Annotated in this window: 56 protein-coding genes (2 of these 56 only partly in view); 35 read left to right on the top strand and 21 right to left on the bottom strand. The window is 65.4% G+C overall.

What is annotated here, in order from left to right:
* The 4 genes in view from AC2TZ7_RS04205 to AC2TZ7_RS04190 are tightly spaced (at most 5 nt apart) and all read left to right on the top strand, a layout consistent with a single transcriptional unit that may run on beyond the window.
* Window positions 1-211 carry the 3' end of a DUF3429 domain-containing protein gene (locus AC2TZ7_RS04205; RefSeq protein WP_078570792.1) on the top strand. It extends 218 nt beyond the left edge of the window, so only the last 211 of its 429 coding nucleotides appear in the window; its start codon lies beyond the left edge, outside the window; it ends in the stop codon at window positions 209-211.
* Between the two features lie 5 nt (window positions 212-216).
* On the top strand, window positions 217-822 hold the full coding sequence (locus tag AC2TZ7_RS04200) for a glutathione S-transferase family protein (RefSeq protein WP_489866003.1): 606 nt from the start codon (window positions 217-219) through the stop codon (window positions 820-822).
* A complete protein-coding gene (gene rnhA / locus AC2TZ7_RS04195; RefSeq protein ID WP_098412397.1) occupies window positions 815-1,279 on the top strand; it encodes a ribonuclease HI in 465 nt (154 codons plus the stop codon). Before AC2TZ7_RS04200 ends, rnhA begins: the two co-directional genes overlap by 8 nt.
* A complete protein-coding gene (locus tag AC2TZ7_RS04190) occupies window positions 1,276-1,932 on the top strand; it encodes a trimeric intracellular cation channel family protein (RefSeq protein WP_083076249.1) in 657 nt (218 codons plus the stop codon). The genes rnhA and AC2TZ7_RS04190 overlap by 4 nt, the downstream gene beginning before the upstream one ends.
* A gap of 10 nt (window positions 1,933-1,942) precedes the next feature.
* On the opposite strand, the gene AC2TZ7_RS04185 is transcribed toward AC2TZ7_RS04190, so the two are convergent.
* Window positions 1,943-2,659, bottom strand: a complete 717-nt coding sequence (locus tag AC2TZ7_RS04185) for an LrgB family protein (RefSeq protein ID WP_078550829.1) — start codon at window positions 2,657-2,659, stop codon at window positions 1,943-1,945.
* A complete protein-coding gene (locus tag AC2TZ7_RS04180; RefSeq protein ID WP_489866002.1) occupies window positions 2,652-3,008 on the bottom strand; it encodes a CidA/LrgA family protein in 357 nt (118 codons plus the stop codon). The genes AC2TZ7_RS04185 and AC2TZ7_RS04180 overlap by 8 nt, the downstream gene beginning before the upstream one ends.
* 241 nt (window positions 3,009-3,249) lie before the next feature.
* Here AC2TZ7_RS04180 and smc point away from each other — a divergent pair, with 241 nt between their 5' ends.
* The 6 genes from smc to AC2TZ7_RS04150 all read left to right on the top strand — a co-directional run bounded on the left by smc (window position 3,250) and on the right by AC2TZ7_RS04150 (window position 10,651).
* A complete protein-coding gene (gene smc, locus AC2TZ7_RS04175; protein WP_489866001.1) occupies window positions 3,250-6,708 on the top strand; it encodes a chromosome segregation protein SMC in 3,459 nt (1,152 codons plus the stop codon).
* 127 nt (window positions 6,709-6,835) lie between these two features.
* On the top strand, window positions 6,836-7,291 hold the full coding sequence (locus tag AC2TZ7_RS04170) for a RidA family protein (RefSeq protein ID WP_078541698.1): 456 nt from the start codon (window positions 6,836-6,838) through the stop codon (window positions 7,289-7,291).
* On the top strand, window positions 7,291-8,055 hold the full coding sequence (locus AC2TZ7_RS04165; RefSeq protein WP_489866000.1) for a glycerophosphodiester phosphodiesterase family protein: 765 nt from the start codon (window positions 7,291-7,293) through the stop codon (window positions 8,053-8,055). The genes AC2TZ7_RS04170 and AC2TZ7_RS04165 overlap by 1 nt, the downstream gene beginning before the upstream one ends.
* A gap of 57 nt (window positions 8,056-8,112) precedes the next feature.
* Window positions 8,113-9,300: a GNAT family N-acetyltransferase gene (locus tag AC2TZ7_RS04160; RefSeq protein WP_489865999.1), complete on the top strand. Its 1,188-nt coding sequence runs from the start codon at window positions 8,113-8,115 to the stop codon at window positions 9,298-9,300.
* 40 nt (window positions 9,301-9,340) lie between these two features.
* On the top strand, window positions 9,341-10,222 hold the full coding sequence (locus AC2TZ7_RS04155) for a mechanosensitive ion channel family protein (RefSeq protein WP_489865998.1): 882 nt from the start codon (window positions 9,341-9,343) through the stop codon (window positions 10,220-10,222).
* Window positions 10,223-10,279: 57 nt separating this feature from the next.
* Window positions 10,280-10,651: a 4a-hydroxytetrahydrobiopterin dehydratase gene (locus AC2TZ7_RS04150; protein WP_489865997.1), complete on the top strand. Its 372-nt coding sequence runs from the start codon at window positions 10,280-10,282 to the stop codon at window positions 10,649-10,651.
* Window positions 10,652-10,707: 56 nt separating this feature from the next.
* Here AC2TZ7_RS04150 and AC2TZ7_RS04145 read toward each other — a convergent pair whose 3' ends face one another.
* Entirely contained in the window at window positions 10,708-11,196 is a 489-nt protein-coding gene (locus AC2TZ7_RS04145; protein ID WP_098409720.1) for a peroxiredoxin, read from the bottom strand.
* Between the two features lie 82 nt (window positions 11,197-11,278).
* Here AC2TZ7_RS04145 and AC2TZ7_RS04140 point away from each other — a divergent pair, with 82 nt between their 5' ends.
* The 3 genes from AC2TZ7_RS04140 to AC2TZ7_RS04130 are packed head-to-tail and all read left to right on the top strand — an operon-like array spanning window position 11,279 to window position 13,703.
* Window positions 11,279-12,478, top strand: coding sequence for an NAD(P)/FAD-dependent oxidoreductase (locus AC2TZ7_RS04140; RefSeq protein WP_489865996.1), 1,200 nt, complete (start codon window positions 11,279-11,281; stop codon window positions 12,476-12,478).
* A complete protein-coding gene (gene rsmD, locus AC2TZ7_RS04135; protein ID WP_489865995.1) occupies window positions 12,475-13,038 on the top strand; it encodes a 16S rRNA (guanine(966)-N(2))-methyltransferase RsmD in 564 nt (187 codons plus the stop codon). Before AC2TZ7_RS04140 ends, rsmD begins: the two co-directional genes overlap by 4 nt.
* Window positions 13,035-13,703, top strand: a complete 669-nt coding sequence (locus AC2TZ7_RS04130; protein ID WP_489865994.1) for an HAD family hydrolase — start codon at window positions 13,035-13,037, stop codon at window positions 13,701-13,703. The genes rsmD and AC2TZ7_RS04130 overlap by 4 nt, the downstream gene beginning before the upstream one ends.
* Window positions 13,704-13,776: 73 nt before the next feature.
* On the opposite strand, the gene map is transcribed toward AC2TZ7_RS04130, so the two are convergent.
* The gene (gene map / locus AC2TZ7_RS04125) at window positions 13,777-14,586 is read right to left on the bottom strand and encodes a type I methionyl aminopeptidase (RefSeq protein ID WP_078541690.1); all 810 of its coding nucleotides are present in this window, start codon (window positions 14,584-14,586) and stop codon (window positions 13,777-13,779) included.
* Between the two features lie 117 nt (window positions 14,587-14,703).
* Here map and AC2TZ7_RS04120 point away from each other — a divergent pair, with 117 nt between their 5' ends.
* The 3 genes from AC2TZ7_RS04120 to AC2TZ7_RS04110 are packed head-to-tail and all read left to right on the top strand — an operon-like array spanning window position 14,704 to window position 17,104.
* Complete coding sequence (locus tag AC2TZ7_RS04120) at window positions 14,704-15,432, top strand: competence/damage-inducible protein A (protein ID WP_489865993.1); 729 nt, start codon at window positions 14,704-14,706, stop codon at window positions 15,430-15,432.
* Window positions 15,429-16,142 (top strand): GNAT family N-acetyltransferase, encoded by a 714-nt coding sequence (locus tag AC2TZ7_RS04115; RefSeq protein ID WP_489865992.1) that lies wholly within the window; start codon window positions 15,429-15,431, stop codon window positions 16,140-16,142. The genes AC2TZ7_RS04120 and AC2TZ7_RS04115 overlap by 4 nt, the downstream gene beginning before the upstream one ends.
* Window positions 16,139-17,104, top strand: coding sequence for an OmpA family protein (locus AC2TZ7_RS04110; RefSeq protein WP_489865991.1), 966 nt, complete (start codon window positions 16,139-16,141; stop codon window positions 17,102-17,104). The genes AC2TZ7_RS04115 and AC2TZ7_RS04110 overlap by 4 nt, the downstream gene beginning before the upstream one ends.
* A gap of 42 nt (window positions 17,105-17,146) precedes the next feature.
* On the opposite strand, the gene AC2TZ7_RS04105 is transcribed toward AC2TZ7_RS04110, so the two are convergent.
* Window positions 17,147-18,052, bottom strand: a complete 906-nt coding sequence (locus AC2TZ7_RS04105) for a LysR family transcriptional regulator (protein ID WP_078522334.1) — start codon at window positions 18,050-18,052, stop codon at window positions 17,147-17,149.
* A 225-nt stretch (window positions 18,053-18,277) separates the two neighbouring features.
* Between AC2TZ7_RS04105 and AC2TZ7_RS04100 the strand changes: the two genes are divergently transcribed.
* Complete coding sequence (locus AC2TZ7_RS04100) at window positions 18,278-20,293, top strand: oxidoreductase (protein WP_489865990.1); 2,016 nt, start codon at window positions 18,278-18,280, stop codon at window positions 20,291-20,293.
* Window positions 20,294-20,414: 121 nt separating this feature from the next.
* Here AC2TZ7_RS04100 and AC2TZ7_RS04095 read toward each other — a convergent pair whose 3' ends face one another.
* From AC2TZ7_RS04095 to gatC, 4 genes are read right to left on the bottom strand one after another with little or no spacing between them, the layout of a single operon-like run.
* Window positions 20,415-21,104 carry an N-acetylmuramoyl-L-alanine amidase gene (locus AC2TZ7_RS04095; protein WP_489865989.1) on the bottom strand — a complete coding sequence of 230 codons (690 nt, stop codon included), beginning with the start codon at window positions 21,102-21,104 and terminating at the stop codon, window positions 20,415-20,417.
* Window positions 21,101-21,835 carry a hypothetical protein gene (locus AC2TZ7_RS04090; RefSeq protein WP_489865988.1) on the bottom strand — a complete coding sequence of 245 codons (735 nt, stop codon included), beginning with the start codon at window positions 21,833-21,835 and terminating at the stop codon, window positions 21,101-21,103. Before AC2TZ7_RS04090 ends, AC2TZ7_RS04095 begins: the two co-directional genes overlap by 4 nt.
* A gap of 1 nt (window position 21,836) precedes the next feature.
* Window positions 21,837-23,315 carry an Asp-tRNA(Asn)/Glu-tRNA(Gln) amidotransferase subunit GatA gene (gene gatA, locus AC2TZ7_RS04085; RefSeq protein WP_347429326.1) on the bottom strand — a complete coding sequence of 493 codons (1,479 nt, stop codon included), beginning with the start codon at window positions 23,313-23,315 and terminating at the stop codon, window positions 21,837-21,839.
* Complete coding sequence (gene gatC, locus AC2TZ7_RS04080; protein WP_489865987.1) at window positions 23,312-23,599, bottom strand: Asp-tRNA(Asn)/Glu-tRNA(Gln) amidotransferase subunit GatC; 288 nt, start codon at window positions 23,597-23,599, stop codon at window positions 23,312-23,314. Before gatC ends, gatA begins: the two co-directional genes overlap by 4 nt.
* Before the next feature lie 180 nt (window positions 23,600-23,779).
* On the opposite strand from gatC, the gene AC2TZ7_RS04075 reads away from it, so the two are divergent.
* The 10 genes from AC2TZ7_RS04075 (at window position 23,780) to AC2TZ7_RS04030 (ending at window position 33,019) form a co-directional block, all read left to right on the top strand.
* Window positions 23,780-24,472 (top strand): metal-dependent hydrolase, encoded by a 693-nt coding sequence (locus AC2TZ7_RS04075; protein ID WP_489865986.1) that lies wholly within the window; start codon window positions 23,780-23,782, stop codon window positions 24,470-24,472.
* An 87-nt stretch (window positions 24,473-24,559) separates the two neighbouring features.
* On the top strand, window positions 24,560-24,928 hold the full coding sequence (locus AC2TZ7_RS04070) for a MerR family transcriptional regulator (protein ID WP_078541681.1): 369 nt from the start codon (window positions 24,560-24,562) through the stop codon (window positions 24,926-24,928).
* 239 nt (window positions 24,929-25,167) lie between these two features.
* The gene (locus AC2TZ7_RS04065) at window positions 25,168-25,563 is read left to right on the top strand and encodes a MerR family transcriptional regulator (protein ID WP_078522328.1); all 396 of its coding nucleotides are present in this window, start codon (window positions 25,168-25,170) and stop codon (window positions 25,561-25,563) included.
* A gap of 29 nt (window positions 25,564-25,592) precedes the next feature.
* Window positions 25,593-27,368, top strand: coding sequence for an acyl-CoA dehydrogenase C-terminal domain-containing protein (locus tag AC2TZ7_RS04060; protein WP_489865985.1), 1,776 nt, complete (start codon window positions 25,593-25,595; stop codon window positions 27,366-27,368).
* A gap of 167 nt (window positions 27,369-27,535) precedes the next feature.
* Entirely contained in the window at window positions 27,536-27,895 is a 360-nt protein-coding gene (locus tag AC2TZ7_RS04055) for a DUF6404 family protein (RefSeq protein ID WP_489865984.1), read from the top strand.
* A 115-nt stretch (window positions 27,896-28,010) separates the two neighbouring features.
* A complete protein-coding gene (locus tag AC2TZ7_RS04050; RefSeq protein ID WP_078522325.1) occupies window positions 28,011-28,223 on the top strand; it encodes a hypothetical protein in 213 nt (70 codons plus the stop codon).
* A gap of 16 nt (window positions 28,224-28,239) precedes the next feature.
* On the top strand, window positions 28,240-28,776 hold the full coding sequence (locus AC2TZ7_RS04045; RefSeq protein WP_489865983.1) for a hypothetical protein: 537 nt from the start codon (window positions 28,240-28,242) through the stop codon (window positions 28,774-28,776).
* A 194-nt stretch (window positions 28,777-28,970) separates the two neighbouring features.
* Window positions 28,971-29,597, top strand: coding sequence for a glutathione S-transferase family protein (locus tag AC2TZ7_RS04040; RefSeq protein ID WP_489865982.1), 627 nt, complete (start codon window positions 28,971-28,973; stop codon window positions 29,595-29,597).
* Between the two features lie 9 nt (window positions 29,598-29,606).
* A complete protein-coding gene (locus AC2TZ7_RS04035; RefSeq protein ID WP_078522322.1) occupies window positions 29,607-30,818 on the top strand; it encodes an acetyl-CoA C-acetyltransferase in 1,212 nt (403 codons plus the stop codon).
* A gap of 11 nt (window positions 30,819-30,829) precedes the next feature.
* Window positions 30,830-33,019 (top strand): 3-hydroxyacyl-CoA dehydrogenase NAD-binding domain-containing protein, encoded by a 2,190-nt coding sequence (locus AC2TZ7_RS04030; protein ID WP_489865981.1) that lies wholly within the window; start codon window positions 30,830-30,832, stop codon window positions 33,017-33,019.
* 180 nt (window positions 33,020-33,199) lie between these two features.
* Here the strand turns inward: AC2TZ7_RS04030 and AC2TZ7_RS04025 are convergent, their stop codons facing one another.
* Both AC2TZ7_RS04025 and AC2TZ7_RS04020 read right to left on the bottom strand, forming a co-directional pair.
* A complete protein-coding gene (locus AC2TZ7_RS04025) occupies window positions 33,200-33,868 on the bottom strand; it encodes a Hint domain-containing protein (protein WP_168174816.1) in 669 nt (222 codons plus the stop codon).
* Window positions 33,869-34,130: 262 nt separating this feature from the next.
* Complete coding sequence (locus AC2TZ7_RS04020) at window positions 34,131-34,778, bottom strand: sulfotransferase family 2 domain-containing protein (RefSeq protein WP_489865980.1); 648 nt, start codon at window positions 34,776-34,778, stop codon at window positions 34,131-34,133.
* A 97-nt stretch (window positions 34,779-34,875) separates the two neighbouring features.
* On the opposite strand from AC2TZ7_RS04020, the gene AC2TZ7_RS04015 reads away from it, so the two are divergent.
* Window positions 34,876-36,504, top strand: coding sequence for an AMP-binding protein (locus AC2TZ7_RS04015; RefSeq protein ID WP_489865979.1), 1,629 nt, complete (start codon window positions 34,876-34,878; stop codon window positions 36,502-36,504).
* A gap of 52 nt (window positions 36,505-36,556) precedes the next feature.
* Here AC2TZ7_RS04015 and AC2TZ7_RS04010 read toward each other — a convergent pair whose 3' ends face one another.
* The 8 genes from AC2TZ7_RS04010 to AC2TZ7_RS03975 all read right to left on the bottom strand — a co-directional run bounded on the left by AC2TZ7_RS04010 (window position 36,557) and on the right by AC2TZ7_RS03975 (window position 44,799).
* A complete protein-coding gene (locus AC2TZ7_RS04010; RefSeq protein WP_078606023.1) occupies window positions 36,557-36,907 on the bottom strand; it encodes a hypothetical protein in 351 nt (116 codons plus the stop codon).
* A gap of 11 nt (window positions 36,908-36,918) precedes the next feature.
* Complete coding sequence (locus tag AC2TZ7_RS04005) at window positions 36,919-37,692, bottom strand: DUF6478 family protein (RefSeq protein WP_098412392.1); 774 nt, start codon at window positions 37,690-37,692, stop codon at window positions 36,919-36,921.
* Between the two features lie 151 nt (window positions 37,693-37,843).
* Window positions 37,844-38,503 (bottom strand): hypothetical protein, encoded by a 660-nt coding sequence (locus AC2TZ7_RS04000; protein ID WP_489865978.1) that lies wholly within the window; start codon window positions 38,501-38,503, stop codon window positions 37,844-37,846.
* Between the two features lie 73 nt (window positions 38,504-38,576).
* Complete coding sequence (locus AC2TZ7_RS03995) at window positions 38,577-39,212, bottom strand: ATP-binding cassette domain-containing protein (protein ID WP_489865977.1); 636 nt, start codon at window positions 39,210-39,212, stop codon at window positions 38,577-38,579.
* Window positions 39,209-40,864, bottom strand: a complete 1,656-nt coding sequence (locus tag AC2TZ7_RS03990) for an ABC transporter permease (protein WP_489865976.1) — start codon at window positions 40,862-40,864, stop codon at window positions 39,209-39,211. Before AC2TZ7_RS03990 ends, AC2TZ7_RS03995 begins: the two co-directional genes overlap by 4 nt.
* Before the next feature lie 7 nt (window positions 40,865-40,871).
* Window positions 40,872-42,071: an ABC transporter substrate-binding protein gene (locus tag AC2TZ7_RS03985; RefSeq protein WP_489865975.1), complete on the bottom strand. Its 1,200-nt coding sequence runs from the start codon at window positions 42,069-42,071 to the stop codon at window positions 40,872-40,874.
* A gap of 11 nt (window positions 42,072-42,082) precedes the next feature.
* Window positions 42,083-42,688: a CDP-alcohol phosphatidyltransferase family protein gene (locus AC2TZ7_RS03980; RefSeq protein WP_489865974.1), complete on the bottom strand. Its 606-nt coding sequence runs from the start codon at window positions 42,686-42,688 to the stop codon at window positions 42,083-42,085.
* On the bottom strand, window positions 42,685-44,799 hold the full coding sequence (locus AC2TZ7_RS03975; protein WP_489865973.1) for a dihydrolipoyl dehydrogenase family protein: 2,115 nt from the start codon (window positions 44,797-44,799) through the stop codon (window positions 42,685-42,687). Before AC2TZ7_RS03975 ends, AC2TZ7_RS03980 begins: the two co-directional genes overlap by 4 nt.
* A gap of 134 nt (window positions 44,800-44,933) precedes the next feature.
* On the opposite strand from AC2TZ7_RS03975, the gene AC2TZ7_RS03970 reads away from it, so the two are divergent.
* A complete protein-coding gene (locus AC2TZ7_RS03970) occupies window positions 44,934-45,755 on the top strand; it encodes a glucosamine kinase nucleotide-binding domain-containing protein (RefSeq protein ID WP_489865972.1) in 822 nt (273 codons plus the stop codon).
* Complete coding sequence (gene nagA / locus AC2TZ7_RS03965) at window positions 45,743-46,885, top strand: N-acetylglucosamine-6-phosphate deacetylase (RefSeq protein WP_489865971.1); 1,143 nt, start codon at window positions 45,743-45,745, stop codon at window positions 46,883-46,885. The genes AC2TZ7_RS03970 and nagA overlap by 13 nt, the downstream gene beginning before the upstream one ends.
* On the opposite strand, the gene serB is transcribed toward nagA, so the two are convergent.
* Complete coding sequence (gene serB, locus AC2TZ7_RS03960) at window positions 46,861-47,733, bottom strand: phosphoserine phosphatase SerB (protein WP_078550872.1); 873 nt, start codon at window positions 47,731-47,733, stop codon at window positions 46,861-46,863. The genes nagA and serB overlap by 25 nt on opposite strands.
* Window positions 47,734-47,892: 159 nt before the next feature.
* Between serB and AC2TZ7_RS03955 the strand changes: the two genes are divergently transcribed.
* From AC2TZ7_RS03955 to AC2TZ7_RS03945, 3 genes are all read left to right on the top strand, one after another.
* Entirely contained in the window at window positions 47,893-49,038 is a 1,146-nt protein-coding gene (locus AC2TZ7_RS03955; protein ID WP_489865970.1) for a phosphoserine transaminase, read from the top strand.
* A gap of 70 nt (window positions 49,039-49,108) precedes the next feature.
* Window positions 49,109-50,704: a phosphoglycerate dehydrogenase gene (gene serA, locus AC2TZ7_RS03950; RefSeq protein ID WP_098409694.1), complete on the top strand. Its 1,596-nt coding sequence runs from the start codon at window positions 49,109-49,111 to the stop codon at window positions 50,702-50,704.
* Window positions 50,705-50,772: 68 nt separating this feature from the next.
* Window positions 50,773-51,507: a metallophosphoesterase family protein gene (locus AC2TZ7_RS03945; RefSeq protein ID WP_489865969.1), complete on the top strand. Its 735-nt coding sequence runs from the start codon at window positions 50,773-50,775 to the stop codon at window positions 51,505-51,507.
* Window positions 51,508-51,510: 3 nt separating this feature from the next.
* On the opposite strand, the gene AC2TZ7_RS03940 is transcribed toward AC2TZ7_RS03945, so the two are convergent.
* Complete coding sequence (locus AC2TZ7_RS03940) at window positions 51,511-52,383, bottom strand: MBL fold metallo-hydrolase (protein WP_489865968.1); 873 nt, start codon at window positions 52,381-52,383, stop codon at window positions 51,511-51,513.
* Window positions 52,384-52,546: 163 nt separating this feature from the next.
* On the opposite strand from AC2TZ7_RS03940, the gene AC2TZ7_RS03935 reads away from it, so the two are divergent.
* The gene (locus AC2TZ7_RS03935) at window positions 52,547-53,722 is read left to right on the top strand and encodes an acetyl-CoA C-acyltransferase family protein (RefSeq protein WP_489865967.1); all 1,176 of its coding nucleotides are present in this window, start codon (window positions 52,547-52,549) and stop codon (window positions 53,720-53,722) included.
* A gap of 143 nt (window positions 53,723-53,865) precedes the next feature.
* Window positions 53,866-54,949: the 5' portion of an ATP-binding protein gene (locus AC2TZ7_RS03930; protein ID WP_489865966.1), read on the top strand. It continues 719 nt past the right edge of the window; the window shows 1,084 of its 1,803 coding nt (coding positions 1-1,084); its start codon is at window positions 53,866-53,868; its stop codon lies off the right edge, out of view.

Raw genomic sequence — 54,949 nt, 5'->3', positions numbered from 1 at the left:
TTTCCTCGCCGTCGCTCCGGTCATCTTCTTCATCGCCTTCGTGGCGCTCGGGATGCCGGTGAATTTCGTGCTGATCCTGGGCTTCCTCGCGCTTTTGCCGCTCGACTGGCTGTTCCAGAAATTCGGCCATACGCCGCGCTGGTGGCTCAAACTGCGCATCGGCCTGACCGTCGTCGTCGTCGCCTGCCTGATCGCGCTTGTGAGGACTTGAACGAGATGAAGCTCTATTCGATGCCCTCCTCGGGCAACAGCTACAAAGTGCGCCTGTTGATGGCACTTCTCGGTCAGAGCTACGACCGGGTCGATGTGGAATACAACACCGAGGCTTTGACCGAGGCTCATGAGAGCGGCGCGCTGCCCTTCGGCAAGGCGCCCGCGCTGCATCTCGATGACGGGCGCGTGCTGGCGGAGTCCAACGCGATCCTGACCTATCTCGGCGAGGGCTCGCGCTTTATCCCCGAGGACCGCTTCGCCCGCGCGCAGATGCTGTCGTGGATGTTCTGGGAGCAGAACCAGCACGAGGGCGTCATCGCCGTGCGCGCCGCGATCCTGTGCTATCCGCATCGCGCGCATGAGCGCACGCAGGAGACGCTCGACGCACTGGAAGTGCGCGGCCACGTCCTGCTGGGCATCATGGAGCAGCGGCTGGAGCAGGCGGATTGGCTCGCGGGCGACACGATGAGCCTCGCCGACATCTGCCTTTACGCCTACACCCATACCGCCGAGACCCGCGGCGGTTATGACCTCGAGCCCTTCCCGGCGCTGCGCCGCTGGCTCGACCGGATCGCAGCGCTCGACGGCTATGTGGGTCTCGATGCCTGAGCTTTACGCATGGACGGATGGCGCCTGCAGCGGCAACCCCGGCCCCGGCGGCTGGGGCGTCTTGATGCGCGCGATGGACGGCGACAGCGTCGTCAAGGAGCGCGAGCTGAAGGGTGGCGAGGCCGAGACCACCAATAATCGGATGGAGCTTCTGGCCGCGATCAACGCGCTGGAGACCCTGACCCGCGACACCGCGATCACGATCACCACCGACTCCGCTTACGTGAAGAACGGCGTGACTGGCTGGATCCACGGCTGGAAGCGCAACGGCTGGAAGACCGCGGCGAAGAAGCCGGTGAAGAACGTCGATCTCTGGCAGCGGCTCGACGAAGCGCAGCGCCGCCATCGCGTGACGTGGGAATGGATCAAGGGCCATGCGGGTCACCCAGAGAACGAGCGCGCCGACGAGCTGGCCCGCGCCGGGATGGAGCCCTTCAAACCGGCCAAGCAAAAATGACCGCCCTGCCCGACTGGCTGGGGGAGTTTCCCTTGGGCGCGGCGCTGGATTATGCCTCGGTGCTGGTCTTCGCGCTGACCGGGGCGCTGGTCGCCTCGCGCCAGCAACTCGACCTCGTGGGCTTCATCTTCATTGCCGCGCTGACCGCTATCGGCGGCGGCACGCTGCGCGATCTGCTTCTGGGCCGCGACCCGGTCTTCTGGGTTGGCGATCCCACATATGTGCTGATCGCGGCGGGGGCGGCGGTGGTCGTCTTCTTCACCGCGCATCTTCTGGAAAGCCGCTACCGCGCGCTGCTGTGGCTCGATGCCTGCGCCTTGGCGGTGGCCGTGCCTGCGGGCGTGGCGATCACGATGCGGCTGGAGCATGGCCCGGTGATCGTGCTGATCATGGGCATCGCCACCGGCACGTTCGGCGGCCTGATGCGGGACGTGGTCTGCAACGAGGTGCCGCTGGTTCTCAAACAGGGCGAGCTGTATCTCTCCTGCGCGTTTGCGGGGGCCATGAGCGCAGTGGTCGCGACGGCCCTCGGGGCGGATACGCTGATCGCGCTTTTGATCTGCGGTGGCGTGACCTTTGCGCTGCGGGCCGGATCGCTGCGTTTCGGCTGGAAGCTTCCGGTCTACAAGGCGCGCCCGCCGCGCCAATACTGACGGAAAGCGATTAACCGAAGTAGCTCAGCACCACCGGCGCGAGGAAGGCGGTCAGCACCGCGTTCAGCCCCATGCCGATCGACGCAAAGGCGCCCGCGGTCTCATGCACCTGAAACGCCCGCGCCGTACCGATGCCGTGGGCGGCCACACCCACCGCGAAGCCCCGCGCGCGCCAGTCGCGAAAACCCAAAAGGTTGAGCATCGGCGTCACCGTGATCGCCCCGATCATGCCGGTCAGGATCACCAGCGCCGCGGTCAGCGACGGCTCGCCACCAAGCGATTGCGAAATCCCGATGGCCACCGGGGCCGTCACCGATTTCGGCGCGAGCGAGGCGAGCAGTTCCGGCCCCGCGCCCATCGCCTTCGCAATCGCCAGAACCGAGACGATGGCCGTGACCGACCCCGCGATCAGCCCCGCCGCGATCGGCAGCAGCGCGCGTTTCACTTTCGGCAGGTTCGCATGCAGCGGCACTGCCAGACAGACCGTCGCCGGGCCCAGCATGAAGTGGACGAATTGCGCCCCGTCGAAATAGCGCTGATAGGGCGTATCCGTCATCAGGAGCACCGCGCCGAGGATCACCACCGCAATCATCACCGGATTGGCGAAGGGGCTGCGGTTCACGCTTTTGAAGATCGTATCCCCGATCCAATAAGCGATCAGCGTCGCCCACAGCCACAGCAGCGGTTCGGAGGAAAGATAGGACCAGAGCTTGAACGGATCAGTCATCGACATTGCTCCGGGTCAGCTTCGCCACCGCGACGAAGACCGCCGCCCCGACCACGATCGCCAACATCGTCGACACCACCAGCGCCACCGCCAGCCCCACCCCGTGCTCGCGCAGCGCGCCGAGATGCGCGACGATCCCCACGCCCGCAGGCACGAAGAGAAGCGACAGGTGTTGCAAGACGAACTGGGCCGTGGGGCGCACGATCTGCTGCACCTTGCCCGAGACGCTCATGAGCAAAAGCAGGAAGATCATCCCCAGAACCGGGCCGGGAAGCGGCAATTGCATAGCGCGGGACAGGATCTCGCCGGCGAGTTGGCAGGCGAGGATCAGGGACAGGGCTGGGATCATCGGACGGCTCCTTGGGACGCTTTAGATGCTAAGCCTCCGCGCGCAAAAGGAAAAGACGGAGGGCGCGCATACCAAGTGGTCTCAGCCGGCACGTCGCACCACCCGAAACCCTGCGCGAGAATGTGCCAATATATTGTGGATAACAGCCCCATCATAGCCAGATGCGGTGCCTTCCCATTGACTCGCAGGCCTGCTCTACGGACACTTCTCAGAACTCGGTCAGATTCGGAAAGTTCGGCAATTGCGCTTCTCTCGGCTTCGTCTCAACGGTTTCAAGAGCTTCGTGGACCCCACGGATCTCGTGATCCATGACGGGCTGACCGGCGTCGTCGGGCCCAATGGCTGCGGCAAGTCGAACCTCCTGGAAGCGCTGCGCTGGGTGATGGGCGAAAACCGCCCCTCGGCGATGCGCGGCGGCGGGATGGAAGACGTGATCTTCGCGGGCGCCTCGTCGCGCGGGGCGCGCAACTTCGCGGAAGTCGCGCTGCAGATCGACAATACCGAACGGCTCGCGCCCTCGGGGTTCAACGACAGCGACGGGCTGGAGATCGTGCGCCGGATCACCCGCGATGCGGGCTCGGCCTATAAGGTGAACTCCAAGGACGTGCGCGCCCGCGACGTGCAGATGCTGTTCGCCGACGCCTCGACCGGCGCGCATTCCCCCGCGCTCGTGCGGCAGGGCCAGATTTCCGAACTGATCAACGCCAAGCCGAAGAACCGCCGCCGCATCCTCGAGGAAGCGGCCGGGATTTCGGGCCTCTATCAGCGCCGCCACGAGGCGGAGCTGAAGCTGAACGGTGCCGAACAGAACCTGACCCGCGTCGATGACGTGATCGAGCAACTGGCTTCGCAGCTGGCCACCCTCGCCCGGCAGGCGCGCCAGGCCGCGCGCTACCGCACCATCGGCGAAGAGCTGCGCCGTGCCGAGGGGATGCTGCTGTATCGCCGCTGGCGCGAAGCCGATCTGGCCCGCACCACCGCCGAAGAGGCGCATCGCGAGAAAGTCGCAGGGGCCGCGCAGGCCGAGAAAGCCTCCCGCGAGGCGGCGAAGGCCCGGCAGGGCAAGGAAGACGCGCTGCCGCCGCTGCGCGAGGAAGAAGCCATCGCAGGCGCGATCCTGCAACGCCTCACCGTGCAGCGCGACGCGCTCTCGGATCAGGAAGATCAGGCGATCGCGCGGATCGAGACGCTGAAAGCCCGGATCGAACAGCTCGTGCATGACATGGAGCGCGAAGCGGGCCTCAACCGCGATGCGGGCGAGACGATCGGGCGGCTCGAATGGGAGCAGGCGCAGATCGCGAAAGCCTCCGAAGGGCACGAGGACAAACTGGCGGCGGCGGTCGATGCCGCCCATGAGGCCGCGCAGATTCTGCAGGAGCGCGAGGCGCAACTGTCGGAACTGACCGAGGATGTCGCGCGGCTCGCGGCCCGCCACCAATCGTCGCAGCGCCTCGTGACCGACAACCGCGCAACGGCGGAGAAATCCGAAGCCGCCGCCGCGCAGTCCAAGCAGGCCGCCGAGGCCGCTGCCGCCGCGCTTGCGAAGGCAAATGCGGAATTCGAGGCGGCAGAAGGCGCACAGACGCAGGCGCAGGCCGCCGCCGAAGCTGCCGAGGAAGCGCTTGGCCAAGCCGATGACGCGCGCGCCGAGGCGCAGGGCCGCGAAAGCGCGGCCCGGGCGGCACGCTCCGAGGCCGAGGGCGAAGCGGGAGCCTTGCGGGCCGAGGTGTCGGCGCTCGCGCGTCTGGTCGAGCGCGAAGCCTCCAACGGTCAGCAAATTCTCGACCGCGTCCGGGTGGATCGCGGCTACGAGGCGGCCCTTGGTGCCGCTCTCGCCGATGACCTGCGCGCGCCGGAAGTCGGCGAGGATGACGCGACCGGCTGGCAAGCTCTGCCCGACTATCCCGCGCCGCAGCCCCTACCCGTCGGTGTCGAGCCGCTCTCGGCTCATGCCGATGTGCCCAATGTGCTGGTCCGCCGGATCTCCCAGATCGGTCTGGTCGAGGATTACGACGAGGGCGTCCGGCTGCAGGATCAACTGGCCCCCGGCCAGCGCCTCGTCTCGACCGAGGGCGATCTGTGGCGCTGGGACGGCTATCGCGCCGGCGCCGAGGATGCGCCGACCGCCGCCGCATTGCGCCTGCAACAGCTCAACCGTCTGGTGGAATTGAAGCGCGATCTCGAAGACGCCGAGGCGCGCGCTTCGGGCGCGAAATCCGCCCATGAGGCGCTGACCGCCGCGCTGGCCGAGGCCACCCGCGCCGATGCCGCCGCCCGCGAGGCGCGCCGCGATGCCGATCGCCGTCTGGCCGAAGCAGGCCGTGCGCTCAGCCGCGCCGAGGCCGATCGCTCGATCGCCAGTTCCAAGCTGGAAAGCGCCCAGCTCGCCGTCGCCCGCCACGAGGAAGAGGCTGGCAGCGCGCGGATGGCGCTGCGCGAAGCGGAGAATGCGCAATCCTCCCTGCCCGATCTGGACGCCGCGCGCGGCGACGTCGAGGCGGTGAAGATGACCGTCGAAGCGGCCCGCATGACGATGATGACCAAGCGCTCCGCCCATGACGAAATCCGCCGCGAGGGCGAGGCGCGGCTGAAGCGTCGGCAGGAGATCACCAAGGAAATCTCCGGCTGGCGGCACCGGCTGGAGACCGCCGAGAAACGCTCTGCCGAGCTGGAAACCCGCAAGATCGAGAGTGAGGCGGAGCTGAAGGACGCCTCCGCCGCGCCCGAGGAACTGGCCGCGAAACGCGCCGAGCTTTCGGAGGCCATCGCCACCGCCGAAGCGCGTCAGGCCGAAGCGTCGGACAAGCTGTCGGGTGCGGAAAGCGCCCTGCGCGAGGCGCAGCTGGCCGAGCGCGAGGCCGAACGTCTGGCCGGTGAGGCGCGCGAAGCCCGCGCCCGCGCCGAAGCGCGCGTCGATGCGGCCCGCGAGACGGTCGCCTACGCCGCCGAACGTATCCTGGAAGAAACCGAGAAGTCGCCGCATGATCTGCTGGAAAGCCTCGATGCCGATCCCGAAAAGATGCCCGACGCGGAGAAGCTCGACGCGGAAGTGAACCGGCTCAAGCGGCTGCGCGAGAGCCTTGGTGCGGTGAACCTGCGCGCCGAAGAAGACGCCCGCGAGGTGCAGGAAGAGCATGACGCGCTGGTGCAGGAAAAATCCGATCTCGAAGAGGCGATCCGCAAGCTGCGCGCCGGGATTTCGGGGCTCAACCGCGAAGGGCGCGAGCGTCTGCTGACCGCGTTCGAGCAGGTGAACGAGAACTTCCGCACGCTGTTCACCCACCTCTTCGGCGGCGGTTCGGCGAACCTGCAGCTGGTCGAAAGCGACGACCCGCTGGAGGCTGGTCTCGAGATCATGTGCCAGCCGCCGGGCAAGAAGCTGTCCACGCTGTCGCTGCTGTCGGGCGGCGAGCAGACGCTGACCGCGATGGCACTGATCTTCGCGGTCTTCATGGCCAACCCCGCCCCGATCTGCGTGCTCGATGAGGTCGACGCGCCGCTCGATGACGCCAATGTGACGCGCTTCTGTGACCTGCTCGACGAGATGACGCGGCGCACCGATACGCGCTTCCTGATCATCACCCACCACGCGGTGACGATGGCGCGGATGGACCGGCTGTTCGGTGTCACTATGCAAGAGCAAGGCGTGAGCCAGCTGGTCTCGGTCGACCTGAAGAAGGCCGAGGCGCTGGTGGCGTAACGGTGAGGGGCTCCGCCCCGCGCTATCGCGCCCCCGGGATATTTCGATCAAGAAGAAGAGACGCGATTCCGCTTGCGGGGGAACAGGCGCGCGCCTAGCCTCGCCGCGAAATTTCATGGAGGGCGCAATGGCCAAGATCGAAGCACGCCTCGAAGAGCTGGGAATTCACCTTCCCGATGCCCCGGCACCGGCGGCAAATTACGTGCCCTTCGTGCGCACCGGCAATCAACTGTTCGTCTCGGGACAGATCTCGAACGGGCCCGAGGGGTTGATCCGCGGCAAGCTCGGCGACGGGATGGATGTCGAAGAGGGCGCGATGGCAGCGCGGTTCTGCGGGCTGGCGCTGATCGCGCAGGCGAAAGCGGCCATCGGTGATCTCGACAAGCTTCGGGTGGTGAAGCTGGTGGGGTTCGTGAATTCGACGCCTGAGTTCACCGATCAGCCCAAGGTCGTGAACGGCTGTTCGGACCTGATGGTCGAGGTCTTCGGCGACGCGGGGCGTCACGCGCGTTCGGCGGTCTCGGCGGCCTCGCTGCCGATGGGCGTCGCGGTCGAAATCGAGGCGATTTTCGAGGTCGCGTGATGGCATTGCATCCTGATTTTCTCCGGCTTCCGATCGCGCATCGGGCGCTGCACGACTACACGCTCGGGCGCCCTGAAAACAGCCGCGGCGCAATCCGTGCGGCCATCGCGGCGGGCTACGGGATCGAGATCGACGTGCAACTCTCGGCCGATGGCGTGCCGATGGTGTTTCACGACTACGCGCTGGACCGGCTGACCGCAGAGCGCGGCCCGGTGCGCCAGCGCACGTCGACTGAGCTTGGCGCGATCCATCTGAGCGGCACGCAGGAGGGCATTCCGACCCTCGCCGAAGTGCTCAAGATCGTGGACGGTCAGGTGCCGCTTCTGGTCGAGATCAAGGATCAGGACGGTGCGCTCGGCCAGCAGATCGGCCCGCTGGAAGAGGCGACGGCGCTGTTGCTGCGCGACTATGAAGGGCCGGTTGCGGTGATGTCCTTCAATCCGCACGCGGTGGCGGCTTTCGGCGACCTGGCCCCAGGCGTTCCGGTCGGGCTGACGACCTCGGCCTATCAGCCAAACGACTGGGCGCTGCTGCCCGCAGCGCGCGGCGACGAGCTGCGTCACATCCCGGATTTCGAGCGCGTCGGCGCGGCCTTCATCTCGCATGAGGCGAAGGACCTGAACGCGCTGCGGGTGACCGAGTTGAAATCGCTCGGCGTGCCGGTTCTGTGCTGGACGATCCGCTCGGTCGACGAGGAGGCTCTGGCGCGTCGGGTGGCCGATAACGTGACCTTCGAGGGCTACCTCTCGGCGCTTCCGGCTTGACGCCGCGCGCTCAGGGCACAGATACAGGCAAAGGATGGCCTAACCACCCGGGATAAAATGGATCAAAGCGTTGAAATCACGCTTTATTCGGATATTTCCGAAATAAGTGAAGAAGACTGGAACGCCTGCGCCTGCCCAGAAATCGGGGATGGGGAGCGGGCGTTCGACCCGTTCACCACGCATCGATTTCTGGCCGCCCTAGAGGCCTCCGGCTCGGTCGGGCCGGGGACGGGATGGGATGCGCGGCATCTGGTGGCGCGGATGGGCGATCGGGTGATCGGCGTCGCGCCGCTCTACGTGAAATCGCACAGCCAGGGCGAATATGTCTTCGATCACGGCTGGGCCGATGCGTTCGAGCGCGCGGGCGGGCGCTATTACCCCAAGCTGCAATGCGCGGTGCCCTTCACCCCCGTGGCCGGGCGGCGTCTGCTGGTTCTGCCGGGGCTGGAAGAGGCCGGGGGCCGCGCGCTGCTGGCCGGGATGGCCCAGATCGCCGAAGGCGCTGGAGTATCTTCGGTTCATATGACATTCTGCACCGAGGACGAGGCGGCGCTTGCCGCCGAGGCGGGCTGGCTGCCGCGGCTCGGGCAGCAATTCCACTGGTTCAACGACGATTACGAGAGCTTCGAGCAGTTCCTTGGCGATCTCAGTTCACGCAAGCGCAAGACGCTGCGCAAGGAACGCCAGCGGGCGCAGGCTTTCGGCGGCGAGATCGTGCAGCTGACCGGCGACGCTATCCGGCCCGAGCATTGGGACGCGTTCTGGCAATTCTACCAAGACACCGGCGCACGGAAATGGGGCCGCCCTTACCTGAGCCGCGCCTTCTTCGACCTGCTGCACGAGATGCGCGAGGACGTGCTTCTGGTGCTCGCGATGAATGGAGACCGCCCGATCGCGGGCGCGCTGAATCTGATCGGGCGCGATGCGCTCTTCGGGCGCTATTGGGGCTGCATCGAGGACCACCCCTTCCTGCATTTCGAGCTTTGCTACCATCAGGCGGTCGATTACGCGATCGCGCACAAGCTGAGCCGGGTTGAGGCCGGGGCGCAGGGCGAGCACAAGCTGGCGCGCGGCTACCTGCCCGTGGCCACCCATTCCGCGCATTGGATCGGCCATGAAGGTCTGCGCGGCGCGGTCGCGGATTATCTGGAAGCCGAACGCGCCGCCGTGGACCAAGATATCGAGGTTCTAACCGAAATGGGCCCGTTCCGAGCCCCCTCAGGTGGAAGCGACGAGCAGGAGTGATAAGTAACGATGTTAAAGGACATATGAGCGGGAGCGATGAATGAATTTTAATGACCTGACCGATGTCAGCGCGTGGCTGACGCAGGATCGGATCGATGCGGCCATCATGGTTGCGGTGAATGTGGTGGCTGCGCTGGTGATCCTGCTGGTCGCGATGGCGATCTCGGCCTGGGCCAAACGGCGCATCGTGGCGCTGTCGCAGCGCTACAAACGGCTAGACGACACGCTCTTCGGCTTCCTCGGCAATATGGTGAAATACCTGATCCTCGCGATCGGGGTGATCTTCATCCTCAACCGCTTCGGCATTCAGACGACCTCGCTGGCCGCCCTTGTCGGTGCCGCCGGTCTGGCCATCGGTCTTGCGCTGCAGGGCACGCTGTCGAACCTTGCGGCGGGCGTGATGATCATCCTGTTCCGCCCGTTCCGCCAAGGCGATTTCATCGCGGCAGGCTCGGAAAGCGGCACGGTGACCGAGATTCAGCTCTTCTACACGATGCTGACCACCTATGACGGCATCCAGATCATCGTGCCCAACAGCGACATCTGGTCGAGCGCGATCACCAATTTCTCCGCCAACCCGACGCGGATGATGGATCTGACCATCGGCGTCGCCTATGACGCGGACCTGAAGAAAACGCAGGAAGTCTTGGAGAATATCTCGCTCTCCGACCCGCGCGCCCTGCAAGAGCCCGCGCCCGTGATCCGGGTGAAGCAACTGGGCGACAGCTCGGTCGATTTCACCTTCCGCGTCTGGGCCAAGACGGAAGATTTCTGGGGACTTCAGGCGGAATATACCCGCAAGATCAAGGTGGAGTTCGACGCGAACGGCATCGGCATCCCCTTCCCCACGCGGACGCTCGAAGTGGTACAGGTGCCGAAGATCGAGACCCGCAGCGTGACCCGCGAAAGCGGCGCCGCTTGAACTGGCGGCCCGCTGCTGCAAGGCTGCGGGCCAGCTTAACGCATCAGGGAGTAAGCGATGACATCGAAGCTCGAACCCGAGGAACGCAAGGCGCTGCTCAATGCGCTTGAAGATACCGGATGGCGCGCGGCCGATGGGCAGGATGCCCTGATCAAGCGGCTTCTGTTCAAGGATTTCTCCGCCGCTTGGGGGTTCATGAGCCAAGCCGCGCTCTGCGCCGAGAAGATGGACCACCATCCCGACTGGCGCAATGTCTACAACAAGCTCGAAATCACGCTGACGACCCATGATTGCGGCGGCATCAGCGTCCTCGATATCGAACTGGCCGGTGCGCTGGATTCGCTGGCCGAGGGCGTGGCCGAGGTCGACCGCGATATCGGGCGCCCGGTGATGCGTCTGACCGAACCGGTCGAAAAAGACGAAGAGTAAACGAAAAACGCCCGGCTCCTTGGCCGGGCGTTTTCATGTTCCGGTAAGGGCTCGCGTTAGATTGCCGCGAGGAGCCCTTCGCCCGCCGAGGCTTCGCAGGTGCCGGGGCTATCCTCGACATGCAGCAGCTTGACCACGCCATCCTCGACCAGCATCGCATAGCGCTTCGAGCGGTTGATGAGACCCGCAGGCGGCGCGGTGAAATCCATCTCGATCGCCTGCGTGAACGCGGCTTCCGGGTCGGCCAGCATGGTCAGCCCCGCCTCGTTCGCGCCGGTCTCTTCGCCCCAGGATTTCATCACGAAGGGGTCATTGACGGAGATGCAGACGATCTCGTCCACGCCCTTCTCGGCGAATTGGTCCTTGGTGCGGATGAAGCTGGGCACATGTGCGGTGGTGCAGACGCCGGTAAAAGCGCCCGGAACCGCGAAGATCACGATCTTGCGGCCCTTCATTTTGTCACCAAGACTAACGGGTTGCGGCCCCTCGTCGCCCATCGCGAGGAAAGTCGCGCCAGGAAGAACGTCGCCGGTCGTTAAGGTCATAGAAAGCTCCGATTTGTTCGCGTTGCACTTGTTCCGCCCGTCGATATAGGGTCAAGCGCGAGCCGGGCCAGTGGAGAAAGTCATGGGTGGAATAGTGATCGTCGGCGCGGGACAAGCCGCAGCTTCGATGGCCGCGAAACTGCGGGCGCTGAAATATGACGGTGCGATCACCGTGATCGGCGCGGAGCCCATTCAGCCCTACCAGCGCCCGCCCCTGTCGAAAGCCTATCTGCTGGGCGAGATGGAGCTTGAACGCCTGACGCTGCGCGCCCCGGACTGGTGGCAGGAGAACGACATCACGCTGCGGCTCGGCACTTCCGTCACCGCGGTCGACACCGAGGCGCAGACGGTCACCCTGTCGGATGGCGAGACGTTGGACTATACCGAACTGGCGCTCTGCACCGGGGCCACGCCACGTCGCCTGCCCGCGGCGATCGGCGGCGATCTGGGCAATGTCTTCACCGTGCGCAACCTCGCGGATGTCGACCGGATGCAGCCCCATTTCACCCCCGGCAAACGGCTCGTGGTGGTCGGCGGCGGCTATATCGGGCTGGAGGCGGCAGCGGTCGCGCGCAAGCTCGGCCTCGAGGTCACGCTCGTCGAGGCCGCCCCGCGCATCCTCGGCCGCGTCGCCTGCAAGGAAACCGCGGACGCGATCCGCACGCTGCATCGCGAGCGCGGCGTCGAAATCCTCGAAGGCGTCGGCCTGACGCGACTGACCGGCGAGGAGACCGTCACCGGCGCGATCCTTGAGGACGGGCGCGAATTGCCCGCCGATTTCGTGATCGTCGGCATCGGCATCACCCCCGACGAAGAGGTCGCCCGCGAAGCCGGTATCCATTGCGAAAACGGCATCGCCGCCGACGCGCAGGGCCGCACCTCCGCGCCCCATATCTGGGCGGCGGGCGATTGCGCTTCCTTCCCCGGTGCCGAGGGACGTATCCGCCTCGAATCCGTTGGCAACGCCATCGACATGGGCGAGCTGGTCGCCGCGAACATGCTGGGCGCGGACCGCGCCTATACGCCGAAACCGTGGTTCTGGTCGGATCAGTTCGACGCGAAGCTGCAAATCGCCGGGCTCAATGCGGGCTATGATCAGGTCGTCAGCCGCCGCGATGACGGCAGCAGCTTCTGGTATTTCCGCGAAGGCCGTCTGATCGCGGTGGACGCGATCAACGACGCGCGCGCCTATATGGTCGGCAAGCGCCTGATCGAAGCGAGCAAGCCCGTGACGCCCGAAGCGGTCGAGACCACGGCAGAGCTGAAAGCCCTGATGAAATGAGAATTATCGGTGGGGCGAAACGCGGGCTGAAACTGGCGGATGTGGGTGCGGGCGACATGGACGCGCATCTGCGTCCTACGACCGACCGCGTGCGCGAGTCGATCTTCAACCTGCTGACGAATGGCGGACATGGCAATCCGGTGCCCGAGGCGCGGGTGCTCGACCTCTTCGCAGGCACCGGCGCGCTGGGGCTGGAGGCGCTGTCGCGCGGCGCAGCCCGCGTCGCCTTCGTCGATGACGGCACCGCCGCCCGCGCGCTTCTGCGCCGCAATATCGAGGCGATGCGCGCGATGGGCGTGACCGATGTCTGGCGGCGCGATGCGACCAATATGGGTCCAAATCGCGGCCCCGGCTATGATCTGATCTTCCTCGATCCGCCCTATGGGATGGGGCTGGGCGAACGCGCCCTCGCCTCCTGTCTCGAGAATGGATGGATCGCTCCGGGCGCGATGATCGTTTGGGAAGAGAACACCCCACCGATCTTGCCCGCCCGCCTCGAACAGCTCGACCAGCGCCGCTATGGCGACACGCTCGTAACCCTTGCCCGGATGTCTGAATGACGCACCACCCGAAGATCCCCCATGCCGTCCTGTTCGATTGCGACGGGGTGCTCGTCGACAGCGAGCCCGCGACCTTCGACCTGATCCAGGAAGAATTCGCCCGCTACGACTTGCACAAGACGATTTCCGAACTGGAAGACGCCTTCATCGGCTCCACCATCGAGAATGTCTATCAATGGGGCCGCGCGCATGGGGCCGATCTGCCCGAGGGCTGGGTCGACAGCTATTACGAGGGGCTCTACGCCCGGCTGCGCGAGGGGACCGAGCTGATGCCCGGCATCCCGCGCCTTCTCGCCCGGCTCGATGCGGAAGGAATCCCCTTCGCGGTCGGCTCGAACGGGCGGCAGGCGAAGATGGAGGCGACGCTCGGGCAGCACCCGGATATCCGCACGCGGCTCGAAGGGCTGCTGTTCTCGGGGCAGGACATGGGACTGCCCAAGCCGAAGCCCGACCTCTACATCCATGCCGCGCGCCATCTGGGCGCTGACCCGACCGCTTGCGTGGTGATCGAGGATAGCGCCACCGGCGCGCGCGCGGCGAAAAACGCAGGCATGCGTTGCCTCGGCTATTCCCCGAAAGGCGACAATCCGAAGCTCGCGGCGGAGGGGGCGGAACTGTTCACTGACATGGCCCAGGTGCCGCGGCTCATCGGCCTCGATCCCTGATCTTCCTCTTGGCGGAAATATCCCGGGGGGCTGGCGCAGCCAGTGGGGGCAGAGCCCCCACCAACAGCTAATCTCAGCGCCAGGTCGGGTGGAAGCGCCCCGCCGGCGAGGTGGTGAAGATCTCGCAGCCATCGGCGGTCACACCCACCGAATGCTCGAACTGCGCCGACAGCGATTTGTCTCGCGTCACGGCGGTCCAATCGTCGGCCAGAACCTTTGTCTCGGGGCGGCCGAGGTTCACCATCGGCTCGATCGTGAAGATCATGCCTTCTTCCAGCATCGCGCCGGTGCCTGCGCGCCCGTAATGCAGCACGTTCGGCGGCGCGTGGAAGACCTTGCCGACGCCGTGTCCGCAGAAGTCGCGCACCACCGACATGCGGTTGCTTTCGACGAATTTCTGGATCGCGTGGCCGATATCGCCAAAGGTGTTGCCCGGCTTCACCTGCTCGATGCCGACCATGAGCGAGTCATGGGTGACCTGAATCAGACGCTCGGCCTTGCGGCTCAGATTGCCCGCGACATACATGCGCGAGCTGTCCCCGAACCAGCCGTCGAGGATCACGGTCACGTCGATATTGATGATATCGCCGTCCTTCAGCTTCTTGTCGCCCGGGATGCCGTGGCAGACGACATGGTTCACCGAGATGCAGCTCGCGTGCTGATAGCCGCGATACCCGATGGTCGCCGAGGTGGCGCCCAGCTCCCCCACGCGGCGTTCGATGAAGGCGTCGAGTGCTGCGGTCGTGACCCCCGGCTCCACCAGATCGGCGACCTCGTCGAGAATTTGCGCCGTCACCTGCGAGGAGGCGCGCATTCCCGCAAAATCGCTTTGATCATAGATCCGGATTCCGTCCTTCGTGGTGCGGCCCTGAGTATCGTCCAACGGTCTGCTCCTTAAGGGTTTCGGCCTTTAGATAGTCACAAAAGCGGGGCTTGGCCAGTGCCCGGGCTTTTCGCGCCCCGTTCCGCGCCCTATACCAAGTCGAAAGGAGCCTCACAGATGCCAAATCCCACCGCAGCGATCCTGATCATCGGCGATGAAATCCTCTCGGGGCGCACCCGCGAGGGAAACGCGCATTATCTGGCCGGTCAGCTGGTCGAGCGCGGAATCACCTGCCGCGAAATCCGCGTGGTGCCGGACGACAATGACGTGATCGTGGCCGCGGTGCGGGAGCTCTCGGCAGCCCATGATCACCTTTTTACGAGCGGCGGAATCGGTCCGACCCATGACGACATCACCGCCGATGCGGTGGCTGAGGCGATGGGAGCCAAGCTCGACGTGCGCGAGGATGCCAAGGCGATCCTCGCCGCGCATTATGCAGCCCGCGACACCGAGTTCACCGCCGCGCGGCTGCGCATGGCGCGTATCCCCGACGGGGCGGTTTTGATCGAGAACCCGATCTCCGCCGCGCCGGGCTTCTCGCTGGGCAATGTCCATGTGATGGCGGGCGTGCCGAACATCTTTCAGGCGATGGTCGAAGGGCTTTTGCCGAAGCTCACCGGCGGCGTCCCGATGCTCTCGCGCAGCCTTCAGGTCCTGCGCGCGGAATCCTCGGTGGCCGACGATCTGCGCGCGCTGGCAGGCCGCTACCCGGACCTCTCGATCGGCTCCTACCCCTTCGTGCAGGAGGGCCGTTACGGCACGAACCTCGTTCTGCGCGGCACAGATCCCGTTCAGGTCGACGCGGGCTTCGCCGAGCTGAAGACCGCCTTCCCGGAGGGCACATGATCGACGCTTACGCGATCATCGACGCGACCTGGCCCGCAGCCGAATATCGCCGCGCGGGCGGGTTTCTGATCCGCGACGGGCAAGGCGGCGGCTCGCGCGTCAGCTGCGCGACGCTGGAAGTGCCGCTCGAGCAGGCCGACATTCCGGCTGCCGAAGCCGCGCATCGCGCCTTGGGCCAGCGTCCGCGCTTCATGATCCGCGCGGGCGACGAGGCGTTGGATGCGGTCCTGGAGGCGCGCGGCTACGAATCCTATGATCCGGTGCGGATCTGGTCGGCTCCGATCGCCGCGATGCAGGGCGAGGTGCCGCCAGTGACTGCTTTCGCCCATTGGCCGCCGCTGCAGATCGCCCGCGACCTCTGGACCGAGCTCGATGTCGGACCCGAGCGCCAAGCGATCATGGATCGCGCCGAGGTGCCGAAAACCTGCGTTCTGGGCCGCAAGGAAGACCGGGCCGCAGGCGTCGCCTATATCGGTCTCTACGAGGGGGCGGCGATGCTCCACGCGCTCGCCGTCGCCCCAAAATACCGCCGGATGAGCCTCGCGCGCGAGATGATCTATGAGGGCGCTCGCTGGGCCGCCGAGGCCGGGGCGGAGCGGTTCGAAATGATCACGACGCTCGCCAATGACGCCTCGAACACGCTCGCCGAAAGCTTCGGTATGGAAGTGCGCGCGCAATATCACTATCGCCGCGCGCCGGAGGTGGCATGACCCGCCGGGCGACCCTTCTTCTGGCCGCTCTGCTGGCCGTCACCCTGTCCCACGCGGCGCAGGCTGCGTCGGATCTGCAACTGCCCGCAGGCGCCACCCAATCCGCGCAGGAAACGAGCCCCGCCACCAGCTACCAGTTGGCGGTCGGGCCGTGGCAGGACGGTCAGCTCGACACCCGCGATCTGGAAGGCGCGCGCTCCGACACCGCCTATCAGCTGCGAGCCAATCAAAACACGACGCTGCAAATCCTCGCGCCCCTGCGCGACCAGCTCGAACAGGCGGGCTACGACATTCTCTATGAATGCGACACGCAGGCCTGCGGCGGGTTCGATTTCCGCTACGCGCTCGACCTGCTGTCGGAGCCCGCGATGCATGTCGATCTGGGCGACTTCCGCTATATCGCGGCGCGTAAGGGGGCCGATTATTTTGCGATCACCGTGTCGCGCTCGTCCGAGTCGGGCTTCATTCAGGTGACCGAGATGCGGGTGCAGGACGTCACGCCCGCCCAGCCGGACGATCCGCTCGCCCCGCCGCAAACCGCGCCGATTCTGCCGCGCGCCGATGCGCCCGCCGTCGCCCCCTCCGCGCTTGCGCAGACGCTGGAGGCGCAGGGGTCGGTCGCGCTCGACGATCTCGACTTTCCGTCCGGGGCCTCCGCACTTGGTTCGGGCGATTTCGCCTCGCTGCAGGCGCTGGCCGAGTTCCTCAAGGCCAATCCCGATTTTCAGGTGATGCTGGTGGGCCATACCGATGCGGTGGGCTCGCTTGCGGCCAATATCGCGCTGTCGAAGAAACGCGCGCAATCGGCACGGCAGAAGCTGATCGGCGATTACGGGGTGGCGGCGTCGCAGCTCAGCGCCGAGGGGGCGGGTTTCCTCGCCCCGCGCGCAAGCAACCTGACCAAAGAGGGTCGCGAGAAAAACAGACGGGTCGAAGCGGTTCTCACCTCGACCCGTAGTTAGCGCCAGCCGGCGGAATGGCCCGGCGCGGGAGGGAGTTCGGTCTCACCAGTTGTCGGGGCCCTTCTCGGCGAAGGTCTTGGCGAGGAAATCTATGAAGGCGCGCACTTTCGGCTGGGTGAAACGGCCCGGCGGATAGATCGCGTAGATGCCCAGCGTCTCCATCGGCAGATCGGGCATCGCCTCCTCCACCAGCCCTTCGCGCATCGCATCGGCGTAAAGGAACGAGGGCAGGTAAGCTATCCCCAGACCGGCGGTCGCGGCATGCAGCAGCGACTGGCCGTCATTGACCGTCAGCCAGCCCGCCGAGCGGACCTGACGCCGCTCGCCCGAAGGCGCGGTCAGCTTCCAGACATTGCCCGCCGACTGGTTGGAATAATGCAGCAGCTTGTGGTCGTTGAGATCGTCGATCCGCTCGGGGCGACCGAATTTCTCGAAGTAGTCGGGCGAGGCGATCATGCGGCGCGAGGTCTCGGTCAGCTTGCGCGCGCGAAGGCTCGAATCCTCCAGCTCGCCGACACGGATCGCCATGTCGAACCCTTCGGAGATGAGTTCGACGTAGCGGTTGTTCAGCACCATATTCACGGTGATTTCGGGAAATTCCTGCAGAAATTCGCCCAGAACGGGCGAGAGAAGGTTCACACCGAAATCAGTGGCGACCGAGATGCGCAACAGCCCCGAGGGCGCCGTCTGCATCGACGTGACCAGCGCATCGGCCTCGCCCGCATCGTTGAGAACACGACGCGCGCGGTCGTAATAGGCCAGCCCGATTTCCGTCGGCGAAACGCGACGGGTGGTGCGATTCAGAAGACGTGCGCCGAGGCGCGCCTCCAACGCCGAGACGTGTTTCGACACAGCCGATTTGGAGATGCCCATCTTCTTGGCTGCATCGGTGAAGCCCCCTTGATCCACGACGGTGGCAAAGGCTTCCATTTCAGTCAGGCGATCCATCCCAAACACCCTTCGGCTTGTAATTTCTGTTTCTTATTTCCCGCTTATCGGCACGAAATCGGGCGCAATTTAGACTTCGCGGCGACAATACGAGGGTAACAATGGGAGAGAATCCCGCAGGTTGGTGAACCCTGCGAAACGGTGGCGCTTTCGCTCTGACGCCGCGTTTGACGTGACAAGCTTGGCGACGCGCCGCAGAGTGCGGGCCAAATCAGGGAGGGTTACATGAGCCAATATCCGCATATCTTCACGCCGCTCGATCTGGGCCACGTGACGCTGCCGAACCGCGTGCTGATGGGCTCGATGCACACCAATCTCGAAGAGCGCGGCGACTGGAATGCGGTGGCCGAGTTCTACGCCGAGCGCGCGCGCGGCGGTGTCGCGCTGATGGTGACGGGCGGCATGGCCCCCAATAATGAAGGCGGCGTCTTCCCCGGCGCGGCGGGCCTGTTCACCCCCGAGGATATCGCGCATCACAAGATCATCACCGATCGCGTCCACGAAGCGGGCGGTCGGATCGCGATGCAAATCCTGCACGCCGGGCGCTACGCCTATGGCCCCGATTGCGTAGCCCCGTCGGCCATCAAATCCCCGATCTCGCCCTTCCCGCCGAAAGAGCTCGACGAAGCCGGGATCGAGAAGCAGATCGCCGACATCGCCACCGCCGCCGCGCGCGCGCGCGAGGCGGGCTATGACGGCGTCGAGGTGATGGGCTCGGAGGGCTATTTCCTCAACCAGTTCCTCGTGCGCCACACCAACAAGCGCGAAGACGGTTGGGGCGGCTCGTTCGAGAACCGGATGCGCCTGCCCGTCGAAGTGGTCAAGCGCGTGCGCGAAGCGGTCGGCCCCGATTTCATCGTGGTCTTCCGCATCTCGCTGATTGACCTGATCCCCGACGGCTCGACCTGGGAAGAGGTCGTCACGCTCGCGAAAGCCGTCGAGGCGGCGGGCGCCACGATGCTCAACACCGGCATCGGCTGGCACGAGGCGCGGGTGCCGACCATCGTGACGTCGGTGCCGCGGGCGGCCTTCACCTGGCTGACCGGGCGGCTCAAGCCCGAGGTCTCGATCCCGGTCATCACGTCCAATCGGATCAACACGCCCGAGATCGCCGAAGAGGTGCTGGGCGACGGCTGCGCAGACATGGTCTCGATGGCGCGCCCCTTCCTCGCCGATGCGGATTTCGTGGTGAAGGCGAAAGAAGGCCGTGCTGCGGAGATCGCGCCCTGCATCGCCTGTAACCAGGCCTGTCTGGACCACACGTTCCAGGGCAAGGTCTCGAGCTGCCTCGTGAATCCGCGCGCCGCCCATGAGACCGAGATCGTCATCACCAAGACCGAGGCGCCGAAATCCGTCGCCGTCGTCGGCGCGGGCCCGGCGGGCCTGTCTGCGGCGATCACCGCGGCCGAGCGTGGCCACGCCGTGACCCTGTTCGACCGCGCCTCTGAACTCGGCGGGCAGCTGACCATGGCGCGCGCGATCCCCGGCAAAGAGGAATTCCACGGGCTCACCGACTGGTTCAAGACGATGATCGAGAAGACCGGCGTGACGGTGAAGCTGGAGACCGACGCCACGCCCGAATTGCTCGCGCCCTTCGACGAGATCATCATCGCGACCGGCGTGCAGCCGCGCGACCCGGAAATCCCGACCGAGGGCGGGCAGGTCGTGAGTTACATCGACATCCTCAAGGGCCGCGTCACCGCCGGTAAACGCGTGGCCGTGATCGGCGCGGGCGGCATCGGCTTCGACGTGGCCGAATTCCTGACCGTGACCGACAGCCCGACGCTGGATCTTGAGGAATGGAAGCGCGAATGGGGCGTCGGCGATCCGGCGCAGACGCCGGGCGGGTTGACCAAGCCCGAGCCCGAGGCCCCCGCCCGCGAGGTCACGCTGCTGCAGCGCAAGAAGGAAAAACTCGGTCGCCGCCTCGGCAAGACCACGGGCTGGGTTCACCGCGCGGCGCTGAATATGAAGGACGTGAAGATGATCGGCGGGGTGAATTACGAGAAGATCACCGCCGAGGGGCTGCATGTCAGTTTCGGCGAGGCGCGCGAAAACCCGACGCTGATCGAGGCCGACACGGTCGTGCTCTGCGCGGGCCAGCTTTCGGACCGCTCGCTGGCCGATGCGCTCATCGCGGCGGGGCGCACTCCGCATGTGATCGGCGGCGCGGATGTGGCGGCGGAACTCGACGCGAAACGCGCCATCGATCAGGGCACCCGGCTCGCCGCAGCGCTCTGATCACCTCTTCGGCTTGGAAGAAATATCCCGGGGGGCTCGCATCGCGGGCGGGGGCAGAGCCCCCTTCGTCTTCAAATTTGTCGCCCTCCGGCGACGGTGGGGCAGAGCCCCTTCCCGGGCCTCAGCTCGAACGCCACGCCCCGCCATCCGCGCCGAAACGCATGGCCAAATCGGCGACCAGCGCCATGTCGACCGCATCGAGCGGCCCCTCATGGCGCGGGCGGAAGCGCAGGCGGAAGGCGGGCAGGATCGTCGCGAGTGGCGCTTCCGGGTAGCCGAGGCTGGAGGCCAGCGCGAGGAAGCTCTCGGCGTCTACCGCGGGCGCAGCACTGCCGCGCTCGGGCCAGATCGCCAGGCCCTGCCGCGCGAGGCGCTGCCAGTCGAAACGCGGCCCCGGGTCGATCTTGCGCTCGGGCGCGAAGTCCGAATGGCCGATGACATTTTCCGGCGCGATTGCCCAGCGGCGCATGATCTGCGGCAGCAGCTCTTCCAGCGACGCCATCAGCGGCTCGGGGAACGGACGGTCGCCCTCGTTATCCAGCTCGATCCCGATGGAGCGCGAATTCACATCGCCCAGCCCCTGCCAGCTTCCCAAACCCGCATGCCAGGCGCGCATCTCTTCGGGCACAAGCTGCTCGACCGAGCCGTCACGCCCGATCAGCCAATGCGCGGAGACCTCCGCCTCGGGCAGGCACAGGCGGGTGCGCGCGGCCTCGCAGGACCACATCGCGGTGTAATGGATGATGATAAGCTCCGGCACCGCCCCATCGCGGCGCGGGCCGTAATTGGGCGAGGGCCAGTCGGCGCTCACTGACGCGCTTGCTGGAACGGCGTCGGATCCCACCCGCAGGCGAAACCGTCGCCATCGGGATCGAGGTTCAGCCGGTCTTTCTGCGGACCGCCTGCCGAGAGGAAGGCGCGCTGCGCCTGATCGGCAGAGACGTATTTCGCGCAGGCCTTGCTCGACGAGGTCAGCTTGATGCCCGAGCGCTTGTAGACCGACTCGCCGGGCCGGTTCGACACCGACAGCGCATAGGCGGCAAGGTTCGGACCCGAGCTGTCCTGATTGCTGATCGTGTTCTGCGTGACCGGCGCGGTGGCGAGGCTGCTCGACGCTGTGGTGTCGAAGCCCGGCGAGCTGGCCGTGGTGCTCGACCCGGCGGTGCTGTTCGACGCATCGGTCTCCTGCAGCGCGGCCATCGCATCGGCCCCGATCGCAGCGCCGCTATTGTCTCCGCCATTCGAGCTGGAGGCAGAGGTCGACGGGTCGTCGCCAATGGTGCCGCCTGCATCGATCGTCGGCGCAGACAGCGCATTGGTCGTGCCCGGCATCGCGGTGCCGGTCGCGTTCAGCGGTGCGCCGGGCGCGTCGGGGTTCGTCGAGCCGTCATTGGTCGGCAGAACGCTCTGCGCCGAGGGCGGCACGATGGGCTGGCCGCGCAGTTCGGCCTCGCGACGGGCCTCGGGGCCACTGTCGGGGATCGAAGAGATACAGCCCGAGAGGGCCAGAACGCCGCCGAGGATCGCGAGTGCCTGTTTCATGTTACCACCATTTCTCCGGTTTGGCCGCGAAGCCCGCCGCCTGTTCGAGGACATGGGCGTGATTCAGCAGATCGCCCTCTTCCCAGGGCCGCCCGATGAGTTGCAGCCCAAGCGGAAGACCCTTGCTGTCCAGCCCGCACGGCACCGAAACGCCGGGAAGCCCCGCAAGGTTCACCGTCACGGTGAACACATCCTGCATATACATCTCGACCGGATCGGCGCCGTCCATCTCGCCCAGCCCGAAAGCGGCCGACGGGGTGGCGGGCGTCAGGATCGAGTCGATGCCCTGTGCGAAGACCTGCTCGAAGTCGCGCTTGATCAGCGCGCGCACTTTCCGGGCGCGGTTGTAGTACGCGTCGTAGAAGCCTGCCGAGAGCACATAGGTGCCGATCATCACGCGACGCTGGACCTCGGGACCGAAGCCTTCGGCGCGGGTCTTCTCGTACATGTCGACGATACCCTCGCCCGCCGCGAGCTTGGCGCGGTGACCGTAGCGCACGCCGTCATAGCGCGCGAGGTTCGACGAGGCTTCCGCCGGGGCCACCACGTAATAGGCGGGCAGCGCGTATTTCGTGTGCGGCAGCGATATATCGACGATCTCGGCGCCCGCATCTTTCATCATCGCGATGCCGTCGTCCCAGAGCTTCTGGATCTCGGCGGGCATGCCCTCGATGCGGTATTCCTTCGGGATACCGATCTTCTTGCCGCGAATATCGCCGGTCAGCGCCGCCTCGAAATCCGGGACCGGAATATCGGCGGAGGTCGAATCCTTCGGATCGTGCGAGCACATCGTGCCGAGCATGATCGCCGCGTCGCGCACCGATTTGGTCATCGGGCCCGCCTGATCGAGCGAGGAGGCGAAGGCCACCACGCCCCAGCGCGAGACCCGGCCATAGGTCGGCTTGATGCCGACGATGCCGGTGAAGGCGGCGGGCTGACGGATCGAGCCGCCGGTATCGGTGCCGGTCGCGGCAAGGCAAAGGTCGGCGGCGACAGCGGCGGCGGACCCGCCCGAGGAGCCGCCCGGCGTCAGTTGCCGGTCGTCGATCTTCCACGGGTTCACCGCAGGGCCATAGCAGGCGGTCTCGTTCGACGAGCCCATCGCGAATTCGTCCATCGACAGCTTGCCGAGCATCACCGCGCCCGCATCCCAGAGGTTCTGCGTGACGGTGGATTCGTATTCCGGCTTGAACCCGTCGAGGATGTTCGACGCGGCCTGCGTCGCCACACCCTTGGTCGCGAAAAGATCCTTGATGCCCAGCGGGATACCGCACATCGCGGGGGCGTCGCCCGACTTGATGCGCGCATCGGCGGCCTTGGCCTGCTCCAGCGCGATCTCGGGGGTCTTGTGCACGTAAGCGTTCAGCGCGCCTGCGCCCTCGATCTCGCTCAGGCAGGACTCGGTCAGTTCGACCGCAGTCACATCACCCTTTTTCAACGCGTCGCGCGCGTCGGCAATCGTCAGTTTGTTCAGGCTCATTCGACCACCTTCGGCACGGCAAAGAAGCCCTCACGGGCATCGGGGGCGTTCTTGAGGATTTTCGCGGGATAACCGCCATCGGTCACCTCGTCGACGCGACGCTTGAGGCGCATCGGCGTCACGGAGGTCATCGGCTCGACGCCCTCGACGTCGACCTCGTTGAGCTGCTCCATGAAGGTCAGGATGCTCGACAGCTCCTGCGCGAGCTCGGGCAGATGGTCTTCGGGCACCCGGATCCGGGCCAGATGCGCCACTTTGCGGGCGGTGTCGATATCAATGGACATGTGCTTCTCCGCTTGTCTTGGAAGGCGGTTTAGCCCGAGCCACTGGGGCTTTCAAGCGCCGCGCCCCGCATCAGCGGGCCCCTGCCCTGTCACACGCGAATTTGCGCGCTAATCTTGGAACCTGCACAGTGCTGATACGTCACCCTGTCACAATCGAAGTGCCTAACGGAGGAAACCCATATGAAAATCATTTGGCTCGGCCATTCCGGCTTCCGCATCGAAACCGGCGATGCGGTGATCCTGCTCGACCCGTTCCTGACCGGCTCGCCGGTCTTTCCGGACGACAAGCGCAGCGAAGCGATCGAAGGCGCGACGCATCTGCTGCTGACCCATGGCCATGGCGATCACGCCTCCGATGCGGTGCCGATCGCGAAGGAACTGGGTATTCCGATCTACTGCATTCACGAATTGTCGATCATCCTTGGCGCCGACGGCGCCGAAACCGTCGGCTTCGGCAAGGGCGGCACAGTCGATGTAGGCGGCGCGAAGGTCACGATGGTGAACGCGACCCATTCCGCCTCGATCGACTACAAGGGCGGCGACCCGGTCTATGCAGGCCAGCCCGCGGGCTTCATGATCGAAGCCGAGGGGCACACGATCTATGTCACCGGCGACACCGACATCATGGCCGACATGGAATGGATGGGCGAACTGCATAACCCCGATATCGGCATCCTTGCCGCGGGCGGTCATTTCACGATGGACATGAAGCGCGCAGCCTGGGCGTCGAAGAAGTATTTCAACTTCAAGACCGTCATCCCCTGCCACTACAAGACTTTCGATGCGCTGGAGCAATCGGCCCAGCCGCTCATCGACGGCTTGCCCGGCGTGGATGTGATCGAACCCGAGATACTCAAAGCGATCGAAATCTGAGCTGCTGCCCGCCGGGCCGGGGGCGGCATAGCTTGCAGCCCGCAGCCCGGCGCGCTAGCTTCTCGCCCGGATCGGGAGGCCGAATAGATGTCAGACTTATTGTCCTTCAAGGAGATGTGCGAGCGGTTCGACGTGACCCCGCGCACGCTGCGCTATTACGAGTATATCGAGCTTCTCAATCCCCAGAAGGAAGGCCGCTCACGCTATTACGGCCCGCGCGAAGTTGCGCGGATGACCCTGATCCTGCGCGGGCGTCGATTTGGCTTCTCGCTCGAGGAACTGCGCCAGTGGCTGATGATCTACGATCAGCAAGGCACGGAAGAGCAGAACCGCGTCTGGGTCGAACTGGCCGACCGGCAGCTTGACGTCCTCACGCGACAACGTGAAGAACTGGACGCGGCGATCGACGACCTACGACAATTGCGTGATCAGGTTCAGGACACTCTTGATTCTTGACCCTGAAATGCATTCCTTAACGTCAGCGGGGACGTGAGAGCGCCTTGTAAGCTTGACGATTATGGCGGGTTTCGAGGAAAGAAACTTGCTTTACCGTACGGTAAAAATTCCCTGACATTACGTCATTGGATTCGTGACGCCACGTTACGGTGACGCGAACGTAAAGAAGTCTTGTAATGTGGCCGCGGGCAGACGATTTGCCGCGTCGCATTACGCAAAGGAAACGCGAGGCAGAGAGTATGACCGACACAGTAATGACGATCCGCGAGATGTGCGACGCCTTCGAGGTGACCCCGCGCACCCTGCGGTTCTACGAAAGCAAGGAGTTGCTGTTTCCCATTCGCGAGGGACAGAAGCGGCTGTTTACGCGACGCGATCGCGCCCGGCTGAAACTGATCCTGCGCGGCAAGCGTTTCGGGTTCTCGCTGGAGGATATCCGCCAGCTGCTGGACCTCTACGAGATGGGCGACAAGCAGAAGACGCAGCTGAACGAGACGATCAAGCTCGCGCAGCAACGTCTGGAGGAAATGACGCGCCAACGCGAGGAACTGGGTCAGGCGATCGACGAACTGGCCGGTCAGATCGAGTGGGCGGAGAAGGAACTGGAGAAGGCGCGCCACGACGACGCGGCCTGATCCGCGAAGACGACTAAAGGGAGCGAACCATGTCGAGCTTTATCGCCAACACCAAGGACATGCAGTTTGTGCTGCATGAGCTGCTCAAGGTCTCGAATTCGGATGTGCCGGGTTACGAGGAAATGGACCGCGACTTCACCGAGGCCGTTCTGGATGCCGCGGGCAAAGTCTCGTCCGAGGTGCTGGCCCCGCTGAACGAGGTGGGCGACAAGGAAGGCTGCGTGCTCGAAAACGGCGTGGTCCGCACGCCCAAAGGGTTCGACAAGGCGTTCGAAGCGATGAAAGAGGGCGGCTGGACCGCGCTCGACTGCGATCCCGAGTTTGGCGGTCAGGGCATGCCCTATCTGCTCAACTGCGCGGTGGGCGAGATGTTCGTCTCGGCCAACATGGCCTTCAACATGTATCAGGGCCTGACCCACGGCGCCTATTCGGCGATCCACACGCATGGCACGGACGAGCAGAAGCAGACCTATCTGCCGAAGATGGTCACCTGCGACTGGACCGGCACGATGAACCTGACGGAGCCCCATTGCGGCACCGATCTGGGTCTGATGCGCACCAAGGCCGAGCCGCAGGACGATGGTTCCTACGCGATCACCGGCACGAAAATCTTCATCTCGGCGGGCGATCACGACCTGTCGGATAACGTGATTCACCTCGTGCTGGCGAAAGCGCCGGGCGGTGGCGAAGGCACCAAGGGCGTGTCGCTCTTCATCGTGCCGAAATTCCTCGTCAACGAGGACGGTTCGCTGGGCGAGCGCAACTCGCTCTCGGTCGGCAAGCTCGAAGAGAAGATGGGCATCCACGGCAACGCGACCTGCGTCATGAACTATGACGGCGCGAAGGGCTGGCTGCTGGGCGATCTCCACAAGGGGATGCGCGCGATGTTCACGATGATGAACGAAGCGCGTCTCGGCGTGGGCCTGCAAGGCTATGCCGTAGCCGAAGCCGCCTATCAGGAAGCTGTGGCTTACGCGAAGGACCGCACGCAGGGTCGCGACGTGACCGGCGTCAAAGCACCCGAGAAAGCCGCCGATCCGATCATCGTGCACCCGGACGTGCGCCGGATGCTGATGGATCAGAAGAGCTTCGTCGAGGGCGCGCGCGCCTTCACCTTCTGGGGTGCGCATCTGATCGACCGCTCCCATGCGCTCAACGACGCCGAGGCCGAAGGTCTGATCTCGCTGATGACCCCGGTCATCAAGGGCTTCCTGACCGACAAGGGCTTCGAGACCGCCGTCTCCGCGCAGCAGGTCTTCGGTGGCCACGGCTATACCGAGGACTGGCCGATGTCGCAGCATGTGCGCGACGCGCGCATCGCGATGATCTACGAGGGCGCGAACGGCATTCAGGCGCTCGACCTGGTGGGCCGCAAGCTCGCGCAGGACGGTGGCAAGCACGTCATGGCCTTCTTCGAGATGGTCAAAGCCGAGTGCAAATCGCATGACGATGACGAGCGGATGACGCCCTTCACCGACGCGCTGAAGAATGCCTCCAAGCAGCTTCAGACGGCGGGCATGTTCTTCATGCAAAACGGCATGAAGAACCCGAACGCGGCGCTCTCGGGCAGCTATGACTTCATGCATCTGATGGGGCATGTCTGCCTCGGCCTGATGTGGACGCGGATGGCGAAAGCCGCCTTCACCGCGCTCGACAACGGGGCGTCGGACACCGCCTTCTACGAAGGCAAGATCGCCACGGGCCGCTACTACATGGCGCGTCAGCTTCCGGCCTGCGCGATGCACCTCGCGCGGATCGAGACCGGCGCGGACCCGGTCATGGCGCTCGCCGACGACCAGTTCTAAGGCGACCGGATCCAACGAAAAAATGAACGGCGGGCCGAGGCCCGCCGTTTCAATTTTCAATCACCGCCATGTCAGGCGAAGTGTAGGGCCGGGCAATTGTTTTGCGGCCGCGCGGGTCTACCCTCGGAGTCTCCAACCAGAGACGATTCCCACCGAGTCCCGCCGTCATGTATCTCGACAATGCAGAAACCAACCGCCGTTACGACGCCGCTCTCGCAGAGCTGCGGGCGCGGGGCGTGTTCCGCTCGACCCGGCCGCCAATGGGCGCGCGGGTGCTGCATTGGCTGGGCTTCGAGCCGCGCCCGATTCCCTATCTCGACTGGAAGCAGAACCTGCTGATCTTCGCAGCCGGATTCGCAGTCGCGCAGCTTCTGGTGGATCACCTGCTGAACGCGACCGAGGGCATGTCCTTCGCGCCGCATCTGGTGACGCTGGTGATCTCGGCGCTCGCCTTCGGCGCGCTGATGGCGCTGTGGCAGATCCACCGCAAGAACAAGCTCGGGCTGAGCGATTGGGACGACCTCTAGGGGCGGCCTCGAGGCTCGGAGCCAAAGCACCGGCGGTCTGGCCAGCGCGCAGGTTTCTTCCTAAGCTGCACGCAACCTGACGCGCCTTCCCGCGCCACATTGCCCCGGAGCCTGAATGCCCAAACGCCTGCGCCTGACCCGTCGCTTTCCCGTCGCCATGACCAATGACGCCTATCGCAGACTCAACCGGTTCGCGCAGGAGGCGGAAATCACGCCCGACGAGGCGCTGACCTTCCTGTTCGAGCATTTCAACTCCGTCACCCACGAGGAAAATCTCAACCACCGCCTGCGGCTGTTCAAGGCCGAGCTTGGCGAGCGCAAAGCCTGATTTCGAAAGGACATCCATGACCCGCCTGTCTCTCGCTTTCGCTGTCGCGTCCCTTGCCCTCTCGGCCCTGCCTGCGCTCGCCTTCGACGCCGCCGACCGCAACGCGGTGACACAGGAAGTCGCGGGCTTCACCAAGGCGGTGGACGATAAAGACTACTCCGTCTTCTTCGACACGGTGCCGCCGAAGATGATGCAGGCGATTGCGGATCAGACGGGCGTGCCGAAAGAGCAGCTCGAAGACATCATGCGCAAGCAGATCAACGACGCGATGGCCTCGGTGACGATCGACGATTTCGAGATGAACATCGCCGCGATGAAGACCGGAGAGACGTCTTCGGGCCGGGCCTATGCGCAGATCCCGACCTCGACGGTGATGGAGGTGCCCGATATGGGCAAGGTGCGCACGACCAATACCACGCTGGCGCTGCAAGACGGCGAGGAATGGTATCTGGTGCGCATCGACAGCCCGGCGCAGATCGCGGTTCTGCGCAAGGTCTATCCCGATTTCGAAGGCATCGAGTTTCCCAAAGGCACGATGGAAGCGGTGCGCTAACCGCACCGCGCCGCTCGCTTTTTCCGCGCTTTCCGTTCACGTCCGTTCACCTCTCGCGACGGAACGCCGCCCTCTCCCTCGCGTTGAACGCAACGTCGTGCTGGAATGACGTTGCGGCGAAACGCTCATGAGGGGCTTACGTTCGCGTCACTTAGGGGTCAGATTGGCCCCGTGATCAGGGAGGACCGCAGCGAATGGCGGCACAACTTTATTGCTTCGGTGAGTCTGGCAACGCCTACAAGGCGGCGCTGACGATGGAACTGGCGGGCTACGACTGGGAGCCTGTCTATGTCGATTTCTTCAACGGCGAGGCGCGCAGCGCCGAATATCAGGCGCTGAACGAAATGGCCGAGGCGCCCGTCTTCAAAGAGGGCGACCTGACGCTGTCGCAGTCCTGCGTGATCCAGCTTCATATCGCGGAGCAGACCGGAAAATTCCTCGCCGAGGATCGCAACGAGATGATGCGCTGGCTGTTCTGGGACGCGCAAAAAGGCTCGGGCCAGCAGGGCTCGCTGCGCTTCCTGATGAACTTCCTGCCCGAAGAGAAGCGCCCGCAAGAGGCGATCGCCTGGCTCAAGGGCCGCGTGCTGACCGCGATCAAGACGCTCGAGCGGCATATGGAGGGCCGCGACTGGGTCGTCGGCGACCAGCCCAGCTTGGCCGATTTCGCCTGCTGCGGCTACCTCTACTACCCCGAGCCCTTCGGGTTCGACCGCAAGGAATTCCCCAATATCGACCGTTGGCTGGACGGCATCGCCGCCCTGCCCGGTTGGAAACACCCCTATGATTTGATGCCCGGCAATCCTTCCGACCGGGCGTGAGGAGGAACCATGACGGAAGCCTATATCTATGACGCAGCCCGCACCCCGCGGGGCAAGGGCCGCAAGGACGGCTCGTTGCACGAGGTCAGCTCGGTCGCGCTGTCGGCGCGGCTGCTGAACGCGGTTGCCGAGCGTAACAACCTCGAAGGCCACGCGGTCGAGGACGTGATCTGGGGCAACGCGACCCAGGTGATGGAGCAGGGCGGCTGCCTTGCGCGCTCGGCGGTGCTTCTGTCGGATCTCGACGAACGCATTCCCGGCCTGTCGATCAACCGCTTCTGCGCGTCCGGCATGGAAGCGGTGAACCTCGCCGCCAACCAAGTGCGCGGCGGCGCGGGCATGGGCTATATCGCTGGCGGCGTCGAAATGATGGGCCGCGTCGCGATGGGCTCGGACGGCGCGGCAATCGCCGTGGACCCGTCGCTCGCGATGAAGACCTATTTCGTCCCGCAGGGCATCTCGGCCGATATCATCGCCACCGAATACGGCTTTAGCCGCGAAGACGTCGACGCGCTCGGCGTGGAATCGCAGCGCCGTGCAGCCGAGGCGATCAAGGAAAACCGTTTCGCGAAATCCATCGTGCCGGTGAAGGACCAGAACGGTCTGACCATCCTCGACCACGACGAATTCCCGCGGGCGGGCACCACGATGGAAAGCCTCGGCGGCCTCAAGCCCTCCTTCAAGGAGATGGGCGAGGTGATGCCGGGCTTCGACAAGGTCGCGATGCTGAAATACCCGCATCTCGATCACATCAACCACGTCCACCACGCGGGCAACTCCTCGGGTATCGTGGACGGTGCCGCCGCCGTGCTGATCGGCAACAAGGAATTCGGTGAGGCGCATGGCCTCAAGCCCCGCGCGCGCATCCGCGCCACCGCGAAGATCGGCACCGATCCGACGATCATGCTGACCGGCCCGGTTCCGGTGACCGAGAAGATCCTTGCGGATTCGGGCATGTCGATCTCCGACATCGACCTGTTCGAAGTGAACGAGGCCTTCGCGGCCGTGGTGCTGCGCTTCATGCAGGCCTTCCAGGTCGATGCCGACAAGGTCAACGTCAATGGCGGCGCGATCGCGCTTGGCCACCCGCTCGGCGCCACCGGCGCGATCATCATCGGCACGCTGCTGGACGAGCTGGAACGCCGCGATCTGAATACCGGTCTGGCCACGCTTTGCGTCGCGTCCGGCATGGGCGCCGCGACCATCATCGAGCGCGTGTGAGGGAGGAACAAATGGCTGATTTCAAATACGAACTTGGCAGCGACGGCGTTGCCGTCATCACTTGGGACGTGCCCGAGAAGTCGATGAACGTGATGAGCATGGAGGGCTTCGCGCTCCTCGACAGCTTCATCGACAAGGCGCTGGCGGATGACGCCGTGAAGGGTGTCGTGATCACCTCCGGCAAACCCGATTTCGCGGGCGGCATGGACCTCAACGTCATCGCGCAGATGCGCGAAGGCGGCGCTCAGGCGATCTTCGACGGCGTGATGCAGATGCACCATGTCCTGCGCAAGATCGAGCGCGCGGGCATGGACCCGAAGACCAACAAGGGCGGCAAGCCGATCGCAACCGCGATCCCCGGCACCGCGCTCGGAATCGGTCTGGAACTGCCGCTGTCGACGCACCGCACCTTTGTCGCGGACAATCCGAAGGCGAAGATCGGCCTGCCCGAGATCATGGTCGGCATCTTCCCCGGCGGCGGCGGCACCACCCGTGTCTCGCGCAAGCTCGGTGCGATGGCGGCGGCGCCCTTCCTGCTGGAAGGCAAGCTCTCGGACCCCAAGAAGGCTAAAGCCGCGGGCCTGATCGACGAGGTCGTCGAAGATCCGCTGGCCGCCGCGAAGGAATGGGTACTGAACGCCAAAGACGCCGATCTGGTGAAACCGTGGGACGCGAAGGGCTTCAAGATGCCCGGCGGCGCGCCCTATCACCCGGCGGGCTTCATGACTTTCGTCGGCGCTTCCGCGATGGTGCATGGCAAGACCGCGGGCGTCTATCCGGCGGCCAAGGCGCTTCTGTCGGCGGTCTATGAAGGCGCGCTCGTGCCCTTCGATCAGGCAATCAAGATCGAGGCGCGCTGGTTCACCAACGTGCTGCTGAACCCGTCGTCGACCTCGATGATCCGCTCGCTCTTCATCAACAAGGGCGCGCTGGAGAAAGGCGCGAACCGTCCCGACGTCCCGGACCAGAAGGTGAAGAAGGTCGGCATCCTCGGCGCGGGCATGATGGGCGCAGGCATTGCCTATGTCTCGGCCAAGGCCGGTATCGAGGTCGTGCTGATCGACAACAGCCAGGAGGCCGCCGATCGCGGGAAATCCTATTCCGAGGGCATCCTCGACAAGGGCATCTCGCGCAAGAAGGTCACCGAGGAAGGCAAGGCGAAGACGCTGGGCCTGATCAACGCGACCACGGATTACGCCGCGCTTGAGGGTTGCGACCTGATCGTGGAAGCGGTGTTCGAAGATCCGGGCGTCAAAGCCGAGGTCACCAAGAAGGCCGAAGCCGTGATCCCGCAGGACGCGATCTTCGCAACCAACACCTCGACGCTGCCGATCACCGAGCTGGCCAAGGCCAGCGCGCGCCCCGAGCAGTTCATCGGCATCCACTTCTTCTCGCCCGTCGACAAGATGATGCTGGTGGAGATCATCAAGGGGGCCGGGACCGGCCCGGTGGCCGTGGCGAAAGCGCTCGATTTCGTGCGCCAGATCCGCAAGACGCCGATCGTCGTCAACGACGCGCGCTTCTTCTACGCCAACCGCTGCATCATCCCTTACATCAACGAGGGGATCCGCATGGTGGCCGAGGGGGTGAACCCGACGCTGGTGGAACATGCCGCGACGATGGTCGGTATGCCGCTGGGGCCGCTGCAGCTGGTGGACGAGACCTCGATCGACCTCGGCGTGAAGATCGCGAAGGCCACTAAGGCCGCAATGGGCGATGCCTATCCCGATGAGGCGGTCGACGACGTGCTGTTCTGGATGGCCGACGAAGGCCGGATGGGCCGCAAGTCGAACGCGGGCTTCTACGACTATGACGAGAAGGGCAAACGTCAGGGCCTCTGGGAAGGTCTCGACGCCAAGTTCCCGCGTGCGGACGAGCAGCCCGATGTGCATCACGTCCAGCATCGCCTGCTGATGGCGCAGGTGCTGGAAGCGGTCCGTGCCTTCGAGCAGGGCGTGCTGGAAGACATCCGCGAGGGTGACGTGGGCGCGATCCTCGGCTGGGGCTTCGCCCCATGGTCGGGTGGCCCGTTCAGCTGGCTCGACATCCTCGGCGCTGGCAAGGCCGTCACGATCTGCGAGGCGCTCACCGCGCAATACGGTCCGCGCTTCGAGGCCCCGGCCCTGCTGCGCGACATCGCGGCCAAGGGCGAGACCTTCTACGGTCGCTACGGCGACGGTCAGGCCGCGAAAGCCGCCTGATCCGACAACGCGAGAGAAACCAGAACGCCGGGACCGAAAGGCCCCGGCGTTTTTCTATGCCCGGACGCGCTTCCACATCCGAGACGCTCAGCTTTCTCCAGGACAAAGGAAAACGCCGCACCTTGGTAAAGGTGCGGCGTTCGGCCTGTCAGTTGATCAGGAGGGAATCAGGCCGGGCTATCACTCTGCCGCGTAAGCGTGCGCGGTCAGATCTTCGTCGATGAGCCCTGCAACGATCGAGCGTGCCATTTCAAGCGACAGCGTCTCGTAGTTCGGGCCTGCATCATCGTCGAAGAGTGCTTCGAGCCGGTGGCTGTTGATCGAACCGCAATGGACCATGCCAGAACCATTCGCGTAGACGATCTCCTCCTCCTCAAACTCCAGCACGATCACGTCGATCGGACGGTGGGGTGTAATCCGATCGATCCCACGATAGCCTTCAAGAGCAGAGGCGGGGATTACGGCGAAGGGGTCACCGTAAATTGCCTCAGCCATGTCGCTTTCCACCATCATGTTCTGTTCAGGCAAAAGCAGCATCGGGGTTTTGTTGCCCAACGCGCCGACCGGCACGGCGAGCGGCTTGCGATGGTCCGGGCAACGCCCGTGACCGAGCCAGAGTTGAGTTCGCTTGACGTCCACGACGGGACGCAGGCCACTGTCGAAGGTCATGACCATGTCACCGACCGCAATTGCTTCCACCGGGCGCCAGCCCATAGCGGTCGCGATTCGCGTTCCGGCAACGATACCCGACGCAGCCCCGTTATCGAGCACTCGCCCGGAGGTTGCGCCCGCCAGAGCGGAATCAAAGGCGCAATCGTCGTTCCAAGTCGTCGTTGCACTGCGGGTCATGTCGGTCTTCCTTCTGAAAGTCGGCGAGGCCATTTCTTCGTCCTACCTAGATCAATTGATTCCTAGGGAGTTTCCGGGGCCGAAAGGTGTCCGAAATGTGGCAAACCCATACTTTCGGACAGTAAGTTGCTCACGGACCCGTGATTGACCTATCTTTTTGGATAGGGGTTCGCTCGTTTGACCTATCTTTTCGGACAGGGGGGCGCTCACAGACCCGTGAGAATCGCCCAAATTGCGTCGCAAATTGCAATTGCGCGAAAATTTAGAATCGGTAACCGAACCGCGCGATGTCCTCGGCACAGAGTTTCGAAACCACTTCAGCGTCGAAATCTGAAAAATACCCGCGCCAGTTGCGCTTCCGCTTGGAAATGTTGGATCGCGCGAGGGGAGTCACGGAAAACCCGAGATGTGACGCGAGGGGGGCGGCATCGGCCTCGACATCTTCGAGGCGAATATAGAGGTCGCAAATCTCCTCCCCGTCCGGCAGCCGCATGTAGCTGCCATAGGGGGCCGCCGCGAGCGATGCCTGCGTGTGCGGATGGTTAAGGAAGTCCGAAAAGCTGAGCGACTTTGCTAACGCCACGGCGGGATGCGCCATCCGCTGCTCGCGCAACCAATGGTAGTAGCTGACGACCCGGTCCCACGGGTTCCGCACCAGCGTGAAGGTGAAATAGGCGCGCGCCTCGTCTTCGCTATAGAGCCCCAGCCCGTCGCTCAGCGTGGAATGCTTCCAAAGCCGCCCCCGGGTCTCGCGCCCCTCCAGCCTGCGTTTGCGCCGCCGCGCCTTGGGCGTATCGCCGATCAGCAGATCATCCGCCATCGCGCGGTTCTCAAGCGCGAGCGTCAGCGCCGTGCCGCCCGTCTTCGGGATATGAACGAAGATGTAGCGACGGCCATGCGAAACGATCATGCGCGCGACACTAGCCGTGACGAAAGATGATGCAAATCCTCTTTCCTTTCTCGCGATGCCGCCTGAAGATGCCCGGACAATTTACGTGGAGGATTTCATGGGCTGGCTTGCCGACGAGACGGGTCTGGAGAAATGCGCGGCGAATTACGCACCGCTTACACCTTTGTCGCATCTCAACCGCGCGCTGGAGGTCTTCCCCGAGCGACCTGCGGTCATCTACGGCAGCCGCTCTTATAGTTACGTTGATTACCACGCGCGCGTGAGTCAGCTGGCCTCCGCCCTCAAGGCGCGCGGCGTGACCCCCGGCGACGTGGTGGCGACGATCCTGCCCAATACCCTGCCCCAGATCGAGGCGCATTTCGGCGTGCCCGCCTGCGGCGCGGTCCTCAACGCGATCAACACCCGGCTCGATGTCGATACCGTCGCCTATATCTTCGAACATGGCGGCGCGAAGATCGTGCTCTGCGACGTAGCCTTCCTGCCGGTGGCCGAAGAGGCCGTGAAGAAGATGAAGGGCCCCGCGCCGCAGATCGTCGAAGTGGCCGACCCCGAGCACGGGTTCGAGCCGACCGGGCATTACCTCGAATACGAGGCGCTGGTGGCCGAGGGCGATCCGATGTTCACCTGGATCATGCCCGAGGACGAATGGGAGAGCATCGCGCTCAACTACACCTCCGGCACGACCGGCAAGCCCAAGGGCGTCGTCTATCACCACCGGGGTGCCTATCTCTCGACTCAGGCCAATGCGATCTCGTGGCGGATGCAGCTCTATCCGGTTCTGCTGACCATCGTGCCGCTGTTCCATTGCAACTCGTGGACCCATAGCTGGATGATCCCGATGATGGGCGGCACGGTCGTCGGCTGCCGCGATGTGACCGCGAAGAATATCTACGACGCGATCGCCGATCATGGCGTAACGCATTTCGGCGGCGCGCCGATCGTGCTGAACACGATCATCAACGCCAAGGAAGAGCATCGCCGCGCCTTCGATCACGTGGTCGAGGTCTTCACCGCCGGCGCCCCGCCGCCCGCCTCGACGCTGGCCGCGATCGAGCCTCTGGGCTTTAACGTCACGCAGGTCTACGGGCTGACCGAAACCTATGGCCCGGCGGTGGAATGTACCTGGAAGCCCTCTTGGGACGAAACCAAGGGCGAAGCGCGCGCTGATCTGAAGGCGCGCACCGGGGTTTCGATGCCGATGCTCGAGAAGGTCACCGTCTACGATCAGGGCAAGGAGGTCGCGCGCGACGCGCAGCATCTGGGCGAGATCGTCTTCCGCGGCAACATGGTCATGAAGGGCTATTTCAAGAACCCGCAGGCGACGCGCGAGGCCTTCGAGGGCGGCGTGTTCCATTCGGGCGACATCGCCTTCATGCATCCAGACTGCTACATCAAGATCACCGACCGCGCGAAGGACATCATCATCTCGGGCGGCGAGAACGTCTCCTCGGTCGAGGTGGAGGGTGTGATCTGCGCCCATCCGGCGGTGTCGCTCGCCTCGGTCGTGGCCAAGCCGGACGAGACCTGGGGCGAGGTGCCCTGCGCCTTTGTCGAGCTGAAGGAGGGCAAGGAGGCGACCGAGGAAGAACTGATCAAGTTCTGCCGCGAACGGCTCGCAGGCTTCAAGACGCCCAAGCGCGTGGTGTTCTCGGAACTGCCGAAAACCTCGACCGGCAAGATCCAGAAATTCGAGCTGCGGGCGGTCGCCAGACTGCTCGACGCGTAGGTCTACATTACTACGCGCGCGCGCCCGCGCGCGAGGGGCGCGCGTGAAATGCTCAGCTTTCGCTCTCGGCGCAATGCTGGCGGAAGGCGCGCGACAGCATGTCCAGCTCGGCGCGCAGCAGGTCGATCTCGGCGCGCAGATCACCCGCGAGCGGCGCGCCTGCGACCAGCGAGAAGCGGTCGATCACTTCGCCATCCGCCTTGCGGCAGACGAGGAAGGTCAGCACCCCCTCGCTCAGCAACTCCGCCGGGATCGGCTGCGCGATGCGCCAGTCGCCGGGCGCGCCGCTGACCGACAGCCCTTCGAGCACCTCGCCCTGATGGCGCACTTCCAGATCGGGCGCCTCTTTCTCATGGCTCACCGCTTCCCAGCGCCCTGCCTTGATCCGCGTGCTGTCCAGCATCCTCGCCTCCGTCACAGTTCGGCGCGCGGGTAGCGCGCGAAGGTGAGATCGCGGATCACCACCTCGTTCATCCGTGGGTTCTCAAAAATCAGATCGACCCACGCCTTTTCCAGTCGCCGCTCGTTCATCCGCGTATAGGCCAGATCGAATTCGACATAGCGCGCGCCGTCGCCATGCGGCAGTTCGCGCACCAACTGCTCCGAATTGGGGCCGTGCTTGATGTTGAGGCGGCAGAACACTTCCAGCTCCCGCTCGCACTCCAGCTGCATCTCCAGCCGGATGAGATGGTTGAGTTGCAGGCCGCCCAATGCGGCGTCGGGCAGGTCGAGCACCAGCGACAGGAACGATCCTTCGAACCGCAGCACATCGAGCCGCAGCCCGAACGGGGCGAGCGTCTCGCCCTTCGTATTGCGGATCTGGCGCAGCGTTATCTCGGAGCGCGGGCAGTCATGGAACAGGGTGAGGTCATCACCCAGCTTGTCGCGGCTTTGTGCCCCCGCGATGCCATGCGGATGCGCCTTCACACGCCACAGCGGCGGACGCCATGCCCAGTCACTGCCCGACGGTTTGCGCAGGGAGCTATCGCTGGGAAAGGCCGTCAGCCGCTGCTCGGTCGCACGCAGCACCGTATCGACTTCGTTGCGCAGCGCACGCGCCCGGGCGCGCAGACCGCGCAGCCCGTCGGGGTCCAATGCAGGGACCTTGGACGCCGCATCGCGCCAGCGCCGCAAGCTGCGTCGCTCGGCAATCCGTTGCAACAGCGATCCGCCGTTCCGTCCTGCCATGTGCTGCCCTTCTTTCCCGCCTGCCGGTGCCGTTTGCGGCATCACAGCAGTTATTCCTTATCATCGGGTTGCGAGAAAGGGGGAATTTCCGCACGAACTCATTGCGTTCCGGGTTTCGACCGGGAAGGTGAGCGCGCGTCGGCTTGGGCGGTCAATTCGCGGCGCGGATCGCGGCGATGAACCGCTCCAGCAAACGGCGTTGCTGGGCATAGCTCATTTCGCCTTCCTTGAGCGGCATCACCGACAGCGCCGTGATCCGCCCGCCAAGGGCCGTGACGCCCCGCAGATAGGTCTTGGCGATCGGCGGCCCGCCCGTGCCGGAGCGATCCTCGACCCGCAACAGCAAAGCGCCATCCGCGATATCCGTACTCTTGATCGCGACGTCTTCCGCCTCGCCCGAGCGCGACAGCGCCGCGCGCCCGATTTCGGAATGGAAGAACTCGCCGATCTTCTCGAGCCGGTCCTTCGACAGCTTGCCGGAGCCGTCTTCCAAGGCGGGCGGCCCGACCGTGACGCTCAGCAGCGCGGGCTCGGGCGCGTGGGCGTCGTCGGCATTGCCAGAGATCGCCGCGCAATTGCCAAAGAGCGCGAAGCCCCCCGCGCCGGAATTGCGCAGGCTTTTCGGATCGACGCACCAGCCTTTCGGCGCCGCCACCGTCAACGCGCCATTGGCGAGCGTCGTGCGGGCCTTCGCGACCTGCGCCGTGCCGAAGGCGGTCGGCTGGCAGGCGGCCAGCAAACCGGTCATCCCCAGCGCGAGGGCGAGGGACTTCAAAAGACGCGACGAGCGGTGTCCGACAGCAGAAATCATGCGCTTGGAGATAGCCTCAGGGCCTTCATCGCGCAAGCCTGCCGGGCCTCGAAGCAAATCGACTGCGCGGGGTTCAGCCCAACGCGATCCGGCGTGCCGCAGCCGCGCCGTCGTCGGGATCGTGGCTGACCATGAGGCAGGGAATACGCTCGGCCGCGAGATGCTGCAGCGTGAAGCTGCGGATCTCGGCGCGCAATTCCGCATCCAGCGCGGCGAAGGGTTCGTCGATCAGCACCGCACGCGGCCGCGCCAGCAGCGTGCGCATCAGCGCCGCGCGGGTGCGCTGCCCGCCCGATAGCGTCGCCGGGTCGCGATCCGCCATGCCTGCAAGCCCGGCCTGTTCCAGCGCGGCCTCCACCGCGGCGCGTCGGGCCGCCTTACCCTTCACTTGCGCCGACAGACCGAAGGCCAGGTTGTCGCCGACCGAGAGATGCGGGAAAAGCTGCGCCTGCTGGAACAGCATCCCGATGCCGCGCTTCTCGGCGGGCAGATGCGTGACGCTTTCACCATCGAGCCGCACATCGCCCGAAGCCGTGAACCCCCGCGGCAGATGGCCCCCGATATGGGCGAGCAGGCTCGACTTGCCGATCCCGGAGGGCCCCATCAGGCAGACGGTCTCTCCGGGTGCCACGACGAGCGACAGCGCCGCGAAGAGCGGGGCGGAGGCGCCGGGCGCGGTCAGGCTCAGATCGATCAACTCAAGGCTCATGCCACTCCTCCGCGCAAGCCGCGCCGGTTGCGATGCCACCATGCCGGCACGGCGAGCGCCAGCGCGAACCCTACCCATGGCAGCGCCGCCTGCATCAGCGCAAGGATCGCGGCCAGCCGCCGATCCGCCCCCGAGGCCAGCGCCACGGCCTCCGTGGCCAGTGCCTGCACGCGCCCCGCGCCGGGTAGCAGAACGGCGAGATATTGCGCCACCGACACCGCCACCCCGATCGCCGCCGCCGCACAGATCGGGCCCAGCAGCATCGGCAGCTTGATCCGCAGCAGCCGGCGGGTCGGTCCGGCCCCGAGGCTCGCCGCACTGGCGAGATGCGCCGGGTCGAGTGCGCGCCACGGCCCGGCCAGCGCGATCATCACATAGGGAAAGACGAAGAGCAGCTCTGCCCATGTCACCGCGACCGGCCCCGGCGGCAGGCCAAGCCAGAGAAACCCGGTGGTGAGCCCCTGCAGGAACCCGATCTGCGGCAGCAAGAGCGGCAGGACGATCAGCGCACCGAGCGGCAGGCGCTTGCCGGTGCGATCCTCGCTTTCCAGCCAGAGCATCGCGAGGATCAGCGCCAGCGCGGTCGAGATCAGCGCAAGCGTCAGACTGGTCAACGCAGGCCCCGCCCAATCGGCGCTGGCCCAGCGTTTGAGGGTCAGATCAGCGGGCAGCGCATCGGGAAACCGCCAGAAGCTCGCAAGGCTCCACAGGACCAGCGCGCCGAGCGATCCGAGCGCCAGCACGCCCCCCGCCCCGATCAGGCCAGCGCCGCTCCAGTTCCGCCGCGCAGCGCCGCGATGCCCCGCCCGGATCGCCGTCCCGCCCAGCCGTGCCACCGCGCGCTCGCCGACCATCCACAGCGCCGCACTCGCCCCCATCACTTCCAGCAAGATCACCGCCAGCGCCGAGGCGGGCACCGCCTGCGCGGGATCGGGCGCGCCGTAGAGCCGCAGGATGCGCACCGACAGCGTCGGCGGGTTCGACGGCCCGAGAATCAGCGCCATGTCGACAACCGACAGCGAAAACGCCAGCACGATCAGCACCGGCAACCGCATCGCCGGGTACAGCTGCGGCCAGACGATCCGCACCCAGACGCGGCCCGGCGCATAGCCAAGCGCACGCCCCGCCGCCATCTGCTCGGCAACCGGGCGCTGCGCGGCGGCCACCAGCGTCATCAGCGTCAGGAACGGCACCTCTTTCAGCATCAGCCCGAGGATCAGCGACAGCCCCCACGGATCGCCCACCGTCACGATCTGCGGCGGCAGATCCCAGCCGGTCGCCCAAGGCGATATCAACCGCGCGGCCCAGCCCGAGGGCGCGATCAGGAAGGCCAGCCCGATCGCCAGCGCCGCATGGGGCACCGCCAGCAGCGGCGTCAGCCAGCGCGACGCCGATTGCCGCGTCACCAGCCAGCGCGCCAGCGGGATCGAGGCCGCGAGCGACAGCAGCGCCGCCCCCAAGCCAGTCACCAATGTCAGTCGCAGAGAGGTGAGGATACCGGGCGCGGCCAGCGCCTCGGCGAAGCCCTCCCAGCCCAGCGTGACGCGCCCCAGCCCCGGCTGCCAGCCGAAACCGGTCGCCAGCGTCAGCGCCGCGCCGAGCAGCACCGGCGCGCCGATCACCAGCGTCAGGATCGCGCCCGCGAGCCGCATCAAACCCTCACTTCGTGTAGCGCCGCGCCCAGTCCTCGGTGAGCTTCGTCATCCAGCTCGGATGCGGCTCGGGGAGCGTCGGCCCGAGATCGTCCAACGTCGGCAGCGCAGGCGCGGTGGGCAGATCGGCGAAAGCCTGTTTCGCATCGGCATCCAGCTTTGCCGGATCGAGCACCGAGAAACTGCCCAGCACGCGGATGTCCTGCATATGGGCCTGCGTGGCCGGGTCGAGCAGGAAATTCGCGACCAGCTCCGCCCCCGCCTGATGCGCCGCGTTATAGGGAATCGCGACGTAGGAGATATTCCCGATCGTGCCGCCTTCGGGCACCCAGGCGCGGACCGAGGGCGGCAGAACGCCCTGCTCGATCATCGCGGCCGGTGCCGCCGGATCGAAGAACATCGCGAAATCGACCTCGCCATCGGCCAACAATTGCGCCTGCACGCTCTCGTTCTCGGGGAAGGATTTGCCCTCGCGCCACATCAGCGGACGCAGCGCGTCATACCATGCCCAGAGCGGCGCGGTTTCCTTGGCATAGGCCTCATCCGTCACGGGTAGCGACAGCGCCGCCGGATCGGGCGCCAGTTCGACCAGAGCCTGCTTGAGGAAGCTCGCCCCCATGAAATTCGACGGGTTGGGATGGGTGAAGCGACCCGGATGCGCCTTGGCCCAGTCCAGAAGCCCCGCCATATCCTTCGGCGGATCGCTCACCCGCTCCGCATCATAGGCGAAGGCGAATTTCGCAAGCCGCCACGGGCTCTCATAGCCTTCGGTCGGCACGGTAAAATCGGTCGTGGCCGCCGAGCCCTCCGACAGGTCGAGATACTTCGCATTGGGCAGATCGGAAACGAACGGCCCATGCAGCAACCCCGCTTCCTTCATCGCCAGAAAGTTCGGCCCGTTGATCCAGATAAGGTCCACCGCGCCGCCGTCATCCTTGCCTGCCGCCTTCTCGGCCTGCACGCGCGAAACGGCCTCGGCAGTGTCGGACAGTTTCACCTGCTCGACCGTGACGCCGTATTTCTCCTGCATCTGGTCGGACACCCAATCGATGAAGGCATTGGTGCGCGGGTCGCCGCCCCAGGCGTTGAAATAGACCGTCTGGCCCTTCGCCTCGGCCTCGGTCTGTGCCCAATCGGCAAAGGCGGGCGCGGCGAAGGTCAGCGCGAGACTCGCGGCAAGAACCGGGGCGGCAAGAAGGTTTCTCATACTCTCTCCGTTCAGGAAAACGCCCGCCAGCCTATCAGCCAGCGGGTCACGGTGGTCACGAAACAGGCGGCGGCGAAGAGGCCCGCGAGGATCGGGAAGGCCTGCGGAAACAGGCAGATCGCCGAGAAGAACAGGATCGTCTCGGCCCCTTCGGTCAGCCCGCCGAGGTAGTAGATGCCCTTGGTCGGATAGGCATCGGTGCTCATCCCGCGCTTGGCGGCGATCGAGGCGAAGGCGAGGAAGCTCGACCCGGTGCCGACGAAGGCCGCGATCAGGATGGTCGCGGCCAGCGCGTTGCGCGCAGGATCGGCCAGCGCGAAGCCCACCGGGATCAGCGCGTAGAACAGGAAATCGAGCGCAATATCGAGGAACGCCCCGCGATCGGTCGGTCCCTTGATCCGCGCGATGGCCCCGTCGAGCCCGTCCGCGATCCGGTTGATGAGGATCAGCGCCAGCGCCAGCCAATAGGCGTGGAACGCCAGCGCCGGGATCGCCAGAAGACCCAGCGCGAAGCCCGCCACCGTCACCTGATCGGCGCGGATACCGCGCGCGGCCAGCGCCTCGGCGGGGGGCTGCATCATCGCACGTTGCAGCGGCAGGAGAGCAGCGTCGATCATCCGCGCCTCCAGGTCATGAAACGCTCGGCGATCCGCAGCGTGCGCGGGTTCACATGGGCCTGCCGCCAGCGCCCGGCGGCGTTCTTCGCAGCCTCGGACCAGCTGGGATAGATATGCGGCGTCGAGAGGATCTTGCCCAAGCCCAGCCCGTGCCGCATCGCCAGCGCGAATTCCGCCAGCACCTCGGCCGCATGCGCGCCGCAGACCGTCGCGCCAAGGATCTTGTCGGAGCCTTTCGCGGTGACGATCCGCACGAAGCCGCTCCCCGCCCCTTCGGCGAGCGCGCGGTCCAGATCGCCCAGCGGATAGGTTGTGACCTCGTGATGCACGCCCTCGGCCTCGGCCTGAGCCGCCGTCATCCCCACCCGCGCCAGTTCGGGCGAGGTGAAGACCGCATGCGGGATCGGCGCGGCATGGGCTTTGAAGCGCCAGAAAGGCGAGGCCAGCGCATTGGCCGCCGCGATCCAGCCCTGATGACCTGCGGCATTGGTCAGCTGCAACGGCCCCGCCGCATCGCCCGCGGCGTAGATATTGGGCATGAGCGTCTCAAGGTAGTCGTTCGTCTCGATCACCTTGTTCGCCGGAATGCCCAGCTCCTCCAGCCCGAAACCTTCGAGCCGCGCCTTGCGCCCGACCGCCACCAGAAGCGTGTCGAAATCGATCTTCGAGCCGTCCTCCAGTTCCAGCCATTTGCCGTCGTCGTGCCCGAAACGGATCGCCTTCGCGCCGAGCTTCAGGTCGACCCCATCGGCGCGCAAAGCCGCCGCGATGGCATCCGAGGCTTCGACATCTTCACGGATCAACAGCCGCTCCGCCGCCTCGACCACGGTGACGCCCGCGCCTAGCTGCGCCAGCGCCTGCGCGATTTCGCAACCGATCGGGCCACCGCCGAGGATCACCATCCTCTCGGGCGGCGCGGGCATTGCAGCAAGCGTCTCCCACAGCGTGTCCGAGGTCAGCGGCTCGACCGATCCGATCCCCTCGATCGGCGGGATCACCGGGGCCGCGCCGGTCGCAAGCACCACTCCGCGCGCGGTCAGCCGCTCATCGCCCACACGCACCGTCCAAGGGTCTTCCAGCCGCGCATGGCCCTCGATCACCTCGACACCGAGACCCTCATAGCGCTCAACGGAATCATTCGGCTCGATCTGCGCGATCACCTCGGAGATCCTCTGCGTCAACACCGGCCAATCGACCGAGACATCCGCGCGCACGCCCAGCGCCTCGGAGCCGCGCGCCACGCCCGCAGCCCGAGCCGAGGCGATCAACGCCTTCGACGGCACGCAGCCGAAATTCAGGCAATCGCCGCCCATCGGACCTTCCTGCACCAGCGTCACTTTCGCCTTCGCCTGCGCCGCGACATAAGAGGCCACCAGCCCCGCAGCCCCCGCGCCGATCACGATCAGGTTGCGGTCAAACTTGGCCGGGCGCTCATAGCCGCGATAGGCCCGCTTGCGTGCCCAGACCCGCAGCGCCGCGCGCGCCACCCACGGAAACACCGCCAGCGCCGCGAAGGCACCCAGCAACCCCGGCGAGACGATCCCCGACAGGCTGTCCAGATCGCCCAGTTGCGCGCCCGCCGCGACATAGACGGCGGTGCCGGGCAGCATGCCGAGCTGCGAGACGGCATAGAATTTCCACGCTTTCATCCGAGTCAGCCCGAAGGCGAGGTTGATCACGAAGAAGGGCACGACCGGGATCAGCCGCAGCGAGAACAGGTAGAATTCCCCGTCGCGCGCCGCCCCTTTCTCGATCTTCGCGAGCCGCGGGCCAAGCCGCCCGCGCACCCAGTCGCGCATCAGGTAGCGCGCGACCAGAAAGGCCAGCAGCGCCCCGATGGAGGACGCGAAAGAGATCAGAACCAGCCCCCGCCAGAACCCCAAAAGTGCGGCACCCAGCAGCGTCAGCCAGACCGCGAAGGGCAGCGACAGCGCCGTCACCACGACGTAAGTGACGAAGAACCCGATGGGCAGCGCCAGCGGATGCGCTTCGCGCCACGCCGCGAGGCTGTCGCGCAGCGCGCGCAGCCGCTCGGGGTCGGGATCGGCCACCAGAAAAGCCGCGATCACCGCCAAAGCGATCAGGCCGAGGAATATCAGAGGTTTGCGCATGGTCCTCCCGTGGGTCACGCCCCAGTGATAGAGGCGATGCGATCTTTCCCCAAGTCGTTTCGCGCGCGGATTTCGTTACGCGCTTTCTCTCGGGGCCGCTATTTGGCACTGTTACGCACAAAACGGAGGCGGGGATGCATTTCATTGCAGTCGATGGCGGAGGCAGCGGGTGCCGGGCGGTGTTTGCCGACGGTTCTGGCCGCGTCATCGGGCGTGGCGACTCCGGCCCTGCGAATATCGCCTCGGACTATGACGAGGCGCGCCATCACATCTTCACCGCCATCGAAACCGCGATGGGCACTATTGACGCGCGCGAGATTCGCGCGGTGCTCGGGCTGGCGGGGGCGAACCATGCGCCCGCCGCAGAGGCCTTGGCCGCCGAGCTGCCGTTTCCGGCCCGCGTCTTGCAGGACGTGACGACCTCGGTGCGCGGTGCTCTCGGGCCAGAGGACGGGATCGTCGCGGCCATCGGCACGGGTTCGTTCTTCGCGCGGCAGCTGGACGGGCAGCAGCACGCGATCGGCGGCTGGGGCTTGCGGCTGGGCGATGAAGGCTCGGGCGCGTGGATCGGCCGGGCGCTGGGGATGCGGGCCGGACGTGCGCTCGACGGGTTCTGCGCGGTGACGCCGCTCCTGCGCGCGTTGCTCGAAGAGATGGATGGGCGCAACGGGCTGATCGCCTTCAGCCTCGACGCGACCCCCGCCGATTGGGCGCGCTTCGCGCCGCGCATCCTGCAATCGACCGACCCCGCCGCCGTGGCCGTGCGCGATGCGGCACAGGCCGAGATCCGCGCGGCGATTGCGCTGTTGCAGCCCGAAGAACCGCTTCCGGTGACGTGGCTCGGCGGGCTTGGAGAGGGTCTTGCGCTGGGCGATTGGCCGCAACGGGCTGCGAAAGGCAACGCGCTGGACGGCGCATTGGCATTGGCGATGGAGGATGCGTTTTGGACAAGCTGATCTTGACGGGCGCGCGCGTTTTCGACGGCACCGACTTCCATGAAAACCATGCGATTGTGCTGGAACAGGGTCGAATTTCGGCGCTGTGCCCGATCGCGGAGATGCCCGAGGGCGAGGTGATCGAGTTTCCGGGCGGCACGCTCGCGCCCGGTCTCGTCGACCTTCAGGTGAATGGAGGGGGCGGCGTGATGCTCGGCGGGCACGCGACGCTCGAGACGATCTCCACCATCTGCGCCGCGCATGCCGCTCTCGGCGCGACCACGATCCTTCCGACGCTGATCACCGACACCCGCGCCGCGACTCAGACGGTGCTGGCGGCAGGCATCGCCGCCGTGACGCGCGTTCCGGGATTCGGCGGGCTGCATTTGGAGGGGCCACATCTGGACCCCCGACGCCCCGGCTGCCATCCGCCCGGCTGCATCCGCCCGCTGGACGAGGAAGACATCGAGACGCTGCTCGAGGCGAAGACCGGGCTGCCTACGCTGATCATGACGCTCTCGCCTGCCAATGCGACGCCCGAGCAGATCGCGCGGCTGTCCGAGGCCGGGATCGTCGTCAGCCTCGGCCATTCCGAGTGCACGTTCGATCAGGCGCAGGAGGCCATCGCGGCGGGCGCACGGATGGTTACGCATCTCTTCAACGCGATGAGCCAGCTGGGCTCGCGCGAGCCGGGCCTTGTCGGCGCGGCGCTGTCGCAGCCGGTCTCCGCGGGTCTGATCGCGGATGGCATCCATGTGCACCCCGAGACGATCCGGCTGGCGCTGGCTGCCAAACGGCGGGGCGAGGTCTTCCTCGTCTCCGACTCGATGGCCTGCGCCGGGTCCGATCTCATGGAATTCGAACTCGCCGGTCGCCGCATCCAGCGGCGCGACGGGGCGCTGCGACTGGAGGATGGCACGCTTGCCGGGGCCGATCTGTCGCTGCCGCAGGCGGTGCGCTTCATGATCGAGACGGTCGGCGTATCACCGGAACAGGCGCTCGCGATGGCCAGCCGCATCCCGGCAGAGGCAATCGGCGCGCCGGTGGGCCGGATCGCGCCGGGCTTCGCCGGGGATCTGGTGCATTTCAATGACGACTGGCGCCTGACCGAGGTCTGGCAGGGCGGTCAGGCGAAATCTTCCACCGCGTAGCCCTGAATGTAGAGCAGCGCGCTCAGATCGCCGAAGTTGATCCGGATGTCGCATTCCGCAGCGACCGAGGGCTTGGCGTGCAGCGCGACGCCCGCACCGGCGAGCTTCAGCATCCCCAGATCGTTCGCCCCATCGCCCACGGCCATCACCTGCGCGTGGTCAAGCTTCAGTTTTTCCGAAATTTCCAGCAAAGCCTGAACCTTCGCCTCACGCCCCAAAATCGGCTGCGACGGCACGCCCGTCAGCTTGCCATCCTCGACCAGCAACAGGTTCGCGCGGTTCTCGTCGAACCCGAGCGTCTTTGCGACATAGCCGGTGAACGCGGTGAACCCGCCCGAGACCAGCGCGCAATAGGCGCCGTTGGCCTTCATCGTCGCAACCAGATCATGCCCGCCCGGCATGAAGCTGATGCGCTTCTCGATCACCTCGGAAATCACGCTCTCGGGCAGACCTTTCAGCAGCCCCACCCGCTCGGTCAGCGCGCCCTCGAAGTCCAGCTCGCCATTCATCGCCCGCGCGGTGATCTCTTTCACACGCTCGCCGACGCCCGCCACATCGGCCAGCTCGTCGATGCATTCCTGCTGGATCATCGTCGAGTCCATATCCGCCAGCAGCATCTGCTTGCGCCGCCCCTCGGTGGGCTGCACGACCAGATCGACGCCCAGCCCCTGCAGGCCCTCCCAGGCCTCCCAACGATTCGACGGCACGCGGTCCACCATGAATTCGGCCGCGACATTCGGGTTGAGCCAACGCGCCGCGCCACCACCCCATGCACCGCAAAGCGCATCCAGCGTGCCTTGATCCAGATTGGCCTCTTTCGGGTCAGCGATCAGCGTGGCGGTAAACATGCGCGCTCCTTGGGGAATGTCGGTTCAAATGTCGTATCCGTGACCTGATGCGGCGCATTAGACCAAAAATTCTCCTTGCGCCAGAGCGGGCGCGAGCGTATCTGCGGCGGCGGGACACCCTTCCCCAACGAAGGGCATATATCTGGAAGGATACCAGCAATGGCTATTCAAGCTCCGGCTACGCGGCCGGCAAACCCGCGTTTTTCTTCGGGCCCCTGCACGAAGATCCCCGGTTTCTCCCTCGACATGCTCAATGACGCGCCCCTGGGCCGTTCGCACCGTGCCGCTATCGGCAAGGCGAAGCTGAAAGAGGCGATCGACACCACCCGCGAAATTCTGGGCGTGCCCGCCGATTACCGCATCGGCATCGTGCCCGCCTCCGACACCGGCGCCGTCGAAATGGCGATGTGGTCGCTGCTGGGCGAGCGCAAGGCGACGATGGTCGCTTGGGAAAGCTTCGGCGCGGGCTGGGTGACCGACGTGGTCAAGCAGCTCAAGATCGAGGCCGAGACGAAGACCGCCGACTATGGCGATATCGTCGATTTCTCCACCATCGACTTCAACACCGACGTCGTTTTCACGTGGAACGGCACCACCTCGGGCGTGCGCGTTCCCAATGGCGACGCGATCCCGGCGGACCGTGAAGGCCTGACCATCTGCGACGCCACCTCGGCCGCTTTCGCGATGGACCTGCCCTGGGACAAGCTCGATGTGACCACCTTCTCCTGGCAGAAAGTGCTGGGCGGCGAAGGCGGTCACGGCGTGCTGATCCTGTCGCCCCGCGCTGTCGCGCGTCTGGAAAACTACACCCCCGCCTGGCCGCTGCCGAAGATCTTCCGCATGACCAAGGGCGGCAAGCTGAACGAGGGCATCTTCAAGGGCGAGACGATCAACACCCCCTCGATGCTCTGCGTCGAAGATTACCTCGTTTCGCTGAATTGGGCGAAATCGGTGGGCGGGCTGAAAGGCCTGATCGACCGCGCGGACGCCAATGCGAAAGTGGTGTGGGATTTCTGCGCCACGAAGCCGTGGATCGCGAACCTCGCCAATGATCCGGCGACCGCGTCGACCACCTCGGTCTGCGTGAAGTTCACCGACGATCGCATCAAGGATGGCGCGGCGTTTGCCAAGGCCGTCGCGAAGCGGCTCGAAGCTGAAGGTGTGGGGCTCGATCTCGGCGCCTATCGCGACGCCCCGGCCGGTCTGCGCATCTGGTGTGGCTCGACCGTCGAGACGGCGGATGTCGAGGCGCTGATGCCTTGGGTCGAATACGCCTTCGAGGCCGAGATCGCCGCGCAAGCGTGATCCGTGACAGATTGGCGGGCCTCCGGGCCCGTCCTTTCCCGATATTCTGAAAATTCAAGGAGCCCAGAAAATGGCCCCCAAGGTTCTCGTCTCCGACAAGCTCTCGGAAACCGCCGTCCAGATCTTCCGTGACCGTGGCATCGAGGTCGATTTCGAACCCTCGCTCGGCAAGGACAAGGAAAAGCTCGCCGAGGTGATCGGCAAGTATGACGGTCTCGCCATCCGCTCGGCCACCAAGGTCACGGCGAAACTGCTCGAAAGCGCGACCAACCTGAAAGTCGTCGGCCGCGCCGGTATCGGCACCGACAATGTCGACAAGGAAGCCTCGAGCAAGAAAGGCGTGATCGTGATGAACACGCCCTTCGGCAACATGATCACCACCGCCGAGCACGCCATCGCGATGATGTTCGCCGTTGCGCGCCAGATCCCCGAAGCCGATGCCTCGACGCAGGCCGGCAAATGGGAGAAGTCGAAATTCATGGGGGTCGAGCTGACCGCCAAGACCCTCGGCGTGATCGGTGCGGGCAATATCGGTGGCATCGTCTGCGACCGTGCGCGCGGCCTGAAGATGAAGGTCGTGGCCTATGACCCCTTCCTGAGCGAAGAGAAGGCGGCCAACATGGGCGTCGAGAAGGTCGAGCTGGACGAGCTGCTGCGTCGCGCTGATTTCATCACGCTGCACGTGCCGCTGACGGATTCGACCCGCAACATCCTCTCGAAAGAGAACCTGCAGAAAACCAAGCCCGGTGTGCGCATCATCAACTGTGCGCGTGGCGGTCTGGTCGACGAGCAGGCGCTGGCCGATCTCATCAAGTCGGGCCATGTCGCGGGCGCGGCCTTCGACGTCTTCGCCGAGGAACCGGCGACCGATAACGTCCTGTTCGGCCTGCCGAACGTGGTCTGCACGCCGCACCTCGGCGCCTCGACCACCGAAGCGCAGGAAAACGTCGCCCTGCAAGTGGCGGAGCAGATGTCGAACTACCTGCTGGACGGCGCGGTCGAAAACGCGCTCAACATGCCCTCGATGACCGCCGAAGAGGCGAAAGTCATGGGCCCGTGGGTCCGTCTCGCGCAGCACCTCGGCGGCTTCATCGGTCAGATGACCGAAGATGCGATCAAGGCGATCAACATCACCTTCGACGGTGTGGCATCCGAGATGAACCTCAAGGCGCTCGACGCCGCGGTGGTTTCGGGCATCCTGAAAGCCAGCCAGCCGGACGTGAACATGGTCTCCGCGCCGGTCATCGCGAAAGAGCGCGGCATCCAGATCTCGACCACCTCGCAGGACCAGACCGGTATCTTCGAAGGCTACATCAAGGTCACCGTCGTCTCGGAGAGCAAGGAACGCTCGATCGCGGGCACCGTGTTCTCGGATGGCAAGCCGCGCTTCATCCAGATCAAGGGCATCAACATCGACGCCGAAGTGGGCGAGCACATGCTCTACACCACCAATGACGACGTGCCCGGCATCATCGGCAAACTCGGTACGATCCTCGGCCAGAAGGGCGTGAACCTCGCGAACTTCACCTTGGGTCGCTCCAAGCAGGGCGGCGAGGCGATCGCCATCGCCTATGTCGACGAGGCTGTCGGTCAGGACGTGGTCGACGCGCTGAAAACCTCGGGTGGCTTCAAGCAGGTCAAACCGCTGGAATTCGTCCTCGGCTGATCTAGCTGAACGGTTGAATCCGGGCCCTCCGCCGCGCGCGGGGGGCCTTTTCATTGGAAGGGACAGGCATGCGCACCTATGCGATCGGCGACATTCACGGACATCTCGACAAGCTCAAGCATGCGCACGAGCTGATCGCAGCGGATCGCGCGGCATGCGGCGAGACAGAGGCCCCGATCGTGCATGTCGGTGATCTGGTCGATCGCGGGCCGGACTCTGCCGGGGTGATCGATTACCTGATGAAGGGCGAGCAAAGCGGCGAGAACTGGATCGTGCTGCGTGGCAATCACGACCGGATGTTCCTTGGCTTTCTCGACGATCCCTATACCGAAGACCCTATCCTGAGCGCGGAGGTCTCCTATCTCAATCCGCGCGTCGGCGGCGAGGCGACGCTGGAAAGCTACGGCATCGAGAACGCTTTCTCCCGGCCGCTCGACGAGGTCGCAAAGGAACTATCCGCCATCCCGCAGGCCCACCGCGACTGGCTCGCGGGTCAGCCCGCCTATTTCCCCCGCGGCGAGGCGATCTTCGTTCATGCAGGCATCCGCCCCGGCGTGGCGATGGAGGATCAGGTCGAGGATGACCTGCTGTGGATCCGCAAACCCTTCCTGACCGATCCACGCGACCACGGCGCGCTGATCGTGCATGGCCATACAAATATCAAGGCGGCCACCCATTACGGTAACCGCCTCAATCTCGATTCCGGTGCGGGCTATGGCCACCCGCTCTCGACCGCAGTCATCGAAGGCCGCGACGCGTGGCTTCTGACGCCCGAGGGCCGGGCCGAACTGCCGCGCGGCTGAGCGTTACCGCGGCTCGAAATAGTCGAGCGGGATTTTCAGGTAGGACCGCCCGTCCGTCTCGGCCTCGGGCTTGCGCCCGCCGCGGATATTCACCTGCAAGGCGGCCAGCATCAGCTTCGGCAGCGGCAGGGTCGCATCGCGCTCTTCGCGGGTCTTGATGTAGTCCTCGCGGGTGATGCCGTCCTTGACGTGCTTGTTGTGCTTGCGGTGGTCCGCGACGGTCGCGCCGGTCTGCGGCGCCTTGCCCTCGCCGGGATAGTCGTGCCCGATGAACAGCCGCGTCTCGGCGGGCAGATCGAGGATCGCCCGGATCGAGTCCCACAGCTCGGCCGCAGATCCGCCCGGGAAATCCGCCCGACTCGTGCCGCTTTCGGGCTGCATCAGCGTATCATGCACGAAGGCCGCATCGCCCACGACATAGGTGATCGAGGCCAGCGTGTGCCCGGTCGAGAGCATCACCTTCACATCGAGATTGCCGATCCTGAACGTCTCGCCCTCGGCGAACAGGTGATCCCATTGCCGCCCGTCCTGCGGCAGCTCGGGCGTGTTGTAGATCTCGGCCCAGAGGCTTTGCACCTTGCGCACGCGCTCGCCGATGCCGCGCTTCGCGCCCAGCTTCTCGGCCAGCCAGACGGCGGAGGAGAAGTGGTCGGCATGGGGATGCGTATCGAGCACCCACTCCACGTCGATCCCCTCGGCCTTGACGTAATCGAGGATTTTCTCGGCGTTGCCCAGCGTCGTGGCACCCGCCTGATGGTCGTAATCCCAGACCGGATCGACCACGGCCCCCTTCATCGTGTCGGGGTCGTGAAAGACGTATTGCCAGCTTCCGGTGGGTTTATCCCAGAACCCTTTGACGATCGGGTTGGCACTCATGTCGGCCTCCTAGTCACATTCGTTTTCTAGAATGTGTTTCCTCAGCCGAGAGTTTCAACCCACCGCCCGGCCAAATGACGTCTCGTCATAACCGCTTGGCCCTGCTGGCGCGGGATCAGCCCATTCGCTACCCTCTCGCCGACCCAAACATTGGAGGCTACCCATGACCGGTATCGTCATTCTCTCCGGCACCCGCACGCCTATCGGCACGTTCGGCGGCACGCTGTCCGGCTTCGCGCCGATCGACCTCGCCACCCATGTCTCGAAAGAGGCGATCTCGCGGGCGGGCGTGTCGGCGGACAAGATCGGTCAGGTGGTCTTCGGCCATATCATCAACACCGAACCGCGCGACATGTATCTCAGCCGCGTGGCGGCGGTGAATGCAGGCGTCCCGGTCGGCACGCCCGCGATGAACGTGAACCGTCTTTGCGGCTCCGGCGTGCAGGCGGTCATCTCGGCGGCGCAGATGCTGATGATGGGCGATGCCGATTTCGCACTGGCCGGCGGCGCCGAGGTGATGAGCAAATCGCCCTATATTCTGCCCGCCGCCCGCTTCGGCCAGAAGATGGGCGACGCGAAGATGCTCGACATGATGACCGGCGCGCTGTCGTGCCCCTTCGGCACCGGCCATATGGGCGTGACCGCCGAGAACGTGGCCGCCGAGTGTTCGATCTCGCGCGAAGAGCAGGACGCCTTCGCGATGGAAAGCCAGGAGCGCGCGGCCAAGGCCATCTCCGAGGGCCATTTCAAGGAAGAGATCGCCCCCGTCGAGATCACCTCGCGCAAGGGCACGACCGTCTTCGATACCGACGAGCACCCGAAACAGACGAGCCTCGAGAAGCTCGGCTCGCTCAAGCCGGTCTTCCAGAAGGACGGCTCGGTCACGGCGGGCAACGCCTCGGGCATCAATGACGGTGCGGCGGCGCTGGTTCTGGCCCGCGAAGAGGCCGCGAAAGAGGCGGGCCTGACGCCGCGCGCCAAGATCACCGGCTACGCCATCGCGGGCGTGCGCCCCGAAGTGATGGGCCTCGGCCCGATCCCCGCCGTGCGCGCATTGCTGGAAAAGACCGGGATGGAGGCCTCCGATTTCGACTGGATCGAGAGCAACGAAGCCTTCGCCTCGCAGGCGCTGGCCGTCTCGCGCGAGCTGGGTCTGGATGCGTCGAAGGTGAACCCCGATGGCGGCGCGATCGCGCTCGGCCACCCGGTCGGCGCCACCGGCGCGATCCTGATCGTGAAGGCGCTGCACGCGCTGGAGCGCACCGGCGGCAAGCACGGCCTCGTCACCATGTGCATCGGTGGCGGCCAAGGCATCGCGCTGTCGATCGAGCGTCTCTGAGACCCGATCTTTGAGGCTCAAGCGGGCGGGCAATCCATAGCAATTTAAGGATTTTCCCGCCCGCCCATCATCGCGGTTAACCCGCCTTTCACGCAGCACTGCAACTCTGCCTCCCGGACCATACGGGGGGCTTTGCCGCGTCCATGCACAAGGCGATCGCAGAGAAACTGGCACAGGAACGCCGCGGACGGCTCGCGGCGGAAAAGCTGTTGGAGCAGAAGCGCCAGGAGCTTTTCGCCGCCAACCAGAAGCTGGCCCAGCACGCGCGCATGCTCTCCGATCAGGTGGTGGAGCAGCGCGAGGGCCTCGCCCGCGCGCTCAGCGAACGCGAAACCTTGCTGGGCGAGAACAGCCGCGTGCGCAACGATCTCGAACGGGCCAATTCGCTCGCCCAGATCGCGCAGGCGCGGCTCTGGCATGCGGTCAATTCGATCTCGGACGGCTTCGCGGTCTTCGACAGCGACCTGCGCCTCGTCGCCGCCAACCAACTGTTTCTGGGCTTTTTCGAAGGGGAAATCGCAATCGGCCTCGGCGTTTCCTATGACGAGGTGACGCGCATCGCGGCAGAGAGCGGCTTCTTCGATCTGCAGGGGCGCGACCCGCTCGATTGGCATTTCGAGATGTGCGAACGCATCCGCCGCACCGAGATCCCCCCGATGGAGCTACGCACGCAGGATGGCCGCTGGTTCCGGCTCAACGACACATGGGGCGCGCAGGGCGATCTGGTCACCTTCGCACAGGACATCACCGGCGCCGTCGCGCGCGAGGTCGAACTGCGCGAAGCCCGCGACCGGGCGGAGGCGGCGAACCGCGCGAAATCCGCCTTCCTCGCCAATATGAGCCACGAGATCCGCACCCCGATGAACGGCGTCGTCGGCATGGCAGACCTGCTGGCCGAGACCGATCTGACCGAGAAACAGCGCCTGTTCGCCGAGACCATCCGGTCTTCGGGCGAGGCGCTTCTGACCATCATCAACGACGTGCTGGATTACTCGAAGATCGAGGCGGAGAGGATGCGGCTTTACCCCGAACCCTTCGATCTCGAACGCTGCCTGCACGAGGTGATGGTGCTGTTGCAGCCCTCCGCCAAGGAACGCGAGGTGAAGCTGCTGGTGGATTACGACCTGTTCCTGCCCACCCGGTTCGAGGCCGATCCCGGGCGGATGCGGCAGATCCTGACCAACCTTCTGAGCAATGCGGTTAAATTCACCGATGCCGGTCATGTCC

It is taken from the genome of Thioclava sp. ISO4 (genome assembly GCF_058105145.1).
This window is presented reverse-complemented; position numbering and strand designations above follow the sequence as displayed.

Bases quoted from the DNA above. Each gene is read 5' to 3' on its own strand.
- AC2TZ7_RS04200 (WP_489866003.1), top strand. From the start codon at position 217: ATGAAGCTCTATTCGATGCCCTCCTCGGGCAACAGCTACAAAGTGCGC.
- rnhA (WP_098412397.1), top strand. From the start codon at position 815: ATGCCTGAGCTTTACGCATGGACGGATGGCGCCTGCAGCGGCAACCCC.
- AC2TZ7_RS04190 (WP_083076249.1), top strand. From the start codon at position 1,276: ATGACCGCCCTGCCCGACTGGCTGGGGGAGTTTCCCTTGGGCGCGGCG.
- AC2TZ7_RS04185 (WP_078550829.1), bottom strand. From the start codon at position 2,659: ATGACTGATCCGTTCAAGCTCTGGTCCTATCTTTCCTCCGAACCGCTG.
- AC2TZ7_RS04180 (WP_489866002.1), bottom strand. From the start codon at position 3,008: ATGATCCCAGCCCTGTCCCTGATCCTCGCCTGCCAACTCGCCGGCGAG.
- AC2TZ7_RS04170 (WP_078541698.1), top strand. From the start codon at position 6,836: ATGGCCAAGATCGAAGCACGCCTCGAAGAGCTGGGAATTCACCTTCCC.
- AC2TZ7_RS04165 (WP_489866000.1), top strand. From the start codon at position 7,291: ATGGCATTGCATCCTGATTTTCTCCGGCTTCCGATCGCGCATCGGGCG.
- AC2TZ7_RS04160 (WP_489865999.1), top strand. From the start codon at position 8,113: ATGGATCAAAGCGTTGAAATCACGCTTTATTCGGATATTTCCGAAATA.
- AC2TZ7_RS04155 (WP_489865998.1), top strand. From the start codon at position 9,341: ATGAATTTTAATGACCTGACCGATGTCAGCGCGTGGCTGACGCAGGAT.
- AC2TZ7_RS04150 (WP_489865997.1), top strand. From the start codon at position 10,280: ATGACATCGAAGCTCGAACCCGAGGAACGCAAGGCGCTGCTCAATGCG.
- AC2TZ7_RS04145 (WP_098409720.1), bottom strand. From the start codon at position 11,196: ATGACCTTAACGACCGGCGACGTTCTTCCTGGCGCGACTTTCCTCGCG.
- AC2TZ7_RS04140 (WP_489865996.1), top strand. From the start codon at position 11,279: ATGGGTGGAATAGTGATCGTCGGCGCGGGACAAGCCGCAGCTTCGATG.
- rsmD (WP_489865995.1), top strand. From the start codon at position 12,475: ATGAGAATTATCGGTGGGGCGAAACGCGGGCTGAAACTGGCGGATGTG.
- AC2TZ7_RS04130 (WP_489865994.1), top strand. From the start codon at position 13,035: ATGACGCACCACCCGAAGATCCCCCATGCCGTCCTGTTCGATTGCGAC.
- AC2TZ7_RS04120 (WP_489865993.1), top strand. From the start codon at position 14,704: ATGCCAAATCCCACCGCAGCGATCCTGATCATCGGCGATGAAATCCTC.
- AC2TZ7_RS04115 (WP_489865992.1), top strand. From the start codon at position 15,429: ATGATCGACGCTTACGCGATCATCGACGCGACCTGGCCCGCAGCCGAA.
- AC2TZ7_RS04110 (WP_489865991.1), top strand. From the start codon at position 16,139: ATGACCCGCCGGGCGACCCTTCTTCTGGCCGCTCTGCTGGCCGTCACC.
- AC2TZ7_RS04105 (WP_078522334.1), bottom strand. From the start codon at position 18,052: ATGGATCGCCTGACTGAAATGGAAGCCTTTGCCACCGTCGTGGATCAA.
- AC2TZ7_RS04100 (WP_489865990.1), top strand. From the start codon at position 18,278: ATGAGCCAATATCCGCATATCTTCACGCCGCTCGATCTGGGCCACGTG.
- AC2TZ7_RS04090 (WP_489865988.1), bottom strand. From the start codon at position 21,835: ATGAAACAGGCACTCGCGATCCTCGGCGGCGTTCTGGCCCTCTCGGGC.
- gatA (WP_347429326.1), bottom strand. From the start codon at position 23,315: ATGAGCCTGAACAAACTGACGATTGCCGACGCGCGCGACGCGTTGAAA.
- gatC (WP_489865987.1), bottom strand. From the start codon at position 23,599: ATGTCCATTGATATCGACACCGCCCGCAAAGTGGCGCATCTGGCCCGG.
- AC2TZ7_RS04075 (WP_489865986.1), top strand. From the start codon at position 23,780: ATGAAAATCATTTGGCTCGGCCATTCCGGCTTCCGCATCGAAACCGGC.
- AC2TZ7_RS04070 (WP_078541681.1), top strand. From the start codon at position 24,560: ATGTCAGACTTATTGTCCTTCAAGGAGATGTGCGAGCGGTTCGACGTG.
- AC2TZ7_RS04065 (WP_078522328.1), top strand. From the start codon at position 25,168: ATGACCGACACAGTAATGACGATCCGCGAGATGTGCGACGCCTTCGAG.
- AC2TZ7_RS04060 (WP_489865985.1), top strand. From the start codon at position 25,593: ATGTCGAGCTTTATCGCCAACACCAAGGACATGCAGTTTGTGCTGCAT.
- AC2TZ7_RS04055 (WP_489865984.1), top strand. From the start codon at position 27,536: ATGTATCTCGACAATGCAGAAACCAACCGCCGTTACGACGCCGCTCTC.
- AC2TZ7_RS04050 (WP_078522325.1), top strand. From the start codon at position 28,011: ATGCCCAAACGCCTGCGCCTGACCCGTCGCTTTCCCGTCGCCATGACC.
- AC2TZ7_RS04045 (WP_489865983.1), top strand. From the start codon at position 28,240: ATGACCCGCCTGTCTCTCGCTTTCGCTGTCGCGTCCCTTGCCCTCTCG.
- AC2TZ7_RS04040 (WP_489865982.1), top strand. From the start codon at position 28,971: ATGGCGGCACAACTTTATTGCTTCGGTGAGTCTGGCAACGCCTACAAG.
- AC2TZ7_RS04035 (WP_078522322.1), top strand. From the start codon at position 29,607: ATGACGGAAGCCTATATCTATGACGCAGCCCGCACCCCGCGGGGCAAG.
- AC2TZ7_RS04030 (WP_489865981.1), top strand. From the start codon at position 30,830: ATGGCTGATTTCAAATACGAACTTGGCAGCGACGGCGTTGCCGTCATC.
- AC2TZ7_RS04025 (WP_168174816.1), bottom strand. From the start codon at position 33,868: ATGACCCGCAGTGCAACGACGACTTGGAACGACGATTGCGCCTTTGAT.
- AC2TZ7_RS04020 (WP_489865980.1), bottom strand. From the start codon at position 34,778: ATGATCGTTTCGCATGGCCGTCGCTACATCTTCGTTCATATCCCGAAG.
- AC2TZ7_RS04015 (WP_489865979.1), top strand. From the start codon at position 34,876: ATGGGCTGGCTTGCCGACGAGACGGGTCTGGAGAAATGCGCGGCGAAT.
- AC2TZ7_RS04010 (WP_078606023.1), bottom strand. From the start codon at position 36,907: ATGCTGGACAGCACGCGGATCAAGGCAGGGCGCTGGGAAGCGGTGAGC.
- AC2TZ7_RS04005 (WP_098412392.1), bottom strand. From the start codon at position 37,692: ATGGCAGGACGGAACGGCGGATCGCTGTTGCAACGGATTGCCGAGCGA.
- AC2TZ7_RS04000 (WP_489865978.1), bottom strand. From the start codon at position 38,503: ATGATTTCTGCTGTCGGACACCGCTCGTCGCGTCTTTTGAAGTCCCTC.
- AC2TZ7_RS03995 (WP_489865977.1), bottom strand. From the start codon at position 39,212: ATGAGCCTTGAGTTGATCGATCTGAGCCTGACCGCGCCCGGCGCCTCC.
- AC2TZ7_RS03990 (WP_489865976.1), bottom strand. From the start codon at position 40,864: ATGCGGCTCGCGGGCGCGATCCTGACGCTGGTGATCGGCGCGCCGGTG.
- AC2TZ7_RS03985 (WP_489865975.1), bottom strand. From the start codon at position 42,071: ATGAGAAACCTTCTTGCCGCCCCGGTTCTTGCCGCGAGTCTCGCGCTG.
- AC2TZ7_RS03980 (WP_489865974.1), bottom strand. From the start codon at position 42,688: ATGATCGACGCTGCTCTCCTGCCGCTGCAACGTGCGATGATGCAGCCC.
- AC2TZ7_RS03975 (WP_489865973.1), bottom strand. From the start codon at position 44,799: ATGCGCAAACCTCTGATATTCCTCGGCCTGATCGCTTTGGCGGTGATC.
- AC2TZ7_RS03970 (WP_489865972.1), top strand. From the start codon at position 44,934: ATGCATTTCATTGCAGTCGATGGCGGAGGCAGCGGGTGCCGGGCGGTG.
- serB (WP_078550872.1), bottom strand. From the start codon at position 47,733: ATGTTTACCGCCACGCTGATCGCTGACCCGAAAGAGGCCAATCTGGAT.
- AC2TZ7_RS03955 (WP_489865970.1), top strand. From the start codon at position 47,893: ATGGCTATTCAAGCTCCGGCTACGCGGCCGGCAAACCCGCGTTTTTCT.
- serA (WP_098409694.1), top strand. From the start codon at position 49,109: ATGGCCCCCAAGGTTCTCGTCTCCGACAAGCTCTCGGAAACCGCCGTC.
- AC2TZ7_RS03945 (WP_489865969.1), top strand. From the start codon at position 50,773: ATGCGCACCTATGCGATCGGCGACATTCACGGACATCTCGACAAGCTC.
- AC2TZ7_RS03940 (WP_489865968.1), bottom strand. From the start codon at position 52,383: ATGAGTGCCAACCCGATCGTCAAAGGGTTCTGGGATAAACCCACCGGA.
- AC2TZ7_RS03935 (WP_489865967.1), top strand. From the start codon at position 52,547: ATGACCGGTATCGTCATTCTCTCCGGCACCCGCACGCCTATCGGCACG.